The following is a 57671-nucleotide window of genomic DNA, read 5'->3' as shown; positions in this document are numbered from 1 at the left end:
GCTAAATTCATTGCCGTAGCAGGTGCTGCCGATGCCTCGCAGGCAGGCGGTTACGCAGTAGAGCAATCCCCGGAATATAAACAACAACAGGAACTCCTGATCGCCGCCAGCATCGCCAAAGCAGACATCGTTATCACTACTGCACAGATACCGGGAAAACGCGCACCGCTACTGGTGACAGAAACCATGATCAACAGTATGCGTCCCGGTAGTGTGATCGTAGACCTGGCCGCAGCTACAGGTGGCAATACCGCCTTCACCAGGGACCAGGCCACCATCCTGCACAATGGCATTACCATCATCGGCGACTCCAACCTCGCAGCCAGCATGCCGGCCGATGCCAGTAAACTGTATGCTAAAAATGTATTCAACTTCCTGCAGCTACTGATCAAAGAAGGCCAGTTAATCAACAATCTGCAGGACGATATCGTAAAAGGCACCTGTATTACACACGAAGGAGCAGTGATCAGTGAAAGACTGCAGGCAGTATTAAAATAATAGCACAATGGACATGCTTTCGTTTTTCGAACAACATATGGAGATGACCTATGTGGTGATCCTCTCCGTTTTCCTGGGTATAGAAGTCATTTCCCGGGTACCGTCGGTATTGCATACACCACTGATGAGTGGTGCCAATGCTATTCATGGTGTGGTGATTATCGGTGCCATCATCGTGATGGGAGAGGCGGAGAAAGATAATTACCTCGCACTGATCTTAGGGTTCCTGGCTGTTATACTGGGTACACTGAATGTAGTCGGTGGTTTTGTGGTCACAGACCGTATGCTGGAAATGTTCAAGTCAAAGAAAAATAAGTAGCCCATGTTATCATTGATCTATCTGATTGGCGCTGTTACATTTATTGTTGGTCTGAAAATGTTAAGCCACCCCGCCACTGCCCGCAAAGGCAACCTGATAGCCGCGGGTGGGATGACTATCGCTATACTGGGTACCATCTTTTTGTATACGCGCAATGGGGAACCCCTGCATAATTTTTGGTGGATAGCAGGCGGATTATTAATAGGTGGGGTAATCGGATTGGTATCGGCAAAGAAAGTGAAAATGACAGCGATGCCGGAGATGGTGAGTTTGTTCAATGGAATGGGTGGTGCCTGTGCGGCATTGATTTCAGTAGTGGAATTTGAGCATGTAAATACAGAAACCAAAAGCCTACATTTACTCATCATCTTTGCCGGATTGATTATAGGAAGCGTATCATTTGCAGGATCAGTGATTGCATGGGGAAAACTAAATGGTAAGATCAAAGACATCGCCTTTAAAGGGCAGCATATTTACAATATATTATTGCTGGTAGTCATTGTAAGTGTCACGGCATTCGTGATAGGGGTGCAACCGGTTACGATGGTGTGGTGCATGGTGGCAGTGTTGTTGTTATCGCTGTTATACGGAGTGTTTTTTGTGTTGCCCATAGGAGGGGCAGATATGCCGGTGGTGATATCATTATTGAATTCTTTTACAGGCGTGGCAGCGGCTTGTGGCGGTTTTTTGTACAATAACCCGGTGATGCTGACAGGTGGTATACTGGTTGGTTCTGCAGGTACGATTTTAACAATACTCATGTGTAAAGCCATGAACCGTTCCCTGAAGAATGTATTGATTGGCAGTTTTGGTGGGGGGGCTACAGCCAGTAGTAATAAAGAACAGGGAGCCTATCGGGAAATTGGATTGGCGGATGCAGCTGTGGTGATGGCTTATGCACACAAAGTAATGATCGTGCCCGGGTATGGATTGGCGGTAGCACAGGCACAGCATGCCTGCCATGAACTGGAAGTATTGCTGGAAGGAAAAGGAGTAGAAGTAAAATATGCCATTCATCCGGTGGCGGGAAGAATGCCGGGACATATGAATGTGCTGCTGGCAGAAGCAGATGTACCCTATGAGAAATTGCTGGAAATGGAACAGGCCAATCCTCAGTTCAATACAACAGATGTAGTGTTGATATTAGGTGCCAATGATGTAGTTAACCCGGCGGCAAAAAGTGATCCTGCCAGCCCTATTTATGGTATGCCTATACTGGAAGTGGAAGGTGCCAAAACAGTGATCGTAAATAAAAGAAGTATGAAGCCGGGCTACGCCGGCATTGAGAATGAATTATTTTTCAGACCAAAGACGGCGATGTTGTTTGGAGATGCGAAAGCCGTGATGCAGCAGTTGATTGCTGAGATAGCGCAGGTGTAAGTACCTGCAACTGCCGGCACCCATTTAAATTTATCTGCGTCCATCATACCTTTATTTTCAGTATTTTGCCTCAAAAAGCGGGTTGGAGCTTCCAAAAAAATTTACTGATAGTCTGATTTCGCTGCCTGAAATGGATTTGGCAGCTTTTTTGCGTGTACATGCGGCGGAAGAAAAGGTAACTTCGCTGCGTATCAATCCGAACAAGATAAAGGATAAGAACACGACGGAAACAATATTGGAAGAACTGGCAGCCAGGGGGTATAGCCGGGTTCCATGGACGACTGACGGGTATTATATGGCTGAAAGGCCGTCTTTTACATTTGATCCATATTTTCACGCAGGGGCCTACTATGTACAGGAAGCTTCTTCCATGTTCCTGGAACAGGTATTACGGCAGGCATGTGACCTTACTGCTACCCTCAGAGTGTTGGACCTCTGTGCAGCACCGGGTGGCAAGTCCACACTGTTACAATCCCTGATCAGCCCGGAGAGCCTGTTGGTATCCAATGAAGTGATCAAAACCCGGGCAGCGCTACTGGGAGATAATATTACGAAGTGGGGTGCTGCCAATGTGGTAGTCACTAACAATGATCCGAGGGACTTTGGCAGGTTGCCGGGTTTCTTCGATGTGATGGTGGTAGATGCGCCTTGTTCAGGTTCAGGGCTGTTTCGCAGGGAACCGGAGGCGATCAGTGAATGGTCAGAAGAAAATGTGATGCTGTGTAGTCAGCGACAGCAAAGGATCCTGGCCGATGCCATGCCGGCGCTGAAAGAGGGTGGAATCCTGATCTACGCCACCTGCTCTTACAGCAGGGAAGAAGATGAGGAAATCATGGACTGGTTACAGGCTAACTTTGAGCTGGAAAATATACCGGTGCTATTGCAACCAGACTGGCACATTGTAAAAACCGCTGCAGAAGGATATCGTTTTTATCCTGATAAAGTAAAGGGAGAGGGATTCTTTATCACCTGTTTCCGCAGAAAGTCAGGCGAAGAATATAATGCTAAGAAACAACGGAATACACTCACAGCAGTTGACAAAAAAGACAGGGAAAAGGTAGCACCCTGGTTACAGGATAGTGAAGGCATCTATATGATGGCACACCAGGGAGAGGTACTATTATTCCCGGAAATAATGCAACCAGCTGTTTCCGTATTGCAGCAGCACTTATATTTGCGAAAAGCCGGGGTGAAGGCTGGCCAGTTAGCCGCAAAGGAACTGATACCCGATCACCAGCTGGCCATGAGCCCCCTGGTGGCCAGCGATGTGCAAAAAGTAACATTGACCCGTGAGCAGGCATTGAAATACCTGAGAAAAGAAGATCCTGCAATTGCTGTCGGTATAAAAGGATGGGCATTAATGCAATATGGAGGAATGTCGCTGGGCTGGGCCAAGGTATTGCCAAACCGTATCAATAATTATTATCCTAAAGAACTCCGTATTCTGAAAGAAATTCAGGCTTGAAAATCCGTTTAGGTTTCAAACCTAAAATATTTATAATTTAGTTGCCCGAAAGGTATAAACAGCGAAGTATGGTAAAATCGTTCATGACATTAGCAGTACTTGTATTATCAGTAGCAGGCGCACATGCACAGGATATTATCCAGGTGCAGGGCACTTCTCCTGACTTGTATGTATTGCATACGGTGAAAAAAGGTGAAACTTTATATAGCCTGGGCAGGACATTTAGTCTGCCTATCAAGGATATAGCTGCGGAGAATAACATCTCTGCCGATAAAGGTCTGCAGCTGGGGCAGAATGTCAAAATCCCGCTGAATAGTTCGAACTTCTCCCAGAAGGCGGATGCCGCAAACAGTGGTGCGCCATTGTATCATAAAGTAGAAGCCAGTGAAACATTGTATCGCCTGAGCCTCAATCATAACAAGGTGCCGCTGGATAATATCCGCCGCTGGAACAATATGACCGGCGATGGATTGAAGAAGGATACTTATGTGATTGTCGGTTACCTGAAAGGTAGTGGTGGTGGAGCAGTAGCACATACGCCTGCACCAACTCCGGCTCCGGCTAACAATACGCCAGCACCAGTAAATAACACACCAGCTCCTGCGCCAGTGAATAACACACCTGCTCCGGCCCCGGTTAGTACCAACAATCCGGCACCTCCGAAAGAGACTACGCCTGCACCGGCTAATAATACGCCTGCGCCAGTGAATAATACACCAGCTCCTGCAGAGACCACGCCGTCCAAACCAGTAACTACCTCAGGTGCTACATTTGAATCACTGTATTTACAGCAGACCAGCAATGGTAAAAATGCAACTACTGAAAAAGGCCCTGGTGGCTGGTTCAAGAGCAATGCTGCTGCCGGAAAATATTATGCTTTGCACAATACAGCGCAGAGAGGAACGATTATTAAAGTAACCAACCCACTGAATGGTAAATACATCTATGCGAAAGTATTGGAGACCATTCCGCAGATCAAGCAGAATGCCGGTTTGATTATTAAACTGAGTGATTCAGCGTTGGAGGCATTGGGTACAAATGATCCGAAGTTCTATTGTGAATTGAGCTACGAAAACTAATTTAGAGAAAGCTTATTGCTTTTGCGACAGCAAAAGCAATAAGCTTTCTCCCTGCAAAAAAAAAGACTTCATCTTCGATGAAGTCTTTTTTTTTGCTTATTAATTCGCTCTGAATCCTCGTAAGAAAGCCTCAATATCCATCCGCTTCTTCCCCTCTATCTGTATCTCCACCAAACTCAAATACCCATCACTCGCCGCTATCTTCAAATAACTCTTCCCATCCGTCACAAACTCTCCAGGCGCTACCGAAGGCGTCGTCTTTTCTTTCAGTGCCTTAAAAATCTTCACACTCTTCCCCTGCAAGATAGTCCACGCCGTAGGATAAGGACTCAATCCCCTTACGAGATTATAAATATGATCAATAGAATCTTCCCACTTAATCTGGCAATCCTCCTTAAAGATCTTTGGCGCATGCTTAATATCTTCTGCTTTCATCTGCGTCTGCGGAGTTTCATGTACATCACCCGCAGCAATCGCCCGCACCGTTTTTAGCAGTAGTTCAGCCCCTGTAGCCATCAACGCATCATGCAGTTCTCCCGCCGTCTCATCTTCCCGAATCGGCACTGCCTGGCTAAACATCACATCACCCGTATCTATCTCATGTTGTAACTTAAAAGTCGTTACACCAGATTCTTTTTCTCCATTGATAATGGCCCAGTTGATCGGTGCAGCCCCTCTATAATTAGGCAGCAGCGAACCATGTACATTGATAGTTCCTAACCTCGGCATATCCCACACTGCCACCGGCAGCATACGGAACGCCACTACTACCTGCAGGTCTGCTTTCAATGCACGCAACTCTTCCAGGAACTCCGGGTTCTTCAGCTTCTCTGGCTGTAATACACGTAACCCCTTACTCACAGCATACTTCTTCACCGCGCTCTCCTGCAGCTGTAACCCACGTCCAGCCGGCTTATCCGGCGCCGTAACCACCCCTACTACATTAAATCCATTCTGTACCAGGATATCCAGTGATGCCACTGCAAAATCCGGTGTACCCATAAATACGATCCTAAGAGAATCACTCTGCATATAGTAAATATTTCTTCCTGATAGTTTTAAAATGACTCAAAGCCGGTTCCCAGCTCTGACGGATAGCAGCTTCGCTCAATCCCTGTTTGATTTGTTGCTGCAAGGTAGTATTCCCTGCCAATCTGTTGAAACTGCTGATAAAAAATTTATCCTTATTGGGGAACAACTGATAAGCCTGAATGAGCCATTTGAGTTGCACCTGGTTGCCCATCTTTGCCCTGCTCTCTGATGGCGTACCTGTCAGGTTGTATCCATAGCAGGTTATATCCTTCAGTGGAGGTTCTTTCGCCCCTTCTGTGCTGTGTGGTGTAAAGGAATACAAATTCTTGGGAAACTCAGGGCTGCCAAACACCTGGAAAGGCAGATCTGTACCTCTGCCCAGGCTCAGTGCAGTGCCTTCAAAGAGGCATGTGCTGGGATAGAGGTAAATAGCTGCCATGTTAGGCAGATTGGGAGAGGGTTTCACCGGCAATTCATAATACGTATGGTGATCATACTGCTCACAGGTGATCACGGTCAATTTACATTGCACACCATTCTTCAGCCATTTTTCCCCGTTCAGGAGTTTGGCATATTCACCTACAGTCATACCATGTACAATGGGAATCGGTTGCATGCCTACAAAAGAGCGGAGGGCAGTATCCAATACAGGGCCATCTACATAGTGACCATTTGGATTGGGTCTGTCGAGTACAATAAGCGGTTTATTATTTTCGGCGGCAGACTCCATCAGTTCCTGCAGGGAGGAGATGTAAGTATAAAAACGACAGCCAACATCCTGTATATCAAAGATGAGGATGTCAACATCTTTGAGATCACTGGCATCAGCTTTACGATGTTTGCCATAGAGCGATACAATGGTGAGGCCGGTAGCCGCATCTTTGCTGTTGCCTATTTTTTCGCCTGCGTCTGCTTTGCCCCTGAAACCGTGTTCAGGGCTGAAAATCTTTACGATATTCACCTTTAGTTTCAATAGGGAATCTACCAGGTGAGTGTTGCCGATAGTGGCTGTCTGATTGACCAGCAGGGCGACTCTTTTGCCTTTGAGCAGGGGAAGGTATGCTGTAGTGCGGGCTGCCCCTGTGGTAACCTGTGCTTTTGCGGGCAGCAGGAGAGCCGCAGAAATAATGAAGGAGAGGAGGAATTTATACATAGGATCAAAAATAGTAAAATTTAGAGGCTAAATTTCCTATAATGCAGACAGAATGCACCTGAACACTTGGCACTTTAATCATTTTTCTTACCTTGCAGGTAATAAGATTCCTAAACACTTAACAATTTATTTTTATGCAAGCAGTTAAAAACGGAGATACGGTGCGTGTGCATTATCATGGCCGTCTGACCAACGGAACTACATTTGATTCTTCCGAAGGCAGAGACCCGCTGGAGTTTCAGGTTGGCGCCGGTATGGTTATTAAAGGCTTCGACAGTGGTGTGGTGGATATGAAACCAGGCGATAAGAAGACTTTGAACATTCCCGTTGAAGAGGCTTACGGTCCAAAGAACGAGGAGTTGATCATGGATTTCCCTAAGCAGAATATTCCGGAAGACCTGAATCCCCAGGTAGGTATGGAACTGCAGATGAGCAATCCTCAGGGTCAGGTATTTCCTGTGAAAGTGACTGCCATCAGCAGCGAATTCATCACCCTGGATGCGAACCATCCACTGGCTGGTGAACCATTGGTCTTTGATATTGAACTGGTAGAGATCGTATAATCAAGGATATTAAAAGAAAAAGGGTGTTTATCTTATGGTAAACACCCTTTTTCTTTTAATATGGATTTGTATTTTTCTTTCATTTCTTCCATGCAGGAAGCGCATAGGCAACCTGAATAGTTTTGAGCTATGTAGGTGCGTTCTTCTTCTGTAAGAGTTACTGCCTGGCATTGGCAACGAAGAATAGTGCCGACCCGGCATTCGAATGTTTTGTTGCAGCGTGGACAGCTGATTGTTTCGTGTTCTGCCATAGCTTAAAGATACGAAAATATAGCGATTGTCTGTAACCCTTGCTCCGCAAGAGTTACAGACAATCGCACGCCCACTTTATGGAACAGTTTCGCTGTTCCATAAAGTGGGTTCAATCAAACTGGTTGCTTAATTGCAATCCTCATCTGCTGCGCAGCAGTCACCATATTCCGCAAAGCCTGTTCCGTCTCCGGCCACTTCCTTGTTTTTAAACCGCAATCCGGGTTTACCCAGATATTCCTTGCAGGTAATAACTGCGCCGCTTTTTCAAGCAATGCCGTCATTTCCGCCACGGTCGGTACTCTCGGCGAATGAATATCATACACCCCAGGCCCAATTTCATAAGGATACCTGAATGTTGAAAACACCTCCAACAATTCCATTTGTGATCTTGATGTTTCAATTGTAATCACATCTGCATCCATCGCTGCAATGCTATCAATGATATCATTAAATTCTGAATAGCACATATGTGTATGAATCTGCGTCGCATCTTCCACGCCGGAAACCGCTACCCTAAAGGCGCGTACAGCCCATTCCAGGTATGCTCCCCAATCCGCCCGGCGCAGTGGTAAGCCTTCCCTGATAGCAGGTTCATCTACCTGTATCACCCGGATACCTGCCCGTTCCAGGTCGTTGACTTCATCCCTGATGGCAAGTGCAATCTGTAAGGTCGTGGTAGCACGTGGCTGATCATCTCTCACAAATGACCATTGTAAAATCGTTACAGGCCCTGTCAGCATGCCTTTCATGGGTTGCCTGGTCAGCGATTGTGCATAGCTGCTCCAATCTACTGTCATTGGTGCCGGGCGTGATACATCTCCATAAATGACCGGTGGTTTTACACATCGTGAACCATAACTCTGTACCCAGCCATTCTTCGTAAATGCAAATCCTTCCAGTTGTTCACCAAAATATTCCACCATATCGTTCCGCTCAAACTCCCCATGCACCAATACATCCAGCTGCAATCGCTCCTGTAACTGTACTGATTCCCCAATCGCTTTCCGGATCGCTGCATCATATGCCGATGGTGTGATCACTCCTTTCTTTACATCTGCCCGCAGTTTACGGATATCTTCTGTCTGCGGAAATGAGCCGATGGTGGTAGTAGGAAACAACGGTAATTTCAGCACTGCTTCCTGTGCCTGCTGCCGGATGGTAAACTCGCTTTTACGATGGGCATCGCTATCTGTCAATGCTGCCAGACGGGCTTTTACAGCTGGTTTGTGAATGATATCTGCCGTGGCTCTTGCCTGCATAGCTGCTTTATTGGCTGCTAATGCAGCAGTATCTCCTGATTTCAGATCACCCAGCTCATACACCTTTTGTTTTGCAAATGCCATCCAGCTTTTCAACTGTGGTGTCAGCTCTTCCAGGTCCAGGTCATACGGTGTATGCAATAGAGAACAGGAAGTGCCAATCAGCACCCTGTCTTCACCAATTGCCGTCACAGCACGTTGAATTAATTGCTGACTATTCTCATAATTATTCTTCCAGATATTTCGTCCATTTACCACACCCAGTGAGAGTTGCAGGTGTTTTGGAATATTCGTTAAAATCACTTCCAGTTGTTCCGGTGCACGTACCAGGTCAATATGCAATGCCTGTACCGGTAGTTTCAAAGCCAATGCAGTATTATCCTGCAGGCTGCCGAAGTAAGTAGTCAACAACAATCTGGCGGATGAAAGGACGGCTGCAATTTTATTGTAAGCATACTGGAACAGGGATTGCTGCACAGGTGTCAAATCCAGCACCAGCGTAGGTTCATCTATCTGGATCCAGGTGGCTCCTGCTTTTTCCAAAGATTGTAACAGGGAAATATAAACAGGTATTAATTGATCCAGCAAATCAGCTACCTGCAATTTTTCATCCTTAATTTTGCCCAACAGTAAAAAGCTCACAGGCCCTATGATCACAGGTTTGGTATGAATGCCCAACGCCTTTGCTTCTTCAAATTCTTCCAGGGCTTTGTTATAAGCTAATGTATATTGCTGGGTACCATCAAACTCGGGCACGAGATAGTGATAATTGGTATCAAACCACTTTGTCATTTCCATGGCCGTGAGGTCAAACCCATTTTTCTGGTATCCACGGGCCATACCAAAATACAATTCAGGACTATTAGGAGCCACCTGCGTAGCCTGCAATGCCTGAAACCGGGCAGGAATGGTATTCGTCATCAAACACATGTCCAGTACCTGGTCATAATAAGAAAAGTCGTTGGAGGGGATCAGGTCAATCCCCGCATTGTGCAGGGTTTCCCAATTCTGACGGCGAAGCAGCCGGGCAGTCATCTGCAATTTCTCCAAAGAGATTTTGCCAGCCCAGTATGCCTCGTTTGCTTTCTTCAATTCTCTGTTGCTACCAATACGCGGATAGCCGGGAACGTTGGTTTGCATACTTGCATCATTTAAAAAAGGTGAAAAAATATCTGCCTGCGACAAGTATCTGGCTTCATGACAATAACACGTCATTTTACAGTTGCGCGTCAGCCCGTGATTTGCACACGGTTCCATACCGCAGTACAAATTTCTATACAAACCTATGAATAAAGATAAAATGAACTATTTAAATTAATTTATTTAGAGTATTATTCTATTTAAATAAATAAAACAATTCGCTTGTACTAATTTTAATCAAAATGTCAGTATCAAATAGTACATTTCTCTTTTCTCCATATTTCTTACGTTTGCACTATGTTCACTAATTACAAATACACCGTTATCGAGCGCTTTCTGCGCTACGTTCAGATAGACACACAGTCCGATCCACTGAGCAAAAGTTTTCCTTCCACAGAAAAACAAAAAGACCTGGGTCGCCTGCTCATACAGGAACTGCGCGAAATGGGTATTACCGATGCTGAAATGGATGAACATGGTTATGTATTCGCCACCATCCCTTCCAACACCACCAAAAATGTTCCTGTGATCTGCTTCTGTTCCCACATGGATACCAGCAGCGATTGCAGTGGTACAGGTGTAAAACCCATCATCCACATGCATTATGAGGGTGATGACATTGAATTGCCGGAAGATAATACCGTTATAAAAGCTGCCCTTCATCCATACCTCGCCTCCAAAAAAGGTGACGACATCATCACAGCCGGCGGCAATACGCTGCTGGGTGCAGATGACAAAGCCGGTGTAGCCGAAATCATGGATGCCGCGCACTACCTGATGGCGCACCCTGGAATCAAACACGGTACTATCCGCATCCTTTTCACGCCAGACGAAGAAGTAGGCCGCGGGGTGGAAAAACTGGATATGTCTAAACTCGGCGCTACCTTTGGTTACACGCTCGACGGCGGCGAACTGGGTTCCCTGGAAGACGAAAGCTTCAGTGCCGATGCTGCCAAAATCGTGATCGAAGGGGTGAGTGTACACCCCGGTACTGCAAAGAATAAACTGGTGAGTGCCATCAAGATAGCTTCAGAAATCATAGATGCGCTGCCCAAAGACAGTCTCTCGCCTGAAACCACCGAAGACCGCGAAGGCTTTATTCATCCTGTGCGGGTGAGCGGAATTGTGGAACATGCTGAAATTGATTTTATTCTCCGTGACTTCGTCACTGCCAAACTAAAAGACCACGCAGCTTTCCTGCAAAATATACTGGATAGGGTCATGTCAAAATATCCCGCTGCCAGCGCGAAACTCACTGTCACAGAGCAGTATCGCAATATGAAAGAGGTGCTGAACCTGCACCCGCAGGTGACTGCTCATGCAGAAGAAGCCATCCGCAGGGCAGGGGTAGAACCACTGAAAATGATTATCCGTGGCGGAACAGACGGTTCCCGTCTCTCTTTTATGGGGTTACCATGTCCTAACATCTTCACCGGCGAAATGGCCCTGCATAGCAAATATGAATATGTGAGCATACAGGATATGCAAAAGGCAGTACAGACAATCGTACACCTTGCACAGGTATGGGAAGAGAAGAGCTGATACAGAAAAAAAATACCAGATTCACATCTGGCATAGAAATGGCAGGAAGAGGAGTTGCATGCTGCACTCCTTATGTATAGGGATAATATTTTAGGGACATATACGTTAAATGTTTACATAATATTGGTATCTTTCCCTGCTTGTTGCATTTGATGTAATACTTTTGCAAGGTTAAATTTTTATTCATGCTCTTAGGATTAGTAACATTACTCCAGGATTCCTTATTATCGCCCAAGGCCGATACAGTGGCTGCAGGCACAGATGCCGCCGCTGTTGCCGCCAAGCATCTCAGTTTATTAGACCTGCTGGCAAAGGGTGGTATCCTCATGATCCCTCTCGGGATTCTCTCCGTTATCGCAGTTTTCTCTTTTGTGGAAAGGTACCTCACCATTTCCAGGGCGGGCAAACTGGAAGATAACTTTATGCCAATGATCCGCGATCATATCTCCAATGGCAATATCACTGCTGCCCGTTCTTTGTCAAAGAACACCAACAGCCCTATTGCCCGTATGATCGACAAAGGTATACAGCGTATAGGTAAGCCTATTGAGAGCATTGAAAAATCCATGGAGAATGTGGGTAAACTGGAAATCTATAAGATGGAAAAGAACCTCGTGATTCTCTCCATCATCGCCGGTATTGCGCCTATGTTCGGATTCCTGGGTACCATTGCCGGTATGATCCAGACTTTCTTCAATATCTCTATCACTTCCGATATTACCCTGGGTACCATAGCAGAGGGTATCTATGTGAAGATGGTAACCTCTGCGAGTGGTCTGATTATTGGTCTGGTGGCCTATATCGGTTACAGTTTCCTGAATGCGCAGATAGATAAGACGATCAATAAGATGGAAGCAGCTTCTGCTGAGTTTATAGATATTTTACAGGAGCCAACCAGATAATCAAGCTTATGAACTTACGCAACAGAAGAAAAAATCACGTGGAGATGCACAGCGGGGCGCTGAATGACATCTTGTTCATTCTGCTGCTCTTCTTCCTGATCGTATCCACGCTGGCCAATCCGAATGTAATCAAGCTGACTTTGCCTAAGGCAAAGAGCAATACCAAGTCTAAACAGACGGTGGTTGTCAGCATCAATGATAAAAGGGAATTTTTTGTGGGTACCAACAAGGTGGCCTTTGGAAGCCTGAAGCAGATGCTCGCCGCAGCTATTGCCCGCGATTCCAAGGAAGTAGATCCTACTATTGTGGTAAATGCAGAAAAATCAGTTCCTGTAGAGGATGTAGTATCTATTATGGAGATTGCGCGCGAAATAGGGGCCAGGGTTGTACTGGCTACTACCAAACCGCCGGAAGCTAAATAGGTCTAACGAATATACCAACACGAAATTCAAAACGGCTCCGGACCACCTAAGTTCCGGAGCCGTTCTTTTTTTGCCAATTGAGAAGTAATAAAAAAGTTAGTTCGCATGCAGGTTATAGAGACTGCTGCTATAAAGACCGGGCATTGCTACCAGGGTTTAAAAATCAGGAATGTTAAAGTTTACTACCCTGCTCTAAATCTGTTGTGTTAAAGTTTCGTAGCCCTCACCATCCTATCCTTTCCAAAAAGATCCTGTTTCAATACCACATTGCCATAGCCCTGCTCCTGCAACAACTTCACGGTCTCTGCCCCATATGCCTCATTGATCTCAAAATACAACCCACCCCCGGCTGGCAATTTCTCCTGCCCCAACAACCCTATCCTGCGATAAAACCGAAGTGGATCATGATCAGGTACAAACAGCGCAATACCCGGCTCGTAACTCACCACCTGTTCCTGCATACCCGCACTTTCATGCTCGCAGATATAAGGCGGATTACTCACAATAATATCAAAAGAAGGCAAAGACTCCGTAGCATCGGCGTCCAATACATCCACCTGCTCAAAATTAATATCCAGCGATAGCTTCACTGCATTCTCCCGGGCCACCTTCAATGCCCCGGCACTTATATCAATAGCACTCACAGTAGCCCCAGGCAAATTCTTTTTGATCGCCAGCGGAATCGCCCCACTCCCCGTACCTATATCTAATATACTGGGCTGCGTTCCCGCCATCCTCACATCCTTAATAATCCACTCTGCCAGTTCCTCCGTTTCCGGCCTTGGAATCAGCACATCCGGGGTAACGCGAAGTTCCATCCCATAAAACCAGCTCGTTCCCGTCACATACTGCACCGGTTCATGCCTGAGCAGGGCAGCTAACGCATTTTCAAATTGAACCTCCTGATCGGCAGTGAGTGCTGTATCTTTATAAACGATCCTGTCCATTTTGCCAAGGCCGGTAATATGCTCCATTATTATATGGGCCATACTGGCGGCCTCCCGATCGCCATGGATGGGGGTTAGGGCAGAGACGATGTGTACAAATGCGGCCTGAATGGTCATAAGCTCTGGTATAAAAAAGGGAAATTCCCTGCGTAAACGATATTTTTGCAGGCAAAAGTAAAGATACAAACACTATCATGGACTGCCGTACAGATGAATTTTTCATGTCCCGTTGTATTCAGCTGGCTACCCTGGGAGCCGGGCATGTAGCCCCGAACCCTATGGTGGGCGCGGTGTTGGTACACGGGGGCAGGATAATAGGAGAGGGATACCACCAGCTATACGGGCAGGCACATGCCGAGGTGAATTGTGTCAATTCTGTAAAAGATGCCGATCGGCACCTGATCCCCACCGCCACCATGTATGTGAGCCTGGAGCCCTGTGCACATTATGGTAAAACCCCGCCCTGTGCCAACCTGATCGTCAACGAAAAGATCCGGGAAGTCGTGATTGGCTGTGTCGATACTTTCAGCGCCGTAGCCGGAAAGGGGATCAGCATCCTCCAGCATGCCGGCGTCATCGTGCGGACAGGTATCCTGGAAGCCGAATGCAGGGCGCTGAACAGCCGCTTTTTTACATTTCATGAACAACAACGCCCCTATATTATATTAAAATGGGCCCAGTGCCAGGCAGGGTATATGGGAACGGAAGACGGGCATCCGGTACGAATCTCCAATCAATATGCTGACAGACTGGTACACCGCTGGCGAAGTGAGGAAATGGGCATCCTGGTAGGCAGCCGGACTGCCGTTATGGATAATCCCCGGCTCAATAACCGCCTCTGGACAGGCAAAGATCCCTTACGGATTGTGATAGACCCGCACCACAAAGTACCGCTTACCCACCACCTGCACGATGACAGTCAGCCGACCCTCTTTTTCAGGGGGCATAGTCTCACACAACTGATGCAGGAACTGCATGAGCGCCGGGTGCTCAGTGTACTGGTAGAAGGCGGTGCTACCACCCTCACCAGGTTTATAGAAGCAGGATTGTGGGATGAGGCACGGGTGATCAGGGGAGCCATCACACTGCCAGGCGGCCTATCGGCACCCCGGTTGAAGAATGCAAAGTTAACTGCCGAAACCCCGCTACTGGGCAATCATATTTTTATTTACCACAGGGAACAATAATATGTACAAATTCAGGGCTCCAATATGCATATGGTTATTCATACTTTGCTCACTGCAGGCAGTGGGCCAGGGTGATAAATGGACCGGTACCTGGCATATGGATTACACCCCCACCGGAAGCTCCAAAACTATCAGCATGGAATTGCAGATCGGTGAACCTGCTAATAAAATGCTGTATCCGGCCCTCCTCAAAATGAGTTACGGCTCATTTTCCGGTGCCTACGAAGTGTTGTTGTGTAAAAAGAACGACCACGAACTCGGCATTGGCAGAAATAAGTACCCCATCTCAGAAACGCCGTTCAAAATTGGCGCCTGGATGCTGTACCTAAATGGCACACTGGATTTTAAACCCAATGGTATTTCGGTAGAACGTATGTGGATCAACTCTTTCGAGTTGTACATGCAGGGCTTTTATCATGATGATGAAATCTACGCCACGATGAAAGACTACCTGCGCGAACTGCTGTCAAAGAAACCCATCCTGTTAAAGAAGAAAGATAACATCTCCTGGAAAAGTCCGGATACCTATCGCATGATTCATCCGGAAGGTGATTCCATTTATTTCGGGGTCTATGATAAAGTCACCGTGTACGATTCCATCATCCCTGTATTTATCAGGGACGAAGATGTAGACGACAAAGACACCGTGACCTTTGTGCACAATGGTAAGACCGTGTTGAACCAGCAATACGTGAGTCCCGGAGGCTCCCTCTTCCAGGTGAAACTGGATACGGGCATGAATATATTGGGATTCTTCGCAGACAATTTTGGCAGGCTCCCGCCAAACACTGGTTCCTTCCGGATCAAGACGGATAGCGTGGCAGCGATTTACGATTTTCATGACAAGTCCAATTACTATGCTACCTTTTTGATAGCACAGGTATACAGGCAGGCCAAACCACAGCAACCCGTACCCATAGTGGATAATAGGGTGACGGAAAGACGTAACAACCTGCTGGACCAGGTCACCGTCAATACCGGTGAGGTAGAACTGGAATTGTGGGATGATGCTGCCGAAGATGGCGACAGCATTTCCATTCGCCTGAATGACAAATTCATAGTAAGTGGATTCCCCGTATTAAAACGCAGACAAAAATTATCAGTTACACTCCAACCGGGTGAGAACCGGATGATATTACTGGCAGACAATTTGGGGAGTATTCCGCCCAACACTGCCGTGATGAAAATTACAGCAGGTAAGACCAGGAAATATGTGCGCATAAAGACGGATCTGAAGCAGAACAACCTGCTGGTGATCAATTATACCCCTTAACAACTAGGCATGGAAGTTTATTTTACTATAGAAAAATCAGCAACGGCTGAATTTAAGGACAGGGGCAGTAAGTTCCTGGCTTATGCATGGCCGGTGAAGTCGGTAGAGCAGGTGAAGGAATGCCTGCAGGAAGTGAAAAAAGAACACCCCAAAGCTACGCATCATTGCTTTGCTTACAGACTGGGTACAGATGGTGTACAGTTTCGCGCCAGTGACGACGGAGAGCCTTCAGGCACTGCCGGAAAACCCATACTGGGGCAGATAGACAGCAAGGGACTGACAGATACCCTGGTGGTGGTAGTCCGCTACTTTGGCGGTACATTGCTGGGGGCACCAGGTCTGATCAATGCCTACAAGATGTCGGCATCGATGGTACTGCAGGTGATTCCTGCGGTGCAGAAGAATGTGGAGGTAAAGTATCACCTGAGTTTTGACTATACGATATTGAATAATGTGATGATGGTGGTGAAGCAACAGAATTGTACAGTGTATGCGCAGGAGTTGCAGCTGTTTTGCAGTATGGACGTCGGGATTCCGAAAGCTGTGCAGGAGCTGGCGTTGCTGAAGTTGCAGGATATTCATGGATTGGAGATAAAGAAGGCTTAGCGCCTTCTTTATTTATTTAAAACGATCGCTGACGATCAGGTCTTTGTTACCTTTTTCATATTTGTAAAATCCTTCCCCGCTTTTCACACCCAGGTAACCGGCTGTTACCATATTTACCAGCAGCGGGCAGGGGGCATATTTCGGATTCCCAAATCCATCCTGCAATACCCGAAGGATAGAAAGGCAGACATCCAGTCCGATAAAATCGGCTAACTGCAATGGGCCCATGGGATGGGCCATGCCCAGTTTCATGACGGTATCAATTTCTGCGACACCTGCCACGCCTTCGTAGAGAGAGCAGATGGCTTCATTGATCATGGGCATTAAAATCCTGTTGGCAATGAAACCGGGGTAGTCGTTCACTACACAGGGTACTTTGCCTAATTGTATGGAAAGGGCGGTGATGGTGTCGGTGACACTTTTTTCTGTTGCATAGCCATTGATGATTTCCACCAGTTTCATGATAGGTACAGGGTTCATGAAGTGCATGCCGATTACCTTGCCGGGGCGTTTGGTAGCAGCAGCGATTTTAGTGATGGAAATGGAGGAGGTGTTGGTGGCGAGGATGGCGTCTTGTTTTGCATACTGATCCAGGTCCTGGAATATTTTTAGTTTCAGGGCAGTGTTTTCAGTGGCGGCTTCTACGACCAGGTCGGCGTTTTGCACGCCGGTGGCCAGGTCAGAGGTGGTGGTAATGTTGTGTAAAGTTTGTGTCTTTGTTTCGGGCGTGATGGTTTCTTTTGCTACCTGTCTGTCAAGGTTTTTTTCGATGGTTTGCAGGGCGCGTTCCAGTGCCGGTGCGGAGACATCGATCAGGGTAACGGTAAAATTGTTTTGGGCGAAAACGTGAGCGATGCCATTACCCATGGTGCCGGCGCCGATCACGGCGATATTTTTTGATGAGAACATGGAATTGAATTTGGCCAAATTTAAGTGAATATGGCATTGAAAATTCATTTCCGTTTAGCGCCTCAATGCAAAACCGTCCTCGGCGCCGCAGGCATCCCAATGCAAGACTGCTTTTTTACCATCGTAAGCATTCTCTCAATGCAAAACCGTCCTCGGCGCCGCAGGCATCCCAATGCAAGACTGCTTTTTTACCATCGTAAGCATTCCCTTAATGCAAAACCGTCCTCAGCGCCGCAGGCATCCCAATGCAAAACTGCTCTTTTACCACCGTAAGCATTCTCTCAATGTAAAACCGTTCCCTCAGCGCCGCAGGCATCCCCCCAACGTCAAACCGCCTCAACCGCGAAGCGGTTGAGGCGGTTTGACCAATATTTAAATATCTTAATACCCGTATCCGTACGAATTATTACTCTTACTCTTGAAATCCCCTCGCTTCCACGCCTGTATAAACTGCGCCCATGCCAACGGATTCATAATATTCTGCGGCGGCAACTGTCCTGCATAATACAGGTTCTGTGCCTGCCTGTTAAAATACATATTCGTCGCCTCAGCCGCATCTGGCGGCACATATCTTGAAACAGCCCGCAATTTCGCCTCTTCCGTATTCTTCCTGGCCAGCTCATACTGATCATCCGGAATATCCATACTTACAAACGCTTTTTCAAACTCTTCTTTGGAAGGATAAGGTTTGATAATTGTCACCGGCAGGTAAGTAGTATCATCTACCATGAGTTGCAGCAGGGAATAAGCATTACCTGGCAGCGTAGTAGGAATTCTGAATTCTTTTCTTTTATAACCAATTGCAGAGAAGGTCAGTGTATCACCTTTAAATGCCACAATAGAAAACACCCCCTGTGGATTGGAGATGGTACCCCTGTTTTGCCCTTTGATGAGAATACTCACTGCTGGAACGGCTCTGAGGCTGTCTGCCGTCATTGTAATACCTGAAATCTGGATGATGCTATCCTTGAACTGCGTTAACTGTGCTTTCAGCAGAAAAGGTAGGAACAAAAGCGAAAACAGTATGTAGGAAATCTTCTTGTGCATGCCGCCTCTAAGATAAATGATTTGAATTAAACATAAGCCATAGGAATGTTTTTCCTGTACATATAGATGGATGAACGGAAGCAATTGACAAAAACTATGACAGCGCTGACAAAGTAACTAGCAATTAGGTTAACTTTACATCCTCGAATTAAAATTAACAACTATTTATGATCACTACGGAACAGATTTTAAAGGCTTTGAGCAATGTGGAAGAGCCTGATCTGGGGAAGGACCTGGTAACACTTAACATGGTGAAAGACATTGAGATAGATGGGAATAAAGTGACGTTCACTGTTGTGCTTACTACCCCTGCCTGTCCACTGAAAGATCTGATCAGAAATGCCTGTATCAATGCTATCCATCACCTGGTAAGCAAAGATGCTGAAGTGCATGTAAATATGACTGCCAACGTAAACTCCAACCGTAAAGACGGAAAGAGCCTGCTACCTAAGGTGAAGAATATCATCGTAGTAGCTTCCGGCAAGGGGGGCGTAGGTAAGTCTACTGTAGCGGCCAATTTGGCCCTCGCCCTGTCTGAAGGCGGTGCCAAAGTTGGGTTGATGGATGCAGATATTTACGGACCTTCAGTACCTATTATGTTTGGGGTTCGTGGTCACCGTCCGATGATGGTGAATGTAGACGGAAAAGGCATGATCGTTCCTCTGGAGAAGCATGGTATCAAGCTGATGTCCATCGGTTTACTGATCGATGAAAAGCAGGCGGTGGTATGGCGTGGTCCTATGGCCAGCAGCGCCCTCAAGCAGTTTATCACAGACGTATATTGGGATGAGCTGGATTACCTGGTAATTGATATGCCTCCGGGCACAGGCGATATCCACCTGACCCTGGTACAGACAGTACCGGTTACAGGGGCTGTGATTGTAACCACTCCGCAGGATGTGGCACTGGCCGATGCGAAGAAAGGTATTGCTATGTTCAATGGTCCACAGATCAATGTACCGATTATTGGTCTGGTGGAGAACATGTCTTATTTCACACCTGCTGAGCTGCCTAACAACAAGTATTACATATTTGGTAAGGATGGTGGTAAGCGCCTGGCAGAAGACCTGGAAATTCCATTCCTGGGCCAGATTCCGATTGTTCAGAGCATTCGTGAAGGTGGAGATGAAGGAGTACCGGCTATGCTGAGCGGTGAGGATGCTACCAAGCTTGCGTTTATGGGATTTGCAAGTACGGCTGCACGAAGCATTGCGATGAGAAATGCGAATATAGCGCCTACGAAAATTGTAGAAGTATTTGTATAAAAGTATAGCATTATTGCATTAAGCAGACCACAGGTCAAAACGCACCCAAGATTGCATTAAGCAGACCGCAGGTCAAAATGCACCAAAATTGCATTAAGCAGGCCGCAGGTCAAATGCACCTCCAAAAAAATAGCTTCTGTCGTAGACAGAAGCTATTTTTTTGCTATTTATTTTGCTTATATAATAAACGGCTTACCACCTACTATCACATCCTGTTTATTCTCATCAAAAGTCGCCTTCAACCCAGTTCTATACGCCGCATTAGCCATAATCAACGCAATAGAATGTGAATAAGCAGCTTCAATCGGTGCATTACCCTGCTTTCTATCTCTTACACTCTGCATCCAGTTACGTACATGTGCATTCGTGAGCGGATCACCCCCCATATCAGCAGAAGTAGCTACCCCGGTGCTATTGCTGCTCAATGTCATTTCAGGCAGCAGGTTCGCATGCATGCCCATTTCTCTTGCCTCGCGCTCAGTAAGACCACCGGTAGGTGAAATTTTGTTCTTATCGATATCAATAGTACCACCATTGGAGTAATACATTTCTTTTACGCCACCTGCAGAATTGGAGAAGCGGGAGCTATACTGTACCTGGAAACCGGAGGTAGGATCATTGTCTGGTCCGTAATCAAATACAGCCGTGATAGTATCTGCATTTTTACGACCATCTTTCCACATATAAATACCGCCATTTGCCACTGCGCTGCGTGGATGTTTCAGTCCTGTAAACCAATGCACGGTATCGATCTGGTGAGTCATCCACTGGCCAAAGATCCCGGAAGAATAAGGCCAGAACAGGCGATATTCCAGGTACTTTCTCGGATCCCAGCTATCTTTCGGACGGCCTGCCAGGAAACGGGTCCAGTCAGTATCCTGCTCCCTGATTTCCTTCACTAACTCAGGCCGGCGCCAGCGACCCGGCTGGTTCACATTCCAGGTCATTTCAACCATGGTAATGGGGCCGAATTTACCTTCTTTGATAAAGTTGTTCGCAGCATGATAACTATCGCCGCTACGACGTTGCGTACCTACCTGGAAAATCTTGCCGGAATCTTTCACCGCTTTCAGTGCTTTGCGGGCATCGTCCATCGTTTCGGCAAATGGTTTTTCGCAGTACACATCTTTCTTTTGGCCTACGGCTTCGATGGTATGGTAAGCATGCTGAAAGTCAGCAGTGGCAATGATTACTGCATCCAGATCTTTAATCCTGTAAAGTTCATCATTGTTGACACATGCCTGGATATCATGACCTGCTTTTTGAGAGATAAAGGCCTGCCCTTCTTCCCGGCGCCGTTTCCAGATGTCCGATACGGCGATAATATCAAAATTCAGTTCTTTGTTGTTGTTGAAAAAGCAGGGTAGGAGCGTCTGGCGTGCACGGTCGGAAAATCCGACCAATCCTATGTTTACCCTGTCATTGGCTCCCAGTATGCGGGCATAACTACTGGCAGGCATGCCCATAGCGGTGATAGAAACGCCTGCTCCGGCCAGCAGGGATTGTTTCAGGAATTCACGACGTGATTTCATTGGATTAGAATTTTTAATGATACAGTTCAATGATGAGTTGATGTAAATATTTGTGTGCTGGTGCCGCCTGTACATCCATTGGGTCCCAACGGCTTTCAACAGAAATACCGCCCTGGTAATGGATGTTTGCCAATGCGGCAATATAAGGTCTCACTTCATCCCCGGCTACACCTGGTGCAGTCCGTTTTTCCCGCTCTGCAATATGGCAGTGAACCAGGTGCTGTTTCGCTTTTATAATGTTCGCAGCAGGTTCATTTTCCTTGAGCATGTGGTAAATGTCTGCCGTGAGTTTAAAATTCGGATGGTTCACCGCGGTTACGATCGCATTCGCTTCCGCCAGTGTATTGATATAGTTCGTTTCGGTACTGTTCAGGTTTTCGATGGCGATGACCACGTTGTACCTGGCTGCCGTTTCGGCTATTTTCCGGCAGATGTGCACGAAGTGTGGATTTTCCTTTTCGGGTGTCCAGCCTTCGGGCAGTTTGCGGGCATTACCGCTGCCGAGTACAATGGTGGTGACCCCCGCTTTTTTGGCCCGCTGCATCACTTTATCTACATAAGTCAGGATTTTTTGTTCATCGGCATTGGGTCCTACGATGGGTATTTCGGCAGGAATGAAACCATTACAGGTATTGAAAGCGCAATGCATCCTGGTTTTGTTCCTGAGAAATACCTGGAAAGTGTCTTCCGGAATTTCGGGAGACAGGAGTTTGCCCACGCTACCTTCAATATAATCAAATCCGGCGGCGTGTAAAAGAGAGTCGTTCCTATAGGTGGTGGTGACACCTAAGGTAGGCAACCGTGTTTGTGCATTCGATTGCAAACAAGGGAATAAAAAAAGGCATAAAAGCCAGACCGGGGAGTTTTTCATTTGTATTTCCATATAACGTGGAGGGAAAAGTTAGGAACATTATTTAAAAAATCAAAAATCTAATTGATAAACGGTTAGTTAGGGGTTACCCAAACTTTACCCAAGCTTTACTGCTTCTTCGTTACTATAAGGTCACCAAAAGGGCACCTCAATATCCCCGGGGATATTGAGGTGCCCTTTTGGTGACGAAGAAGTGACGGTATAGTAGTAAACCTATGCTATAGCTTTACTATGAGTTGAAAGGTTTTTTCCTTTTTTTAAAAAATTTACCAGAACTTTAACTTTTAAGAGGGAAGTATACTGTCATGCAGTCATAATAAAATTGTATCATATCACTCATCACGCCCGCATTGAATAAGTTTTACTTACCTTTGCGCCCCAAATTAGTATTTATATGAACCGACACGAACTGGTGAACCTGATCAAGGAGAGGCAATCTTATCTCTGTGTTGGATTAGACACAGACATCCAAAAGATTCCCCGTCACTTGCTTGCACATGCAGACCCGGTATTTGCATTTAACAAGGCTATTATCGATGCCACTAAGGATCTTTGCGTGTCTTACAAGATCAATACAGCCTTTTACGAATGTATGGGTATCCGTGGCTGGGAATCGCTGCAACGCACAGTAGAATACATCCCCAGTACCCACTTTACCATCGCCGATGCCAAACGTGGAGATATAGGAAATACCTCTACGCAGTACGCCAAAACATTTTTTGAGACATATAATTTTGATGCCGTAACTGTAGCGCCATATATGGGTCGCGACAGTGTACAGCCTTTCCTGTCTTTCAATGAGAAATGGACCATTATGCTGGGCCTGACCTCCAACGAAGGCAGCCAGGATTTTCAGCTTACCCGGAGTGGGGATGAATTGCTGTATGAGAAAGTGCTGAAAGCAGGGATGAGCTGGGGCACGCCGGACAATATGATGTTCGTGATTGGTGCTACCCAAAGTTCCCAGCTGGCTTATATTCGCCAGTTGGTACCAGATCATTTCTTCCTGGTGCCTGGTGTAGGTGCACAGGGGGGAAACCTGCAGGAGATTTCTGCAGTGGCAATGAATAAGGATTGCGGATTGCTGGTAAATGCAAGCCGCTCTATTATTTATGCAGGAAATGGGGAGGACTTTGCCCAGGATGCAAGGATTGCCGCACAGGCCCTGCAACAGGAAATGGCCGAGTACCTGGACGTAGCGCCGGCAGCAAGATAATTTCATTTAAAACCAATTGGAAAAAAAGCACTGCCCCCGGGCGGTGTTTTTTTATGCCCCTACGCGAAAATTAGTTAAATTGATTCCTTATCTAACCTGTTCCACATGCTGAAAGATTTGTTTCAATCCCCCGACTACTTCCGGATAGATGACCTTCTCACCTCCGAACACCTTATGGTGCGCGACGCTGTCAGGCAATGGGTAAAAAAAGAGATATCACCTATTATAGAAGAAGCTTGTCAGACCGCTACTTTTCCCGCCCAGATCATCCCCGGGCTGGGTGAATTGGGTTGTTTTGGTCCCACTATCCCAACAGCATATGGCGGCGGCGGCATGGATTACATTGCCTATGGGCTCATGATGCAGGAACTGGAAAGAGGCGATAGCGGTATACGCTCTACTGCCTCCGTACAGGGCTCCCTCGTCATGTTCCCGATTTTTACCTTCGGCAGTGAGGAACAAAAGAAAAAATACCTCCCTAGGCTCGCCTCCGGTGAATGGATGGGTTGCTTTGGACTCACAGAACCAGATTTTGGTTCCAACCCCTCCGGCATGGTTACCCATTTCAAAGAAGATGGTGACCATGTAATCCTGAATGGTGCAAAAATGTGGATTTCCAATGCTCCCTTTGCCCAGGTTGCTGTCGTATGGGCAAAAGATGAAGCAGGGGTGATCAGGGGAATCATTGTGGAAAGAGGCATGCCTGGTTTCACCACTCCCGAAACCAAGGGAAAATGGAGTCTTCGCGCCAGTGCCACGGGCGAACTCGTTTTTGACAACGTCAGGGTACCAAAAGAAAATATTCTTCCAAACGCCAAAGGTCTTAAAGGCCCGTTAAGCTGCCTGTCGTCCGCCCGTTACGGCATAGCCTGGGGCGCGATCGGGGCTGCTATGGATTGCTATGACACGGCCTTGCGTTATGCCAGGGAAAGAGAGCAGTTCGGCCGTCCTATTGGAGGCTTCCAGCTCACCCAGAAGAAGTTGGCCGAAATGATCACTGAAATCACCAAAGCCCAGCTTATGAACTGGCGCCTGGGGGTACTTAAAAATGAAGGCAAAGCCACCCCGGCTCAAATCTCTATGGCCAAGCGCAACTCCTGCGCCATTGCCACCCAGATAGCCCGCGATGCAAGGCAAATACTGGGTGGTATGGGTATCACCGGCGAGTTTCCCGTGATGCGGCATATGATGAACCTTGAGAGTGTGATCACCTACGAAGGCACTCACGAAATTCACTTACTCATTACCGGCCAGGACATCACCGGACTGGATGCTTTTCATTGATATGCGGTTATTATTATGGTTATTACTACTCCCTTTTGCAGGAAGTGCCCAGACAGTACTGGAAGGAAAGGCACAGGGTACTTATTATGTTATTAAATACATATCAGCAGATACGACCTCATTGCAGGGGGCCATTGATTCTATTTTTGCCTCCATCGACCAATCCCTGTCTTTGTACAAATCCAATTCCCTCATCAACGAGTTCAATGAAAAGGGCTATGTACAAATGGACCCTCATATGCAGGCGGTTATCAAAAAAGCGCTGGTGATCAGCAAAATCACTGGAGGGGCTTTCGACATTACCGTCAAGCCCCTGGTCGATGTATGGGGATTTGGCGTTCATCCGCCGGCAGAAAGAAAAATCCCTTCTCCCGATACCTTAAAATCTATTCTATCCTGCGTAGGCTCCCGGTATTTAAAAATAAAAGGTACCGGACTTTCCCGCACCAAAGCCGGAGTGACACTGGATTGTAACGGTATCGCCCAGGGCTATACAACCGACGTAATAGGTCGTTTTCTTGACAGCAAAGGTATTCAAAACTACCTTGTAGATGTAGGAGGGGAGCTTTGCGCCAAAGGCCAGAACAGTCATCATCAATACTGGACTGTGGGCATTGAGGGAGAAAATCAGCGAATCATCCCTTTAGCGAATCGTGCGGTTACCACCAGCGGCAATTACCGCCGTTTTTTTGACTCAGGTGGAAAACGATTTGCACATACCATCGATCCGCGAAGCGGACAAGCCATTCACAACAATATCATCAGTGTCACCGTCATAGCCAAAGACGCTATCACTGCCGATGGATTTGACAATGCCCTGATTTTAATGGGAGTGGAAAAGGCGTTTGCTTTTATAAAACAGCACCCGGAATTGCAGCTGGAAGCAGGTTTTATTTATAAGGATGCCGAAGGAAATATCCGGGAAAGTTTCTCTCCGGGTTTTCCCAAATAGTTAGGGCTGCTAATAATAGCAGCCCTCTCATACTTTGGTTTTTTATAGAATATGCGAAAATCCTTTTTTCTGAATCACCCATATATCCATTTATTTTATTTATTACAATCGTAATAAATAACAAATTCAATATCGTCTTAGAGGGTGATTTTTCAATTGTAGATAGATGGCAAGAAATTACTCACACAAATCCGTAAGCAGACTAACATATTATAACATACGGAACAATAGGATTGTTTGGTTTCCCTAATTAAATAAAAATCAGTTACCAACGTCCTAAAAAATATTCTCTGCTAAGATAAAAATATATATGAAATAAGTCCTGTCTAAAGTTAACCGCCTGTTAGGTCTATAGTATTAAGTAATGCAGCACTATTGTTACAACATGAAATATGCCAAATAAATTTCCCTCTTTGTATACAACGTATAGGAAAGCAGAATCTTGTGGAAGATTTAGCTGAACGGTGTTAATGTATTCTTAAAATCAAGTGGTTGATTATCTTATGGTTATCATATATTGATATGGTACGGGTTGCTAAAACTTACCAGTTTGGAATTAATAAGTGTGCGTAAAAAATGAGGGAAAATAATTGTAGCAGGAAAGCTACAGTTTTAAGTAGTATTTGGGGAATGTGGATCATCTGAATGAAAAAAACGCTTTTACCGGGGTGATAAAAGCGCTTTTTTATTAATCCAGCATTGCATCGGCGGCATCTTCCAGGAGTTTCAGATCTACTGAATCTGTACCGGCAATACCTTCGATGGAGCCTTTGATATGGGCAGCATTCAGCAATACCTTTTCCAGTTGTTTTTCTCTCGCCTTCCAGATTTTTTCCATGGCATCTTTTTCCTTCTGGATAGAGATCTTCATGGCCATAAATCCTTCGCGGATGGCTTTCCACTGTTCGGCAAATTCGCCACTGGTCAGGTAGCCGTAGAGCATATGTACTTTATCGCCCCTGTTTTCCTGGGTTTTGAGTGCACCGGCTACTTTGATAATCCCTTCCCTGAGTACATAGGCCAGCGCCCGTACTTCGGCAAAGGTGCAGATCCATACGCCTTCTTTTTCACCAAACCGCTCCATGTCTTTAGGCATGGCCTGGGTAACGAGGATGGCGATGTCTGCTCCCTGGCTACGCATGTCAGCTTTCAGCTTTTCCAGCCAGTCTTTTGCAAAGTCTTTGGTGCGTTTGCTTTCATAGATGATTTTGCCGCATTCCTGACCGAACTGGTTTCGGATCAGTTGAATACAGTCGGCGCCTCTGATGCCTTTGCCTACTTCCATGACTTCGTCGAAGGGGAATGCGCCTTTCAGGAGTTCTTCCAGCACCAGTTCCTGTATTTCGCCCTGTAGTTGGGTAGAGCCCTGTTCTGCTTTACGACGCATTTCTTCGGCCAGCTTACGCTGGTCTTCCAGTTGTTTGGCCAGTTCGGCCAGTTTTAACTGGTATTCGTGGTCTTTCAGCTGGTTACGGTCGGCCTCTTCCCGGCGTATTTTTTCTGTGAGCAGGTTCCGTTCTTCCAGCAGTTTTTTCTGGATGGAGAGTTCGAGTTCCTGTTCTTTGGTTAGCAGTTCCTGTTCCTTGCGCAGGAAGTCCAGTTCCTGGCGCCGGGCTTCTTTCAGCTTTTCTTCCTGTTCGGTATTGGCCTGTTGCAGAAGCTGCAACTGGTTTTCGTAAGTAGCGGATACGCTCTTACGGATATTCTCAGTGAGGGTAGCCTGCAATTTACTTTTTTCTGATTCAAGTAACCTGGTAAGCTCCTCCTGCTGTGATTGTTTTTGTTGTTCTACCTGCTGGCGGATTTGTGCCAGTTGATTTTTTTCATTTTGTAATGCATCCACACGTTTGCGCCATTCGGTTTCCATTTTACCGCGCATCTCTTTTTCAATATCTGCTGCAAATGCATCCTCCATGACAAACTGGTGCCTGCAGTTAGGACAGGTGATTTGTGTTCCCATGACTTCGAAGTTACGATAAAAGTACATGGAGCGCTACGCATTGGATATGCGTATCAGTTTTTTTCTGTATATCTTTTAATCTTTCAAACATATAGTCATAGATATGTGTAGGAAATATAATCTATTCACTCACAATTATATTGCCGTTAATTTTTGGCGGTTCTATTTGAATTGAAAAATTAAAATGCATAAATTAAGGATATGCAAAAAATAATAGTTTGGAAAAACAGTACAATCAATCTGACTGAATTTGTCAGCATTGAAAAAGAAGAAATGACTACCGTCAAGGGATATATTACCGGCGAGGGCTACGATAAGCCATGGCAGATAAGGTATACCCTCACAATCAATGCCCGTTGGGAAGCACAGACTGTATTTATTGAAGTAATGTCTGAGCAGAATTATACCATTGAGTTATATAAGAATGACTTACAGCAGTGGTTGAATGAAAATGGGGATCACCTGGAAGCCTTTGATGGTTGTGTAGATGTAGATATCTCTTTTACACCGTTTACAAATTCACTGCCTATCAACAGGCTGCAGCTTACGAAAGGAGAGGGGCAGAATATCAGCGTGGTATATGTGGATATCAGGCAGGGCGCTGTAAAAAAAGTAAAGCAGCGGTATCTGAATAAGGGAAGTAAGATTTATAAGTATGAGAATGAGCACTCTGGTTATATTTCAGAGTTGATAGTAGATGACGATGGGTATGTGGTCGATTATCCGGGAGTATGGCAAAGGATATATTAGGATAATGTCTATGCGATAGTTTTTAGCCTTCTTTGAGTTTTTTACCTTCCACAGTTGAAATAACAATGAAAAACTGAACATAAAAGATATTATATTGTAGTACTAAACTGGCAGGGTCATTCCCTGCCAGTTTTTTTATTTGTCGTACCTTTGCAGTATGAAAATGAATAATACGGATATTGTGCGGATGGCGGAGATCAAGCTGTACTTTCTTGACCCGCCTTATACATTCAAGATTCATAGTTACGCGGCTCCGAAGCTGGAGGAAGTTTTTACCATTCTGGAGAAGTATGGTACCTGCTCTGCGAGCATAATGGACAGTCTGCTGGTATTGAAGAACTCGTTTGCAGAAGCGGAGGGGAATGTGGAGAAGACAAGGCGGGTGATGAAAGAGATTGCCGGGGTGATGAATGACTTGTACAGGATGAAGTAGGAACCATTAATTATTTGCAAATGTGATTGTGACTAACCTGCCTCCATCTTCTTTGGACAATAATAACTTATTCCCATCTTCCAATACCACCGGTGCGCCAATTTCAATATCCACACCCCTGGTGATGTCTTTTGCACTCGTTAGTCTCTCATTTACAAACAGCCACTGGCCATTGTGATAGGAAAAATAGCCAACTCTTTCTTTTAGGTTATTATTTAATCGTTCATTTCGTAAGATATTCCTGTTTACATGCCAGTAATGTAAGGTGGCATTGTGGTAAATAACCAGCCTTAGATTATCAGGTTTCCATACGGTTGGTTTAAACTGATAATAGAGATCCAGTACCGGGATGCCTGCATTGTATTGCGTGCCACAGAAAGGGCAGCAGGTTTGGTTTGTATTATTGTAAATAAACCATTTTTGATGGCAGGCAGCATTTGCACATTTTAATTTCAGATCATTCGTCTTGATCAGTGCCTGCTCCCAGGCATCGGCGGTAGGCCGCTGTACCGGGTCGTGGAGACCTTTGATGAATGCCTGGTCGAATAGTTCTTTCAGGTAAGGACCGGCTATGGTATAAGGTGTTTTGTTCAGGTCCGTCCATGGGTGATAGATGGCCATGTTGTCGCCGTATTCCCGCGCGAAGTTCCGGTTGCTGCTGTCGGTAGGATGTTCAATAAATAGCGCTTTCCCGCCCATTAACAGCTCTTCTTCCTGCTCTGATTCAATCGGACCGAAATAGTTGCCACCGCGCAAGGGATGCCTGTAAAACAGGTACATGTAAATTAATACTGCTAAGGCATGGAGATCTGTTAAGCGATTTGGGAGTTTTTTGTCCGGATCCTTTTTGTCCAGGTTTTTAGTGGCCAATACTTCGGGGGCAATGAAGTCCGCAGTACCTAACACATCAGGCGGATATAGATTAGGTACAACCAATCCATCAATGTCAATGATAGCTGCTGTTTTACTCACAGGGTCTATCAGTACATTTTTATAAGACAGATCAGAATGTGCGAGCCCGGCGGCATGTAGCCGCTTTACACCCCGGGCAATATTGACTGCTACCTGGAAGTAGCTTAGCCAGTCACCCAGTTCTGCATCGTCCAGCCTGGTTCTTGACTGAGGCGATCTGAATCGTGCACTGGCAAACCACTTGCCTTCTTTTTCCTTTCCTTTTAACAGGTCATTGTTAGCATAGCCTTTTTTGAAAAAGAAGTTGTTATTGTAACAAGGAACAATGATGCCTGTTTTTTTATCCGCCTCTACTACATCCACCGGCCAGCTGTACAGCTCTTTGTAATAGCTGCCGCCTTCTTTGTTAAAGAAGCTGTCAAAGTATTGCGTAACGATCTTTCTGAGACGTTCTTTGGAATTATAGTCAGGTTCAGTTCTGTAAATAGCAACTACATACGACTTGTCCGGACTGAAGAATACATCTTTCATTCCACCTTTTAGCGGTTCGCCATTATCAACGTACTGATAGGTCTTGCCAGGATTGATTATCGAATGCACAACTTTTACAGCCATAGCCTAATATATTATTGCCAGTGTTCGGTCATCATGATTACCCGGACTCCAGAAGTCCATCCAGGCAGATAAGTGAGCGGCGACTTCTTCGCGGTCAGCATTGAAATCTACCACTACTTTTGCTTCATTATCGCCATTTAAATCCGCCATGAATTTCTTCCAATGGGAAAGATTTTGCAGGTTGTATTCTACTTCGAATTTAGGATCATAGATGCCGTCAGTCATTAAAAACAAGTAAGAAAAATCCTGTTCTATAGTGACGTTAAATCTTGATTCCATCGGTATTTCCTTTGAATGGAATATTTCCGGCTGAGTGATAAACCGGGTGCCGCCGCCAAACTCGCCTATATCCAGCTGGTTTAATAATTGCACCTGATCTTCCTGCAACAAAACGATAGGGCAATCTCCCACACCAAAAGATAAAATCAAATAGCCGAAATCAAATTTTTTAAATACTACGAAGATTAAAGTCGTATGGTAGTATTCAAGTATTGATTTATGCTTATTATCGAATAAGGATGGATTTGCAGCTGCATTTCTTGCTGCTTCCCCTTTTATTTTCTCAAACACATATTTTACTGCGATGTACATGTGCTTCTTCGCAACGGCAGTAATGGTGTCTGGTGGCGTATGCGCTATTTCCTGCTCAAAGTACTGCTGAAAATATTCAATCGTTGCATTGCAGGCTATCTGCGCTCCCTTTCTTGAAAATGGACTACTACCCGCACCATCAGCCACCGCTACTACAGACCAGCCTTTATTTTCAAAAGCATGGTAAGCAAAATCATCATCTCTGAAAGCGCCCACATTCTTATGCGATCTGCCGCGTTTAGAGGCTACTACCAGTTGTTTCTCGCATAGCTGCGTAGCAGCAGTTACATCATCCTGCTTCCAATACGGATCATTCACATCACTCGCAATATCCTTCCACAAACTTCTTGGATCAGGGTTTATAATCAGGTTAAACACTTTCACATTTACGGGGGTCCCTTCTAAACTAAACAGGAGCTGAATTTTAAGATCCCCGCTCACAGTCGGCGTACCTTCTATCGTTGCCTGTGCTTTATTATACACCAGGCCAATCTCCTCCAATCCCTTCCATTCAGCATACACCACATCCCCCATATTCCATTTCTCAAAATCCACTACTGCCTTATACGGCTTATTCACACTCCCATTTGGAATACTGATAGGTGCGGTGATAATATCATTAATCCTGTTTTTAATCGTATGATTTTCCATAAGCTACCCCTGTGTACGGTTTACATCAAATCCGCCACCATCTTCCACCACAACATATCGGGATGTTTTGCCACACCATGGACAGGTATTCATCTCCTCATACCCGATACAATGAATCTTGCCACAACTACATTGTGCCAGTGCAAACTGGTTACTGCAGCAGGGACAGGTAGGTGCACCTACTAACTCCGCAGTATTTATCTTATGATTGCCGGCACCGTCAGACAATTCAAAATAATCGTCTTTCAAAGGAAAAGCACCCACCTGCAAATAAGAACGGGTTTCCAGGTTCATTCCGCCCCAGATGTTATTGCCAATACTCTTCCTGTATTTGATGAGATAATGACGATTTGATTGCTGGCATTTCGCCAATAAAACTACATAGTTATCATCCACCATTTGTACGACAGGTGCACTTTTGGAGATGTCAATCTTCGACAGCCAGTCATTATCGATCTTTTCCAGTTCCAGTCCTGATCCGTTACTTTCGATATTCACACTACTGGTAGTAATAGACGCCGTCACCCATTGAAAGAAGTATTTGTAAGAATCGATGTTCGCATTCTTAAAGAACAATACATGCTCCGTGAGCTGTCCTAAAATACCGGCATTCGCTTCACTGCCGAAAGATACTGCTACCAGGTTCACCTGTCGCTGCCACCTTTGTTTCCATTCAGCAATGACAGCATCTGTATTATCAGTCGGCACGCCATCGGTGAATAAGAATATAATCGGCTTCCAGTCGCCTTTGGAAGTAGGGGTTGTTTTCTTTACATTACTATCCAGCTCCGTCATCAGGTGTCGCAGACCATTACTCAACGACGTACCGCTGCCTATAGGATACTTAGGTGGGTAAAAGCTGATGATATCCTGCAAAGGAAGGATCGTCTTTGCTTTGCCGGCAAATACAATGATAGAAATCCATACTGTTTCAATAGCAGTAGGATCCGTTTTCAATGCCTGGATGATCGTGGAAATTCCTTCTTCTACTTGTGAAATAGGTTCTCCTACCATTGATTCGGAAACATCAATCAGGAAGTATATGGGTAGTCTTCGCATATGGTCAGTTTAAATAACAAAGTGAATTTCGTCCGGTGGTGGTGGCAGATCGATGGTATCTGTAGTACCCATGCTTTTGTTGCCATGCTCGATGGTTTCAGACACCCACTTAAAGAAGCTTTTCAAAGTGGTACTATCAGCTACATCCAGGTGTACGACCACATCACAGAGTTCTTTCAGGAATTCATCATTAGATAGCCTGCCTGCAGCACAGCCGACTATAGAAGCAAAGTTCAGTGATTTGACCTGGGGAATCATCTCCTGGTACAGGTACAGGTCATTGGGGTTTCCATCTGTGAATATAAACAGTAAAGGCCGCCAGTCTCCTTTTTGGGTATCTGTTCCTTTCCGCAGGTCTTGTTTTACTTTTTCGCAGACAAACTCAAGGGCTTGTCCTGTATGGGTCGGACCACTTTCCGGGCAGGTTATTTCCCGTACATTGTACGATGGAAGGTCTGTCAGCGGCAATACTTCCTTTACTGCTTTATCGAAGGTGATAATGCTGATCCAGAGGGTTTCCATAGCTAATGGATCTGATCGCAGGTTGTTGATCATACCACTTAGGGCATTGTTCAATGCCTGTATGGGTTCACCGTTCATAGATCCTGATGTATCCAGCAGCAGATAAACGGGTAATCTTCTCATGTATGGTTAAAATATTTATCAGGTTACAATATTTAGTTCGGCAGGAAGGGTAGGTAATCCCAATCCAATCGTTGTAGTAGAAAGATCGTGTGTCGCATTTCCACGATCATTTTGCAGGTTGATAGCCATATGAATTATTTAATAATTTGCCCTTTGAAATGCCGGGAGAGGAAGTAGGCAAGGTCCTCCCTGTAGCCGATGCCCGATGCTTCGAATTTCCACTGATCATTCCGCTTATACAACCGTCCGAATTCAATGGACGTTTCGATAGAGAAGTCTTCTCCCAGTTCGTATTTTGCTATTTCCTGGCCGTTTGCATCATCTACGATCCGGATGTAGGAGTTACGCACCTGACCAAAGGTTTGCCTGCGTGGCTGGGCTTCGTGAATGGTGACTACGAAGAGAATTTCCTGTACACGGTTGTCCACCAGCGAGAGGTCTACTTTGATACTTTCATCATCCCCGCCATCGCTGTTGCCACCGGTAGGGTCATCGCCGGAATGGTGGAGGGCGGTATCTTCAGAATCAGCGTTGCCGTAAAATACAAAGAAACCTTCAGTGGGTATCAGTCGTTTATCATCCAGCATGAATGCAGAAGCATCGAGGTCAAAGGCGTAGCCGGTGCCTTCATTTGGGTCCCAACCCAGCCCGATAGTGATTTTGCTTAGTCCGATGTTTATTCTTTGTCCCTTCTGTAAATTGATGGCCATATATTATAGTTCGGGTTAGTGTTAACAAATATCGTCCCTTATGGGTAAATATACTAATATATATGAATGTAAAAAGAAAAACCTGCTCATTGAGCAGGTTTTCTGTTAATGGCCGGCTGCTTGTAAAATTGCCGCAATCGTCTCCCTGTTATTGACCCCAAGGCCCTCCTGCTGATGCAGGAGATCGCCCCCGGGGCTGAACACGCTGATAATATTTGAATGAGAGAAGTCCATCGGTGAAATCTCTTTGTATTTAACAGACAGCACATTGGCAAACTCACGAACCGTTTCCGGATTGCCTTGCAGAAAGGTCCATTCATCGCCATCCATTCCCTTTGAAATAGCAAATGCTTTCAGTTTTTCAGGCGTGTCGGTTTCAGGATCGATGGTCACAAGTACATATTGCACCTTATCATTGTTGCCCACTTTTTTACGAATGTCCTGCATATCAGCCACCAGTCTTGGACAGGCTACCTTGCAGGAAGTGTAGATCATCACTACCACCAGCACTTTTCCTTTCAGGTCTTTCAGCTGAATAGATTTCCCTTCTTCCGTATGCCAGGTAGAAGTGAGGTTAAAGATCGACTCATCCGAAACTTTGGTGGTGGGTTGCTTACAGGCAACTAACAGTAGTGACAGGAAAAAGATTACCTTTTTCATAATTATAAGTTTTTAACAGCTCTGAACCCCTGGTTCTGTACGCAATAATTCGCTTTTAAACTTCCACGGAAAGCAAACCGCATGAACGCTGCATAGTTCATGAGGTCACTGGCACCTACAGAGCCGCTGCCGCAGAACTTGGCCACATCGTTTGACACATCTTTCCTGGACTCGCCAGACAACATCACTTCATTAAAATCAGCGGTCCATTCCCATACCAGACCATGCAGGTCGGCAATGCCCCAAACATTTTTAGGGGTCTGATCCACACGGTTGCCGGCGGTGTTTGGTTTTTCATACCAACTGAGAATATCTTTGTTATAAGCTGTTTTGTTACGGGCATCTTCTGTGTTCTTATCAGCCATGGCAGCGTATTCCCATTGATCGACAGTAGGCAGTGATTTGCCTGCGGCATTGCAGTAAGCTTTGGCAGCAAACCATGAGATATTTGTAACGGGTGCATCCGGATCCATAGCAGGAGAGAGGGTGGTATCGTTCTTCCAGTTCACGAGGTAATTACCTTCTGCATAGATATGTTTTACCTGTGAGCGACGCCATTGTGGATTATGTTTTACAAATTCCAGGAAGCGACGGTTGGTGACGGGGACCACGTCCATCATGAATCCCCGTACCAATATCGTCGTATCTTTTTTACCAAAGAAGGGTGTATAAACGCCGCTTTTCACTTCAGCCATCTTTACAGTATCAGCTACAGGTGCAAGTGCCATCTGTGTGATAGGTGCAGGCGTATCGTGCGGCGTAGGTACGCGGGAGCAGGATACAGCAAAACAGATGCCTGTAGCGAAAAGGATTGTCGTTTTCATCAGTGACCTCTTTGAGCAGCTACCATTGCTGGTTTAATTTCCTGTTTCTTATTGCCCCAGCTGGAATAAACGAATGTGAGCACATTGGCAATTTCTTCATCGCTCAGTACCTGGGCTGGCATTACACCGTTAAACTTCGCACCATTCACCACCACTTCGCCTGTTTTACCATGCAGTACAATACCGATCGCCCTGTTTACATCTGCATTCAGGAAATCAGATTTTGCCAGTGGCGGGAAGGCGTTGGGAATACCCTGACCATTCTCCTGGTGACAAGCCTGGCATGTTTTAGCAAAGACAGATTTACCCATGGCAATTCTTTCTTCATGGCTGGCGGCTTTGGGTGCTTCAGGCGCTTTTTCGCCGGGCATGTTCTGGATAGTGCTGCCTTCTGGTTGGTAGATACCTTCCGTTTGCTTGCCGGAATAGATTTGTTTATTCTCATCGCCGGTTACGGTCAGCATACCAAGAGAGCCTTTGTTGAAAGTGCGGGTGATAGAGTGGTCTACGATCACGAAGGTACCGGGTACTTCACATTTAAAGTCTACGATAGATGCACCACCGGCAGGGATGAGGGTGGTCTGAACGTTGTGATTGATGAGGTCTCCGCCTTCAACATTTACATGATCAAATATTTCGCCGATCACGTGGAAGGAGGATACCATGTTAGGACCACCATTACCTACATAGAGACGAACGGTTTCGCCTACTTTCGCTTTCAGGGAATTATCGCCGGTGAGGGAACCTACACGGCCATTGAACACTACGTAGTCAGGGCGTTCGTCAATCGCTTTTTGCATATCGAAAGGCTGCAGACCGGGATCGCCGTTTTTACCTTTCGTATAGAAGTCGCCCTGCATGATGTAGTATTCTTTGTCTACAGGAGGCAGGCCACCTTCAGGTTCTACGAGGATCAGGCCATACATACCGTTGGCAATGTGCATGGCTACGGGAGCAGTGGCACAGTGGTATACAAAGAGACCTGGGTTCAGCACTTTGAAAGAGAAGGTCACTTCGTGACCGGGTGCTACGAAAGAGGATGCAGCGCCGCCACCAGTGCCGGTTACAGCATGGAGGTCGATGTTGTGTGGGAGTTTATTGTTTGGGTGGTTTTTCAGGTGAAATTCCACTTCGTCGCCTACACGGGTACGGATAAAGGAACCGGGTACGGTGCCGTTGAATGTCCAATAAAGGTATTTTACACCATCGGCCATGGTACCTTCTTTTTCAACGATTTCCATGTTCACGATGAGTTTAGTCGCTTCCCTGTTACCGACAGGTTTTGGTACCAGTGGGGGAGCCGTGAGTTCAGCGATGCTTTCACCAACGACCTTCATTTCAGTGGGCGGTGTTTTGGTTTGTTCTGGTGTGCTGCTGGAACAGGCGTTCAGCAACCATGCGCTGAGGAATGCGCTTAAGAAAAATTTGAGTCTGGTCATGGTATAAGTGTTTGAGCTTCTTATCGGGTGTTGAATAAAAGATGTTTTTGTCTTTTATTTGTTGATTCAAATGTAGGGTAGGTTTTTGGTGGGGACAACCGTATTGGTTAGGTGGGGGGATGATTCTGGTCAGTGAGGGGAAACGGATCATTTTTCGAATTCCACTATTTTCTCTACCTTGGCTCTTCGGGTCAAAAAACCACCTTTTATGGAGCGTGTTGATATAAAAAGATTGGCAGAAAAGCTCAACCTATCCACATCTACTGTTTCAAGGGCATTCAGGGGCAACAGTGACATCAATCCGGAAACTAAAGCAAGAATCTTGTCTGCAGCAAAGGAATTCAATTACCAGCCAAACCATCATGCCAGTAACCTGCGGGATAAGCGAAGCAATACGATCGCCATCATTGTACCGGAAATCGCGAACAACTTCTTCTCCCAGGCCATCCACGGCATAGAGCGTGTAGCCCGGGAAAAAGATTATTATACCCTGATCTACCTCACTGACGATGATTATGAAAAGGAAGTGATGTTCATCGAAAAACTATACAATGGTCGTGTGGATGGAATCATCATGTCTGCCTCCGGCGAAGCCAATGACCATAGATACCTGAAGAATGCGGGCAACAAACGGATTCCACTGGTATTTTTCGATAGGGTATACGATGATATAGATGTACCTAAAGTCACTACTGATGACTATGAAAGTAGTTTCTCCGCTACCAGGCACCTGATAGAAGCGGGTTGCCAGAAAATCGCTTTCCTGGTAATTAATAAAAGCATGTCTATCGGTAATATTCGTATGCAGGGCTACCGCGACGCATTGCAGGACGCAGGCATCCCATTTCAGGAGCACCTGGTAGTAGATTGTAGCAATGACTATGACAGGAACTACCAGATACTGACGGACTTTCTGCTGCATGAACGCCCGGATGGCCTCTTCACCGCTGTAGAACGTTTGGCTATTTCCAGTTATTACGTTTGTCATGACCTGGGCATCAATATTCCTAAAGATGTGAAAGTCGTGAGCTTTTCCAGCCTGGAAATCGCCTCTCTGCTCAATCCTGCACTCTCCACCATCACCCAGCCAGCCTACGATTTAGGCACCCATGCTGCCGAAATGCTATTCAAAGTACTGGAAGGAACGCCCCCGCAGAACAATCATATCGTATTGGGTTCCAAGCTCATCCCCCGTTACTCCTCGGCAAAAGTGTAAGCAAAAGAAAAAAAAAGAAACAAAATGTTAGGAAAAACAAAAAATTGTATACTTTAGCATCATAAAATATTTTTATTCCACGTTCCGGGAACGTTCCCGGAAATGTTCAACACAGACTGATTATGTTTTCAACTTAGAACTTACGGACAAAAAACAGGGGGACTGGGACCTGCTATTGGACAATAATTTATCCCTTCCCATTACAACAATGAAAAATCGCCCTGAATTCTAAACAGGAATTCTACAGCTATTTTCTTGTCTTTTCATTAAACGCACTGCGTAGGCAGTAGCGTAACAGCAATTCCTTGTCTTTAAAATGAAACGTTAAATGAAACGAACACACTTTACCCGGTTAGCGCTGCTGTTGTGTTTTATCCTGGTTACCTTAGGCGTATATGCCCAGTCAGGAAGTATCAGCGGAACCGTTACGGACGGCACGAATAGTCCGGTACCGGGGACTATCCTTTTTATTAAAGGAGGCAGCAAAAATGCAGTTGCAGATAGTGCCGGCCATTATACTATACACGGTGTAAGTGCCGGTAGTTATGTACTGGTAGCAAGAATGGCAGGTTTTGAAGCCGTAGAAAAAGCCATCACTGTAGGAAGCGGAAATTTGGAACTTAATATTCAACTGAAAACTGATACCAAAGGATTAAGCGAAGTGGTGGTGATCGGTTATGGTACACAAAAGAAAAGCGACCTCACCGGCTCTATCGCCCTCGTATCTACGAAAGATTTTAACAAAGGCCCGGCGGCTTCTCCTGAACAACTCATCACTGGTAAAGTACCCGGTGTACTGATCACTTCCAACGGTGGTGCACCTGGTAGTGGTAGTACCATCCGTGTACGTGGCGGTGCTTCTCTGAATGCTACCAACGATCCGCTGATTGTAATTGATGGGGTACCTGTTGAAAACGGTAATGTGAGCGGTTCTTCCAATGCTCTGGCGATGGTGAACCCCAATGATATCGAATCTTTCAGCGTATTGAAAGATGCATCTGCTACTGCTATCTATGGTTCCCGCGCATCCAATGGTGTGGTAATCATCACTACCAAGAAAGGTCGTGCAGGCGATAAACTTCATATAAACTTCAGCACTAACAATGCACTGTCTAAAGTAACATCCTATTCACCGGTATTGTCTGCCGCACAGTTTACCGATGTGGTCAATGAACATGGTACCGATGCACAGAAAGCCCTGCTGGGTTCTGCTAATACCAACTGGCAGAAAGAAATTTATCAGTCAGCCCTGAGCTCTGATAATAACCTGAGCATAGCCGGTGCATGGAAAAAATTACCTTACCGCGTTTCTGTCGGTCACCTCTTTCAGGATGGTATTTTGAAAACCTCCAACCTGAAAAGAACTTCCGCTGCGGTGAACCTCTCTCCAAGTCTCTTCGACGATCACCTGAAGATAAACCTGAACCTGAAAGGATCTGTTGCAGATAACCGTTTTGCAGATCAGGGAGCTATCAATGCAGCGATTGCCATGGATCCAACCAAACCTGTTTACTCCGGCAAGGATGCCTTTGGTGGTTACTATGAGTGGTTATACAACGACGATCTGTATAGCCTCGCTACCAGGAACCCGCTGGCTATGCTGAAACTGAAGAACGATGCGTCTACTGTAAAAAGAAGTATCGGTAACCTGCAGTTTGACTACAAGTTCCATTTCCTGCCTGAACTGCATGCGAATATGAACCTGGGTTACGACTACTCTAAGGGTACCGGTAATACGAATATTCCTGCATACGCTGCTTTGTCTTATTATAATGGTAAAGGTGGTTCTTACCATCACTACGAGCAGGAAAAACAGGATAAACTGTTTGACTTTTACCTGAACTATAACAAGGCACTAAAAAGCATTAAGAGTAACATCAATGCGACTGCCGGTTATTCTTACCAGGACTTCATCACCACCACGCCTGCATTCCCAACGCTGGATGGTTCCGGCGATACCACTACGGCCGCAGGTAACTACAGCAAATCACAGCATACGCTGGTTTCCTTCTTCGGTCGTTTGAACTATACTTTTAATGAAAAATATATGTTGACTGCTACACTGCGTCGTGATGGTACTTCCCGCTTCCGGAAGCACTGGGGCAACTTCCCTTCCGTAGCACTCGCATGGAAAATTAAAGACGAAGCTTTCCTGAAGAATAATAAAGTACTCTCTGACCTGAAACTGAGAGTCGGTTATGGTGTAACCGGTCAGGAAGACATCGGGCAGGATTATGCTGCTGTATCCCGCTATACATGGGGTGATGCTGCTTCTTCTTACGAGCTGGGCGATAGCTATTACCAGACACTGCGTGCAGCTGGTTACGATCAGAACATCAAGTGGGAACAGACTGCTACTTACAACGTTGCGCTGGATTATGGTTTCCTGGACAACAGGATCAATGGTAGCGTAGATTTCTACTACAAGAAAACCACCGATCTGCTGGCCACTGTTACAGCACCAGCAGGTACCAACCTGACCAACTCCCTGTTTACGAACGTAGGCAGCCTTGAAAATAAAGGGATTGAATTTATCGTCAACGCGGTACCTGTACAGACGAAAGACTTTACCTGGAATGCAGGTTTTAACTTAACCTACAACAAGAACAAACTGCTTTCTCTCTCCAAAGCAAAGAGTGATACAGCAGTAGGTTTTGCTACCGGCGGCATCACCGGTGGTACTGGTAATACTATCCAGATCAACTCCACTGGTTATGCTATTAACTCCTTCTACGTATACAAACAGATTTACGATAAGGATGGCAAACCAATTGAAGGTTTATACGAAGACAGAAATGGGGATGGTGCGATTACTGCGGCAGATAAATACCGTTACAAATCACCTAATCCTAACCTTTACCTGAGTTTCAATTCACAGTTCATCTACAAACAGTGGACCCTTGGTTTCAGTCTGCGTAGTAACATTGGTAACTACATCTACAACAACCAGGCTTCTAACTTTGGTAACTACAAATCTTTCCAGAACAGCAACTACCTGGCGAATATGAGTGCCAGTGTACTGAAAACGAAATTCACCAATCCACAATACTGGTCTGATTACTATGTAGAAAACGGTTCATTCGTACGTATGGATTATCTGAACCTGGCTTATGATTTTGGCCGCATCTGGCATCAGAAATTAGGTGTGCGGGTGAATGCGAACGTACAGAATGTATTCGTGATTACTAAATACAGTGGTCAGGATCCGGAAGTATTCAGCGGTATAGATGATAAGTTCTATCCACGTCCACGTGTGTATTCCCTGGGCGTTAACCTTGATTTCTAATTAACAAACAGGAACGTTATGATCAAGCAATTCATATATAATACATTACTGGCCGGCGTGATGATATGGGGACTGGCAGCATGTACAAAAGACCTGGACCGGAATCCTATCACGGAAGCAACGACAGCCAGTGTATATACAGACTTTAGTAATTACAAGAGTATCCTGGCCAAGCTGTATGCAGGTCTGGCTACTACCGGGCAAACCGGTCCAACTGGTAATCCCGACATCAGTGGTATTGATGAAGGTACTTCCAACTACATTCGTGCTTACTACCAGATGCAGGAATTACCTACTGACGAAGCAGTGATGACCTGGAACGATGGTACTATACAGAGCTTTCACAAGATGACCTGGACAGCAGATGACAACTTCATTACTGCCATGTTTGCCCGTGTATTCTACCAGATTTCCCAGTGTAATGAGTTTATCCGTCAGACATCTGATGCAAAACTGGCCAGCAATGGCATCACCGGTACGAATGCAGAAACAGCAAAGACATTCAGGGCAGAAGCCCGGTTCCTGCGTGCGCTGAGTTACTACCATGCGCTGGACATGTTTGGGAATGTGCCTTTTTCTACCGATACCAACGAGGTATCTTACTATTATCCTAATCAAATTTCCCGTGCGCAGTTGTTCACATATGTAGAATCAGAGCTGAAAGCACTCGATACACTGCTGGTAGAACCCGGCGCCAATGAATACGGTCGTGCAGACAGGGCTTGTGCATGGTTGCTCCTTTCCAGGTTGTACCTGAATGCAGCTGTGTATACAGGAACTGACCGTTATACTGATGCCATTACCTATAGCACTAAGGTGATCAACTCCGGTTATGCATTAGCTTCCAGCTATCCAAACCTGTTCAAGGCAGATAACAATGCAACTTCCAGATCAGAGTTCCTGCTCACCAGCAACTTTGATGGTACCAGAACGCAGACGTATGGTGGTACTACATACCTGGTGTGTGCAGAAATAGGAGGTAGTATGACGGCTTCTAACTATGGCGTGAGCAGCGGTTGGGGTGGTTTACGTACTACTAAAGGACTGGTGAATTTATTCCCTGATGTAACAGGTGCCACTGATAGCCGTGCGATGTTTTATACCAGCGGGCAAAACCTGGAAATAGCAGACCTGGGCACTTTCACAGATGGTTATGCAGTAACTAAGTGGAGCAATAAAACTTCTACCGGTGGTACTGGTTCCAGCACCACATTCGTAGATACAGACTTCCCGCTGTTCCGCCTGCCGGAAGCTTACCTGAACTATGCAGAAGCTGTATTGAGAGGTGGTACCGGTGGTAGTGCTGCGACAGCATTGACTTATGTGAACACCATTCGTGAAAGAGCATATGGTGGTACGAGTGGAGATATCACCAGTGGTCAGCTCACGCTGCAATTCATTCTCGATGAAAGAGGCCGTGAATTCTACTGGGAAGGTTATCGCAGAACAGACCTGATCCGTTATGGTTACTTTGCCGGCAGCGGTTACCTATGGCCATGGAAAGGCGGTGTGGCAGATGGTACAGCGGTAGGCGACTATCGTAACCTGTACCCGATTCCTGCTACAGAACTGGTGGCTAATCCTAATCTCACTCAGAACAGTGGTTACTAATCAAAACATTATTCATCATGAAGGTCAGTTTCAAATATATATACATCCTCAGCTTTAGTTTGCTGATCCTGTTTTCCTGTAAAAAGGAAGGCAGCTTTACCCAGGTGAAAACCGGTACTGCTCCTGTGCTGACAGCTACTGATTCCGTATTCGTATTCACGGAAGCAGATGCATCCAATGCAGCAGTAACTTATTCCTGGACTGCATCTGAGAACTGGGGTTACAAATCCATCGTCACTTATTATCTGCAAATAGATGAGAAAGGTAATGGTTTTAAGAATGCGACAGAAGTAACGATTGGTACAGGTGTATTGAAGAAAGCCTACACCGTAGCAGCATTGAACCAGGTGATTAACAACATGGGACTGGCAGCAGGTCGTGAGCATGACCTGGTACTCCGTGTGAAAGCAGCTGTAGACACAGTAGGAGACGAGATTTATTCTGACAGTGTTTCCCTGACAGTGACGCCTTACTATGTGCCTAAGGTATATACCTACCTGTATTTACCGGGTGGTTATGAAGGCTGGTCATTTGACAATGCAGGGCTGGATAGCGTAGCATCTGTAAAGAACGATGGTACTTACGAAGGTTACATGTACCTCTCCGGTGCTACCGAATTTAAGATCACGACAGCGAAGAGCTGGGATGTGAACTATGGTGATGGTGGTGGTGGATCACTCTCATCCGGTGGTAGCAACATTGCTGTGTCTGAAGGTGGTTACTATCGCCTGACGGTAGACATTAACCAGCTTAAATACACGATGACGAACACTACGTGGAGCATCTATGGTAGTGCCGTAGGTAGTGCAGATGCGGCAATGACTTACAATTCCGGCACAGGTGTATGGACGGTGACAACAGCTTTGAGCGCTGGCACATTTTACTTCAGAGCCAATAATGCAGATGCCATTGCCCTGAGTGATGTGAGCAACAATGGTACACTGGCTTCAGGTACTACAGGCGCTATCACAGTAGATGCAGCGGGTACTTATGTGATCAGTATGAACTTAAGTAACCCAGGTAACTATACATATTCTCTCACAGCTCAATAATAAGAATAATAGCATGAAACAGATTCGGTGGATCACGATGCTGTTGTTGATGGCAGGTACATCAATGGCGCAAATTCCCAGCCTGGAGCGTATTGAACCTGCCAACTGGTGGGTGAAGATGCAACAGCCCTTTTTACAACTGATAGTACATGGTAATAAGATTGCAGAAAGAGACGTCAAACTGGAATATCCCGGGGTTACACTCCTGAAGGTGAATAAAGTGGAAAACCCGAACTACCTGTTTCTTGATCTCAATATTGATCCTTCGGCTGCCCCGGGTATATTCCCGATCAGGTTCCTGAAGAAAGGCAGCAAGGATCTGGTGTTTAGTTACGAGCTGAAAGCCAGAAATACTGGTACTAAAGCACAAGGCCTCAATGCGGGCGATCTGATATATCTCATTATGCCGGATCGCTTCGCAAACGGGGATACGACCAATGATGTGATTAAAGGTATGCAGGAAACGACCCTGAACAGGGATTCTATGTATTATCGTCATGGTGGCGATATACAGGGTATCATCAATCACCTGGGTTACCTGCAGGAACTGGGCGCCACTGCACTGTGGATGACGCCTATGATCACCAACGATCAGCCACAGGCATCTTACCATGGTTATGCTGCTACGGAGCAGTACCGTACAGATCCCCGTTATGGTACAAATGAACTGTACAAAACACTGGCAGATAGTCTGCACAAACGTGGTATGAAGTTAGTGATGGACCTGGTGCACAACCACATTGGCAGCCAGCACTGGACCATGAAAGACATGCCAATGAAGAACTGGGTACACCAATGGCCTGAGTTCACCCGCTCCAGTTTCAGGGCACAGCCAGACTTTGATCCTTATGCTTCACAATACGATAAGGATGTAATGACCAATGGCTGGTTTGACAATCACATGCCAGACCTGGATCAATCCAATCCTTTTGTACAAAATTATTTTACACAAAGTCATATCTGGTGGATCGAGTATGCGGGCGTGGATGCATTCCGGCTGGACACTTATCCATACAATGACGGAGCGTTCATGGCAGTGTGGGGAAAGGCGATCAAAGATGCTTATCCCACTTTCACCTTCTTTGGTGAGGTATGGGTAAAAGGCGTGGCAGACCAGGTGTATTTTACACAGGGCAAAACTGTGAACCAGCACCTGGATACACAATTACCCGGTCTTACAGATTTCAATTCACTCTGGGCTATTACGGGGGCTATGAATGATAAAGCAGCATGGGATGATGGCGCAGTGAAACTGTACACTACCCTCGCATCAGATTATCAATACCAGGACCCGATGCGCAATGTGGTATTCCTGGATAACCATGACCTGAGCCGTTTCTATTCAGTAATCGGCGAAAACAAAGGTAAATACAAAGCCGCGCTGGCGTGGTTGCTGACCACCCGTGGTATTCCCCAGTTGTATTACGGTAATGAAATTGGTATGAAGAATTTCAGTGCGCCGGATGGATTAGTGCGGGAGGATTTTAAAGGTGGCTGGAAGAATGATAAGGTGAACAAGTTTACCGCAGCGGGTCGTAATGAAGAAGAAAATGAACTGCACGACTATATACAAAAGCTGGCTAACTACAGGAAGAACAACCCTGTGGTACAAACCGGTAAGCTGATGCAGTACATTCCTCAGAATAATGTATACACCTACTTCAGGTACAATGCTGACAAGACAGTGATGATCGTACTGAACCCAAACAGCGATCCTGCCATCATTGATGTGAGCAGATTTAAAGAGAGAACAACTGGATTTTCCAGCGCGCACGATATAGTAACTGATAAAACCTATAGTCTTTCAGACAGCCTGCATGTACCGGCTACCACTACACTGGTACTGGAACTGGCCCACTGATGCAGCAATTTAAATGGATGATATGGACAGAATAGATGCATGTATTTTCGACCTTGACGGAGTGATTGTAGACACTGCCAAATATCATTACAAAGCCTGGAAAAGGCTGGCTAATGAGCTGGGGTTCGACTTCACGGAGGAACAAAATGAATTACTCAAAGGCCTGAGCCGTACCCGTTCTCTCGAGATCATATTAGAGATCGGCGGTGTGCAAAAATCAGCCGAAGAACAGGCAATACTGGCGGCCCGCAAGAATGAATGGTATGTAGATATGATTCGCCATATGCAACCGGATGAGGTGCTGCCGGGTGCGAGAGCATTTTTGGAAAGCCTGCGTAAGGCGGGTGTGAAAACGGCGCTGGGTTCAGCGAGTAAGAATGCAGGTACTATTCTGGAAAGAGTGGGGCTGGCTGCATTGTTTGATGTGGTGGTGGATGGTAATTCAGTAACCGCTTCCAAACCAGATCCGGAAGTGTTCCTGAAAGGGGCCGATAGTTTGCATGCAGACCCTGCTTATTGTGTGGTGTTTGAAGATGCGGTGGCGGGTGTGCAGGCAGCAAAGGCAGGTGGAATGAAAGCTGTTGGGATTGGTGCTGTGAACGTACTTGGTAACGCAGATATGATTGTCAGTGGTCTTGGAGACATGAGTCTCCAGCGCTTAAAAGATTTATAATTATGAAGCAATATATAAAGGTAGATGAGTGGAATATCATCGAAGAAGGATTTATACCAGGTTACAACAAAATCTCAGAAAGTATCTTCAGTTTGGGTAATGGTCGTATGGGGCAGCGTGGCAATTTTGAAGAGACTTATTCCGGCGAAACGTTGCAGGGTAGCTATGTGGCGGGGATTTATTATCCTGACAAGACGCGTGTGGGGTGGTGGAAAAATGGTTACCCTGAATATTTTGCCAAAGTATTGAATGCAGCGAACTGGATTGGATTAGAGATCCGCATTGACGGTTTGGTTGTAGACCTGCATCATGCGGCAGTGAGTGACTTTCGTCGTGTATTGAATATGAAGGAAGGCTACCTGGAGCGTACGTTTACTGCGACCTTATCTTCTGGTAAACAACTGGCTGTGAAAGCCACCCGCTTTTGTAGTATTGTAGACGATGAGGCAGGTGCGCTTCGCTATAGCATTACGCCATTGAATTTTGATGGGGAGATAGAAATCATTTCTTATATAGATGGAGCAGTCAGAAACCAGGATGCGAATTATGATGAAGGATTCTGGGAGCTGGTGGAAAGCAGCATCCATGACAATAGCGCTTACCTGACTTTGCGTACAAAGAAAACTGGTTTTGACGTCTGTACAGGGATGTTATTCCACGTATATCAGCAGGGGCACCAATTAGCATCAGCAGTTGCACCGGTACAAAAAGATAAGTTTGTAGGTGGTAAGGTGAAGGTGACAGCTACCCGCAACCAGGAAACAGTGATCTGTAAATATGCTGCTAACCTGACTTCTGAGAATCACTCAAGGAATGAGCTGGTGGCAGCATGCCGGAAGGTAGTAGAAAAAGTAGCAGCGAAAGGGGTTGCAAAACTGCTGGAAGAGCAGGCAGCAGCCTGGGCTGCCAAGTGGCAGGAAAGCGATATCGTAATTGCCGGAGACGCTGCAGCACAGCAGGGGATCCGTTTCAATATCTTCCAGCTGAACCAGACTTACACGGGTGAAGATGCCCGTTTAAATATCGGTCCTAAAGGCTTTACGGGCGAGAAATATGGAGGTTCTACCTATTGGGATACAGAAGCATATTGTATACCTTTCTATCTTGCAACAGCGGATCAGCAGGTAGCAAGAAACCTGTTGATATATCGCCATAACCAGTTGGGCAAGGCGATTGAAAATGCGGGTAAACTGGGTTTTGGTAAAGGGGCTGCACTGTACCCGATGGTGACCATGAATGGGGAAGAGTGTCATAATGAGTGGGAGATCACCTTTGAAGAAATTCATAGAAATGCGGCCATTGCATATGCGATATTCAACTACATCCGTTATACCGGTGATGTGGCTTACCTGGCTGAATATGGCCTGGAAGTACTGATTGGGATCTCCCGGTTCTGGGCACAGCGGGTGAACTGGAGCGAAGCCCGCCAGCAATATGTAATGCTGGGGGTGACAGGGCCAAATGAATATGAAAACAACGTCAATAATAACTGGTATACCAGTACAATGGCGACCTGGTGTATGCAGTATACGATTGAGGCATTGGCGCATGTGAATGATGCTATCATTAAAAAGACTTCATTTGATGCTGGTACCGAAATCGCTCAATGGCAACATATCATAGATAACATGTACTATCCTGAAGATGCTGAGCGGGGTATTTTCCTACAGCAGGATGGTTACCTGGATAAAGAGCAGATCCTTGTAAAAGACCTGGATCCGGCGCAAAGACCATTGAATCAAAAGTGGAGCTGGGATAGAATTTTGAGAAGTTGCTTTATAAAGCAGGCAGATGTATTGCAGGGATTTTATTTCCTGGAAGACAGGTATGACCTGGATACGCTGCGCAGGAACTTTGACTTCTACGAGCCACGTACGGTGCATGAAAGTTCTTTATCTCCCTGTATCCACGCTATCCTGGCTGCGAAGCTGGGAGATGGGGAAAGGGCGTATGAGTTTTACCTGCGTACTTCCCGACTGGACCTGGATGATTATAACAATGATACAGAAGATGGTTTGCATATCACGTCTATGGCAGGTACCTGGATGAGTGTGGTAGAAGGATTTGCAGGTATGCGTGTACGTGAGGGGCAGTTACAGTTTACACCCTTCCTGCCGGACAGCTGGCAATCTTTTGCATTCAGCATTCGTTTCAGGAAAAATATCCTGAAAGTAGAAATCAACAAACATCGTGTTGTAATTGAGAACAAAGAAGGGGATGATGTGGCAGTAAAAGTATACGAAGATACATATATCGTCAAAGCGGGTGCGGTAGTACAATTGAAAGTCAATTAAAAAAGAAATTCCATGAAAGGCATGACAAAGCCACGCTTATCTGCAGCAAGGATCTGGAATATGAGCATGGGGTTTTTCGGAATACAGTTTGGTTTTGCATTACAGAATGGAAATGCATCCCGTATCCTACAGACCTATGGTGCAGAGGTAGAGCATTTATCCCTATTCTGGTTGGCCGCACCGGTGACCGGGATGATTGTACAGCCCATCATCGGGCATTATAGTGATCGTACCTGGAACAGGTTGGGGCGCCGCCGTCCTTACTTTCTTGTAGGTGCGCTGTTGACAGCTTTGGCACTGATACTGTTGCCTAATTCGTCGATGCTGGCTTACCTGCTGCCTCCGATGCTGGTTGGAGCGGGAATGCTCACACTGATGGATGCAAGCATCAATGTGGCCATGGAACCTTTTCGGGCACTGGTATCGGACAATCTGCCTGATGAACAGCGGAGTATGGGCTTTTCGGTACAAACCTTCCTGATAGGAGCAGGGGCTGTATTGGGATCTTCATTACCTTATTTGCTGGCAGAGTATGGTGGTGTATCTAAATTAGCGGCACCGGGAGTGGTACCAGACAATGTGATTTATTCTTTTTACATAGGTGCACTGGTATTGATAGCCACGATTCTCTGGTCCATCTTCATGAGTAAGGAGTATAGTCCGGAGGAGTTTAAACAGTTTAATCCAACGGAGGAAGCAACAGCTGCATCCGGGTTGGGAACAATAGTAAAAGACTTTGCAGCCATGCCATCGGCCATGCGGCAGTTAGGGCTGGTACAGTTCTGTAGCTGGTTCGCATTGTTCTCCATGTGGGTGTTTACCACACCTGCAGTGGCGCAGCATATCTATAAGGTAATGCCTGGAGATACGTCGTCATCCAGCTATGCAGATGCGGGGAATAAAGTAGGATTCTTATTCAGCATTTACAGTGCAGTATCTGCGGTGTATTCACTAATCTTACCTGCTATAGCGCGTAAAACCAACAGGAGAGTGACGCATGCTTTTTCTCTGATAGCGGGCGGGGTATCATTGATCTCCATCTTTTTCATACAATCCCCTGACCTGCTGATACTGCCGATGATCGGTATTGGTTTTGCATGGGGCAGCATTCTATCAACTCCTTATGCTATTCTATCGGGTGTAATACCGCCGCATAAGACGGGGGTATACATGGGGATCTTTAATTTCTTTATCACCTTCCCTCAGATTGTAAACGGTTTGTTCGGTGGTCTCATCGTGAGGTACTGTTTTCATGATCAGCCTATATATGCGTTGGTAATGGGGGGCATATTTATGATCATAGCTGCGGTAGCAGTATTGAATGTAAAAGAGCAGAGAGCCTGACACTTATACTTAAAATCAGACCGGGATTTGCATTGGCAGGTCCCGGTTTTTTATTGCCCTCAAAAAAATATTTTAACATTTAAATAATTTGTATATAAATTTGTGAACCATTCCTAATTATTGTAATTCGATTTTTAACCTCAATCCTGGAAAAGCCATTTAAGTAAACGATTTGAATAATTATCCCTATAAGTTGTAATGCACAATCAAAAAAGGAGAGAATTTTTCAGAAATGTCGCGTATATAGTGCCTGCATTGGCCATTATGCCGTCGTCTCTGTTCTCAAAAAATGTTCGTAACGGTTTGCGCACCGGGTTTATCGGAACCGGTATCTGGGGGCGTCAATATTTGTCTGCAGCACTTGCACAAAAAGATCTGACTATCACGGCAATATGTGATACAGACAGCGCTTCCTTACAGGAAGGTCTTCAATTATTTAAAGGATATGGCAGTCCGGCTGTATACCAGTCATGGCAGGAAATGCTGGCCAGCGATGCGCTGGATGTGGTGATCATTGCTACACCTGCACATACACATTATACAATCGCCAAAGCAGCTATGCTGGCGGGTAAGCATGTGGCCTGTGGTCCTGTAATGGGGGAGTCCCTGGAGGAGCACCGGGATATAGTAAGGACCAGTAAACAAACTGGCCGTCACTACTTTACCCTGGATGAGCAAAGTTACCGGCATGATCTGCAGGCGAGTTCCCAGATCGATTTTGGGGCATTGAAAACAGTGTATGCAGGGGCGCCTTTTGAAGTACAGCCACCGGAGGTAGACACGTATCCGTTATATCCCGCGTTGTTTTTACAACGGTTATTAGGGGCTGGTAATCAATTCAAAACCATCTCAGTTACCACACAGCTGCGGGATTATGTCGTTCCTAAGGTACATGCAAAAACAGGCCGGCAATATACCAATATCAAAAACGGAATGATTCCGTTTATTTGTCTCACGACCACACAAGGCCAGCAGGTATACCTGCAGGCAGAAAAGGGATATTCAACTGGTACGCATGTTTTTGGTACGGATGCCATCTGGATTGATTATACAAAATCTATGCGGGTGGGTGACAACCAATGGGAAGCGGATCAGCTGGACCTGCAACAATATACAGCCTCACCGGTCGCAATGGCATTGAATGAGCTGGTAGCCATGCTGAAAACTCCCTGGCATCAATCGTCTGTACATATAGCAGCAACCAATAGTCTGGTTGCATTACTGGGCCGTCAGTCTGCCGCCCAGGGCGGAAAGGTATTAGCATTTCCTGATTGTAATCTGATTTAATATTCATCACTATAATTATTCTGCGCAATGGTCGAACCTTTTCTTGCAGTTATCGTAGCTTATGCATTCAACTTTGCACCTTATGGATGGGCATTTTGTAATGGAGCTTTATTATCAATTGCCCAAAACGTTGGATTATACTCCCTTCTCGGTACTTATTTTGGTGGTGATGGCATGAACTCTTTTGGTCTTCCTGATCTGCGTGGCAGAGTACCATTAGGTATGGGGCAAGGGCCGGGGCTTTCAAACTATAACATCGCACAAAGTGGAGGTACGGAAACAGTGACCCTTATAACAAGCCAGATGCCAGCGCATACGCATACAGTTACTCATACGCTTACGGTGGCACCCAAAGCAAGTACACAGGCTGGTACCACCAATGTGCCTGGTGCAACTGTAATACCTGCTGCATTGCCGACCATAGGTGCCGGTGTAAATACGTTTGCAGTGAATGGGTATAGTAACGCAGCTGCAGATGCTACCTTATTACCTACCGATGTATCGGGTACAATTACCCCTGCGATTGCAGGTGGCAGTCAGCCACACTCAATCATGCAGCCATACCTGGTATTGAACTATTGTATTGCACTACAAGGAAGTTACCCTTCCCGTTCTTAGTATGAAGCAATTGACTTTAGGTTTTCTGACGCCTTATAGTGGCGTATATCCCTTTTATTCTACGCACCTGTGGACCGGATGGATGTTGGGAATGGGTCTGGATCCTGCACGTCAGCGTACATGGCAGATCATGCCGGAGTTTACCAGGAGTGGTAGTCCGGCTGCGACTACAGAGGCTGCAAAAAAACTATTGTTTTTTAATCAGGCAGATGTGTTGTCAGGGCTTATTAGTTATAAGTCATTGCCAGCGCTTATGCCGGTGGTAGAAGCGCAACGTAAGTTAGGTTTCTTCTTTGATATGGGAGAGCTGATTCCGGATCATGCTGCCATCAGTCCGGATATCTTTTATGCTTCTCACCAGATCTGGCAGTCAGAATATGCTTTGGGTCGCTGGGCGCAAAAGCGTTTTGGCAATGCAGGGCATATAGTAATGCCACTTTACGAATCGGGGTATCATTTGGGCAATGCATTTCAGCAAGGAGCATTCCTTGCAGGTGCACAGGAGCTTCGGGTGAGTGTATTACCTAATGACCCTGCTGATACAGGGGCATTGGACCTCGCTGAATTTTTTGCAGAAATAGAAAAGCATCCTCCTCCTTATGTGCATGCAATTTTCGGTGGAAATATAGGAACGCGCTTTCTGAATGCATGGAAAGAAAGTAGGTACAACAAAACCATTCCACTAGTAGTGGTAGAGACAATGGCTTACGAAGATATTCTGGAGGATGTAAAGCACCTGGAACTGGAACTGTACAGCGCACTTACGTGGATGAAGGAAGATGAGCGCAAAGAAAATAAGTTGTTCGTAAAAGCATTTGAAAGCAAAGCACAGCAACCAGCCAATATTTATGGATTAATGGGTTATGAAGCGGGATTGGTGTGGAGAGAATTAATACCCTATGCACAGAAAGGGGACTGGGAAAAAGTAAAAGCACAACTGCGCACAAACACTATCCGTGGCCCCAGGGGAGAGAAAGGCTTCCATCCTTCCAGTGGATTGGGATTGCCTGTTTCTAACATTGTGAAACTGAATACAACTACCCAAAAGATAAATAAAATCATTCTTGACCAGGGGGAGGGAATTCGTCATGACGATGCCGGCTTACAGATCATTCACCAGGAGAATGTATCCGGCTGGCAGAATCCTTTTCTCTGTATTTAACAGGTTTATATGAAATATACCTTTACACGATGTATCCGGATATTACTGTTGATCATCGTAGCTGTAACCGCCTTCCTTACAGGTAAGGCGCAGTACGTCTTTTCCACTTTGGAAACAGGGGGTAATTACACAGCTGTAGCAACAGATCGCGATGATAATATATATACTACCAGGTGGAATAGCACAACTGGTCTATATGATGTAGTGAAGTTTTGGGCAATTAATGGTCTTACGACAGTACTTTATTCCGGTCTGAGTAATGGTTCGGCTGTCCAGGTAAATAATCCCTGGGGCATAGCGGTGAACAGTTTCGGCGATGTATATGTACTTAACTCATTTGGCACAGGCAATGGACAGATTCTCAAATTGTATGGCGGTTATGCATCAGCTGTGGTACGGTCGGGAAAGTATTTTTCTGCAATTACGGTAGATAAGAATGATAATCTGCTGGCAATAGAGTACAATAGTACTACCTCCACATTTGACATTGTACGCTACCAATATGACGGTGATGCCGGTACCCGGCTCTACACAGGTATTGCAGTGCCTGCGAAAGGTTTTTCTTATCCCTGGGGGCTGGTAACGGACTCACAGGGCAATATTTATTTTACAGATTTCCTGGAGAGTGCAGCGCATCCGGGTGGTGCTGTCATGAAACTGACTTATCCTGGTTATGCGGTGTCTACACTGGCTACAGGAAGGGAATTTACTGCCCTGGCGGTCGATGCATCCAATAACTTGTATACGACTGAAGTAGTGAGAAAAGGAAGAGCGGCAGTAGTAAAATATACAAATACGATGGGAACAGGTACAATCCTGGATTCCTCATTGACTGTTTCGGGTATAGTGTATCCGAAGGGCCTTGCTGTAAACAGCATGGGTTCGGTGTATATTGGGGATGGTCCGGCTAGTGGAAACGGCAGGTTGTTCAGATTGATAAATCCAGGGGTTTCTTCTATATGGTTGAATGGGGTGAGTCCTACTAACGCTGGAGTGGTGAGGTTTCTGGTGAATTTAACCACGAATGTATCGAACCTCCCGGCAAGCGCATTTACGCTGACTACAACGGGGATAACAGGAGCCAGTATAGCAGGGATAAGCAGCGGTTCAGATGGAACATATGTGGTGACAATAAATACAGGTACGGGAGACGGTACAATCCGGCTGGATGTAAACGGTGCAGGGGTTACACCTGCTTTATCGAATGTGCCGTTTACTTCCGGGGAAGTCTATACAATTGATAAGACGTCGCCAGTCATTTCACTGGTTATAAATGGGGGAGCGGCTGTTACCAATTCCACTACAGTAGCATTGACAGAAACGGCTACAGATGCAAATATACCAATGCAGATGCGATTCTCGGCAGATAGCAGTAACTGGAGTGCTTATGAGACATTTGCGGGAAGTAAGTCTTATACACTGGCAACAGGAAACGGTATACAGAAAGTATATATGCAGGTGAAAGACAATGCCGGCAATGTAAGTGGTACGAGTGCAGTAATTACCCTGGATCAGACAGCACCGGTGGTGGCCCTTACTTCCACGCCGCCGACTTCAACGAATCAGAGTACGGCAACATTTGTTTTTGGGGCAAGTGAAACAGTGACGGGTTTTACTGCGAGCCTGGATGGAGGTCCGTTCACGCCAGTGACTTCTCCATATACATTGAGCGGACTGGCTGATGGGCCGCACACATTGACCATCAAAGCAACAGATATAGCAGGAAATACAGGTGTTACTACTCCGTTTATCTGGAGTATAGATCAGACGCCACCGGTAATACAAAATCTCACCTCAGCTGCCGGTACATATAAAATAGGGCAGGCGATAACGCTGATGGCAAATATGAGTGAGGCTGTTATTACTGATAATGCGGGAACAGAAGCACCTTATATCAATATGACCATTGGTAGTACCACCCGAAAAGCAGTATATGCATCAGGTGCGGGCACCAATCAATGGGCATTTACTTATACAGTGCAGGAAGGAGATCTGGATAATGATGGAATAGAGATTTTGTCGCCTATACAAGTGGCGGGCAATAAACTGACAGATGCAGCAAACAACGTGTTGGATCCATCCTTTGCAGTAGCAGCATCGGGAATAAATGTAAATGGTATTCGTCCGGTAGCAACGCTGACGGTGCCACCTACATCGAATGCAACTACAATGACAGTAACACTTGGATTTGATGTGGCTGTGACGGGAGTGGATGCTTCTTCGCTGTCATTGTCTGGCATTGCTGGGGCTACCGTTACCGCTGTAACGCCGGATGCCACCACTTCGACTAACACTTATACCATCACCATTACGGTGCCGGCAGGTAGTAAGGGTACTTTGCATATAGCATTGGCTGCAGATGCAGCTACGGCTGTAGGGCAGGGGGGAAATACCAATGCAGCAGCTGCTGCAGATGTGGATTATGATAATACCGCGCCGGTTATCACCAGTGTGAGTGTGCCTGCGGGTGGGTATTACAAGGCAGGTACTACGCTGAGTTTTACGGCAACTTTTGATAAGAATATAACAGTTGCAGCAGGGGGGCTTTATTTGCCGGTAACAATTGGTAGTACTGTAGTACATGCAGGTTATGTAAGTGGCAGTGGTACAAAGGAACTCACCTTTAGCTATACAGTGGTGGCAGGGGATAATGACGACGATGGTATACAGATAGGTAGTAGCCTGACAGCAGATGCAGGTGTGCTGAAAGATAGTTATGGTAATGAAGCGGCAACGGCAATAAATGGCGCGGGTGCAACTAATAATGTGTTTGTTAATACGGTGATTCCTGGTGTGACATTGTCATCCGGCAGCACTATTGTGAATGGTGTGTTTGCTGTAACGGCTACATTTAGTGATGCGGTGACAGGGTTGACTCTCGATGACTTCAGTGTGGTAAATGGTACGGTATCGAACTTACAGACGGCAGATCATATCATTTATACGGTGGATGTAACTCCTGCAGGGGAGGGTATAGTCAAGGTCCAGTTGCCGGTTGATGTGGCGGAGAATGTGGGTGGAAATGGTAATACGGTATCGAATGAGCTGCAGGTGACGGTAGATACGACAGCTCCGGTAGTGACGGGGGTGAGTGTACCGGCAGATGGTTATTATCATGCAGGCGAGGAGTTGGATTTTACGGTTAATTTCAGTGAAGAGGTGGTATTGAATGTAACAACAGAGCATCCTTATCTGAATGTAGTTTTACAATCTGGTACGGTACAGGCTTATTATACAGGTAGGAGTGGGAATAATGGAATGAACTTTAAGTATACGGTGCAGGATGGGGATGGAGATGAGGATGGTATTGGGTTAATGGGGGCAGTAGAACTGGATAATTTATCGGTTAAAGATAAGGCAGGTAATAGTGCGAATGTTACATTGGCGGGAGTGCCGGCGCTTGGTGGGGTGAAGGTGAATACGGTACATCCGACGGTGGCATTGTCTTCAGGTGTTACATTGGTGAATGGGGCGTTTGATGTGACAGCTACGTTTAGTGAGGCGGTGACGGGGTTGGCGCTTTCTGATTTTACAGTTAATAATGGTGTAGTTAGCAATCTGCAGACAAGTGATAATGTAACTTATACCTTCACAATTACGCCAACTGTAGGTGGCAATGTAACGGTTAGTTTGCCTGTGGATGTGGCTGTTAACAAAGGTGATAATGGTAACCTTGCATCTAATACGGTTACAGTAGTGGCTGATTTGACCGCGCCTGCTGTGACGAATGTAACTGTGCCTGCTAATGGGTATTATAAATCAGGAAGTGTATTAAGTTTTGGGGTAAGCTTTGGAGAGGTAGTGAATGTAACAGGTACTCCGCATATTGCTATCGCAATGGGTAGCAGTACAGTGTATGCTGATTATGTCAGCGGCACCGGTAGTTCCACGCTTACATTTACTTATACAGTTGTAAATGGCGA

The 57671-nt window shown here is 45.9% G+C and carries 48 protein-coding genes and 1 riboswitch (1 of these 49 running past the window's edge); of the genes, 30 read left to right on the top strand and 18 right to left on the bottom strand.

The genetic code is table 11. The features are described from left to right. The 5 genes from ABDW16_RS20285 to ABDW16_RS20265 form a co-directional block, all read left to right on the top strand. Positions 1-498, top strand: the end of a protein-coding gene (locus ABDW16_RS20285; protein ID WP_343672266.1) for a Re/Si-specific NAD(P)(+) transhydrogenase subunit alpha. Its footprint begins 618 nt before the window's first position; the window shows 498 of its 1116 coding nt (coding positions 619-1116); the start codon falls outside the window, past its left edge; its stop codon occupies positions 496-498. 7 nt (positions 499-505) lie between these two features. Further along, positions 506-817 carry an NAD(P) transhydrogenase subunit alpha gene (locus ABDW16_RS20280; RefSeq protein ID WP_343672265.1) on the top strand — a complete coding sequence of 104 codons (312 nt, stop codon included), beginning with the start codon at positions 506-508 and terminating at the stop codon, positions 815-817. A 3-nt stretch (positions 818-820) separates the two neighbouring features. Beyond that, positions 821-2197, top strand: coding sequence for an NAD(P)(+) transhydrogenase (Re/Si-specific) subunit beta (locus tag ABDW16_RS20275; RefSeq protein WP_343672264.1), 1377 nt, complete (start codon positions 821-823; stop codon positions 2195-2197). Positions 2198-2279: 82 nt separating this feature from the next. Next, entirely contained in the window at positions 2280-3662 is a 1383-nt protein-coding gene (locus tag ABDW16_RS20270) for an RNA methyltransferase (protein WP_343672263.1), read from the top strand. Between the two features lie 68 nt (positions 3663-3730). Next, a complete protein-coding gene (locus ABDW16_RS20265; RefSeq protein ID WP_343672262.1) occupies positions 3731-4741 on the top strand; it encodes a LysM peptidoglycan-binding domain-containing protein in 1011 nt (336 codons plus the stop codon). 99 nt (positions 4742-4840) lie between these two features. On the opposite strand, the gene fmt is transcribed toward ABDW16_RS20265, so the two are convergent. Both fmt and ABDW16_RS20255 read right to left on the bottom strand, forming a co-directional pair. After that, positions 4841-5773 (bottom strand): methionyl-tRNA formyltransferase, encoded by a 933-nt coding sequence (fmt, locus tag ABDW16_RS20260; protein ID WP_343672261.1) that lies wholly within the window; start codon positions 5771-5773, stop codon positions 4841-4843. Further along, entirely contained in the window at positions 5763-6926 is a 1164-nt protein-coding gene (locus ABDW16_RS20255) for a DUF1343 domain-containing protein (protein WP_343672260.1), read from the bottom strand. The genes fmt and ABDW16_RS20255 overlap by 11 nt, the downstream gene beginning before the upstream one ends. 134 nt (positions 6927-7060) lie before the next feature. Between ABDW16_RS20255 and ABDW16_RS20250 the strand changes: the two genes are divergently transcribed. Then, entirely contained in the window at positions 7061-7489 is a 429-nt protein-coding gene (locus ABDW16_RS20250; protein ID WP_343672258.1) for a peptidylprolyl isomerase, read from the top strand. Between the two features lie 32 nt (positions 7490-7521). On the opposite strand, the gene ABDW16_RS20245 is transcribed toward ABDW16_RS20250, so the two are convergent. Both ABDW16_RS20245 and metE read right to left on the bottom strand, forming a co-directional pair. Then, complete coding sequence (locus ABDW16_RS20245; RefSeq protein WP_343672257.1) at positions 7522-7740, bottom strand: cysteine-rich CWC family protein; 219 nt, start codon at positions 7738-7740, stop codon at positions 7522-7524. Positions 7741-7854: 114 nt separating this feature from the next. Then, the gene (gene metE / locus ABDW16_RS20240; protein WP_343672256.1) at positions 7855-10140 is read right to left on the bottom strand and encodes a 5-methyltetrahydropteroyltriglutamate--homocysteine S-methyltransferase; all 2286 of its coding nucleotides are present in this window, start codon (positions 10138-10140) and stop codon (positions 7855-7857) included. A 22-nt stretch (positions 10141-10162) separates the two neighbouring features. Beyond that, positions 10163-10301: riboswitch (cobalamin riboswitch) on the bottom strand. Positions 10302-10437: 136 nt separating this feature from the next. On the opposite strand from metE, the gene pepT reads away from it, so the two are divergent. The 3 genes from pepT (at position 10438) to ABDW16_RS20225 (ending at position 13006) form a co-directional block, all read left to right on the top strand. Continuing rightward, positions 10438-11682 carry a peptidase T gene (gene pepT, locus ABDW16_RS20235; RefSeq protein WP_343672254.1) on the top strand — a complete coding sequence of 415 codons (1245 nt, stop codon included), beginning with the start codon at positions 10438-10440 and terminating at the stop codon, positions 11680-11682. A 185-nt stretch (positions 11683-11867) separates the two neighbouring features. Beyond that, positions 11868-12584, top strand: coding sequence for a MotA/TolQ/ExbB proton channel family protein (locus ABDW16_RS20230; protein WP_343672253.1), 717 nt, complete (start codon positions 11868-11870; stop codon positions 12582-12584). Positions 12585-12592: 8 nt separating this feature from the next. Then, positions 12593-13006, top strand: coding sequence for a biopolymer transporter ExbD (locus tag ABDW16_RS20225; protein ID WP_343672252.1), 414 nt, complete (start codon positions 12593-12595; stop codon positions 13004-13006). A 206-nt stretch (positions 13007-13212) separates the two neighbouring features. Here ABDW16_RS20225 and prmC read toward each other — a convergent pair whose 3' ends face one another. Continuing rightward, a complete protein-coding gene (prmC, locus tag ABDW16_RS20220) occupies positions 13213-14070 on the bottom strand; it encodes a peptide chain release factor N(5)-glutamine methyltransferase (protein ID WP_343672251.1) in 858 nt (285 codons plus the stop codon). A gap of 77 nt (positions 14071-14147) precedes the next feature. Here prmC and ribD point away from each other — a divergent pair, with 77 nt between their 5' ends. From ribD to ABDW16_RS20205, 3 genes are all read left to right on the top strand, one after another. Beyond that, complete coding sequence (gene ribD, locus ABDW16_RS20215; protein ID WP_343672250.1) at positions 14148-15140, top strand: bifunctional diaminohydroxyphosphoribosylaminopyrimidine deaminase/5-amino-6-(5-phosphoribosylamino)uracil reductase RibD; 993 nt, start codon at positions 14148-14150, stop codon at positions 15138-15140. 136 nt (positions 15141-15276) lie between these two features. Further along, positions 15277-16413, top strand: coding sequence for a hypothetical protein (locus tag ABDW16_RS20210; protein WP_343672249.1), 1137 nt, complete (start codon positions 15277-15279; stop codon positions 16411-16413). 9 nt (positions 16414-16422) lie between these two features. Then, positions 16423-17019: a YigZ family protein gene (locus ABDW16_RS20205; protein ID WP_343672248.1), complete on the top strand. Its 597-nt coding sequence runs from the start codon at positions 16423-16425 to the stop codon at positions 17017-17019. Between the two features lie 12 nt (positions 17020-17031). Here the strand turns inward: ABDW16_RS20205 and ABDW16_RS20200 are convergent, their stop codons facing one another. Both ABDW16_RS20200 and ABDW16_RS20195 read right to left on the bottom strand, forming a co-directional pair. Further along, on the bottom strand, positions 17032-17928 hold the full coding sequence (locus tag ABDW16_RS20200) for a 3-hydroxybutyryl-CoA dehydrogenase (RefSeq protein ID WP_343672247.1): 897 nt from the start codon (positions 17926-17928) through the stop codon (positions 17032-17034). 381 nt (positions 17929-18309) lie between these two features. Next, the gene (locus ABDW16_RS20195; RefSeq protein WP_343672245.1) at positions 18310-18975 is read right to left on the bottom strand and encodes a carboxypeptidase-like regulatory domain-containing protein; all 666 of its coding nucleotides are present in this window, start codon (positions 18973-18975) and stop codon (positions 18310-18312) included. 167 nt (positions 18976-19142) lie between these two features. Here ABDW16_RS20195 and ABDW16_RS20190 point away from each other — a divergent pair, with 167 nt between their 5' ends. Continuing rightward, positions 19143-20240, top strand: coding sequence for an Mrp/NBP35 family ATP-binding protein (locus tag ABDW16_RS20190; RefSeq protein ID WP_343672243.1), 1098 nt, complete (start codon positions 19143-19145; stop codon positions 20238-20240). Between the two features lie 176 nt (positions 20241-20416). Here ABDW16_RS20190 and ABDW16_RS20185 read toward each other — a convergent pair whose 3' ends face one another. Beyond that, positions 20417-21772, bottom strand: coding sequence for a Gfo/Idh/MocA family oxidoreductase (locus tag ABDW16_RS20185; RefSeq protein ID WP_343672242.1), 1356 nt, complete (start codon positions 21770-21772; stop codon positions 20417-20419). 13 nt (positions 21773-21785) lie between these two features. Then, positions 21786-22595: a sugar phosphate isomerase/epimerase family protein gene (locus tag ABDW16_RS20180; RefSeq protein WP_343672241.1), complete on the bottom strand. Its 810-nt coding sequence runs from the start codon at positions 22593-22595 to the stop codon at positions 21786-21788. Between the two features lie 442 nt (positions 22596-23037). Between ABDW16_RS20180 and pyrF the strand changes: the two genes are divergently transcribed. The 3 genes from pyrF to ABDW16_RS20165 all read left to right on the top strand — a co-directional run bounded on the left by pyrF (position 23038) and on the right by ABDW16_RS20165 (position 26095). Continuing rightward, the gene (gene pyrF, locus ABDW16_RS20175; RefSeq protein WP_343672240.1) at positions 23038-23859 is read left to right on the top strand and encodes an orotidine-5'-phosphate decarboxylase; all 822 of its coding nucleotides are present in this window, start codon (positions 23038-23040) and stop codon (positions 23857-23859) included. 105 nt (positions 23860-23964) lie between these two features. Then, positions 23965-25143 (top strand): acyl-CoA dehydrogenase family protein, encoded by a 1179-nt coding sequence (locus tag ABDW16_RS20170; protein WP_343672238.1) that lies wholly within the window; start codon positions 23965-23967, stop codon positions 25141-25143. A 1-nt stretch (position 25144) separates the two neighbouring features. Beyond that, positions 25145-26095: an FAD:protein FMN transferase gene (locus tag ABDW16_RS20165; RefSeq protein WP_343672237.1), complete on the top strand. Its 951-nt coding sequence runs from the start codon at positions 25145-25147 to the stop codon at positions 26093-26095. Between the two features lie 688 nt (positions 26096-26783). On the opposite strand, the gene ABDW16_RS20160 is transcribed toward ABDW16_RS20165, so the two are convergent. Further along, positions 26784-28055 (bottom strand): DUF2130 domain-containing protein, encoded by a 1272-nt coding sequence (locus ABDW16_RS20160; RefSeq protein ID WP_343672235.1) that lies wholly within the window; start codon positions 28053-28055, stop codon positions 26784-26786. Between the two features lie 201 nt (positions 28056-28256). Here ABDW16_RS20160 and ABDW16_RS20155 point away from each other — a divergent pair, with 201 nt between their 5' ends. Together ABDW16_RS20155 and ABDW16_RS20150 are read left to right on the top strand one after the other, a co-directional pair. Next, the gene (locus ABDW16_RS20155; protein ID WP_343672233.1) at positions 28257-28805 is read left to right on the top strand and encodes a putative glycolipid-binding domain-containing protein; all 549 of its coding nucleotides are present in this window, start codon (positions 28257-28259) and stop codon (positions 28803-28805) included. A 157-nt stretch (positions 28806-28962) separates the two neighbouring features. Continuing rightward, positions 28963-29238, top strand: a complete 276-nt coding sequence (locus ABDW16_RS20150) for a hypothetical protein (RefSeq protein WP_343672231.1) — start codon at positions 28963-28965, stop codon at positions 29236-29238. Positions 29239-29244: 6 nt separating this feature from the next. Here ABDW16_RS20150 and ABDW16_RS20145 read toward each other — a convergent pair whose 3' ends face one another. The 8 genes from ABDW16_RS20145 to nirK all read right to left on the bottom strand — a co-directional run bounded on the left by ABDW16_RS20145 (position 29245) and on the right by nirK (position 37344). Then, a complete protein-coding gene (locus ABDW16_RS20145) occupies positions 29245-30765 on the bottom strand; it encodes a kinase (protein WP_343672230.1) in 1521 nt (506 codons plus the stop codon). A 3-nt stretch (positions 30766-30768) separates the two neighbouring features. Continuing rightward, positions 30769-32007, bottom strand: a complete 1239-nt coding sequence (locus ABDW16_RS20140) for a PP2C family serine/threonine-protein phosphatase (protein ID WP_343672229.1) — start codon at positions 32005-32007, stop codon at positions 30769-30771. 3 nt (positions 32008-32010) lie between these two features. Next, positions 32011-33066 (bottom strand): TerY-C metal binding domain-containing protein, encoded by a 1056-nt coding sequence (locus tag ABDW16_RS20135; protein ID WP_343672227.1) that lies wholly within the window; start codon positions 33064-33066, stop codon positions 32011-32013. A gap of 9 nt (positions 33067-33075) precedes the next feature. Continuing rightward, the gene (locus ABDW16_RS20130; RefSeq protein WP_343672226.1) at positions 33076-33711 is read right to left on the bottom strand and encodes a VWA domain-containing protein; all 636 of its coding nucleotides are present in this window, start codon (positions 33709-33711) and stop codon (positions 33076-33078) included. 134 nt (positions 33712-33845) lie between these two features. Continuing rightward, complete coding sequence (locus ABDW16_RS20125; protein ID WP_343672225.1) at positions 33846-34421, bottom strand: TerD family protein; 576 nt, start codon at positions 34419-34421, stop codon at positions 33846-33848. Positions 34422-34526: 105 nt separating this feature from the next. After that, entirely contained in the window at positions 34527-35081 is a 555-nt protein-coding gene (locus ABDW16_RS20120) for an SCO family protein (RefSeq protein ID WP_343672224.1), read from the bottom strand. A 2-nt stretch (positions 35082-35083) separates the two neighbouring features. Beyond that, complete coding sequence (locus ABDW16_RS20115; protein WP_343672223.1) at positions 35084-35905, bottom strand: formylglycine-generating enzyme family protein; 822 nt, start codon at positions 35903-35905, stop codon at positions 35084-35086. Further along, positions 35905-37344 carry a copper-containing nitrite reductase gene (nirK, locus tag ABDW16_RS20110; RefSeq protein WP_343672222.1) on the bottom strand — a complete coding sequence of 480 codons (1440 nt, stop codon included), beginning with the start codon at positions 37342-37344 and terminating at the stop codon, positions 35905-35907. The genes ABDW16_RS20115 and nirK overlap by 1 nt, the downstream gene beginning before the upstream one ends. A 208-nt stretch (positions 37345-37552) precedes the next feature. Here nirK and ABDW16_RS20105 point away from each other — a divergent pair, with 208 nt between their 5' ends. From ABDW16_RS20105 to ABDW16_RS20050, 12 genes are all read left to right on the top strand, one after another. Next, positions 37553-38560: a LacI family DNA-binding transcriptional regulator gene (locus ABDW16_RS20105; protein WP_343672221.1), complete on the top strand. Its 1008-nt coding sequence runs from the start codon at positions 37553-37555 to the stop codon at positions 38558-38560. 328 nt (positions 38561-38888) lie between these two features. Further along, complete coding sequence (locus tag ABDW16_RS20100) at positions 38889-41846, top strand: TonB-dependent receptor (RefSeq protein WP_343672220.1); 2958 nt, start codon at positions 38889-38891, stop codon at positions 41844-41846. A gap of 18 nt (positions 41847-41864) precedes the next feature. Further along, positions 41865-43457, top strand: coding sequence for a RagB/SusD family nutrient uptake outer membrane protein (locus ABDW16_RS20095; protein ID WP_343672219.1), 1593 nt, complete (start codon positions 41865-41867; stop codon positions 43455-43457). Between the two features lie 17 nt (positions 43458-43474). Beyond that, positions 43475-44509: a SusE domain-containing protein gene (locus ABDW16_RS20090; protein ID WP_343672217.1), complete on the top strand. Its 1035-nt coding sequence runs from the start codon at positions 43475-43477 to the stop codon at positions 44507-44509. Between the two features lie 13 nt (positions 44510-44522). Continuing rightward, positions 44523-46370 carry a glycoside hydrolase family 13 protein gene (locus tag ABDW16_RS20085; RefSeq protein WP_343672216.1) on the top strand — a complete coding sequence of 616 codons (1848 nt, stop codon included), beginning with the start codon at positions 44523-44525 and terminating at the stop codon, positions 46368-46370. 22 nt (positions 46371-46392) lie between these two features. Then, positions 46393-47043: a beta-phosphoglucomutase gene (gene pgmB, locus ABDW16_RS20080; RefSeq protein ID WP_343672215.1), complete on the top strand. Its 651-nt coding sequence runs from the start codon at positions 46393-46395 to the stop codon at positions 47041-47043. A 2-nt stretch (positions 47044-47045) separates the two neighbouring features. Continuing rightward, positions 47046-49337 carry a glycoside hydrolase family 65 protein gene (locus ABDW16_RS20075; protein WP_343672214.1) on the top strand — a complete coding sequence of 764 codons (2292 nt, stop codon included), beginning with the start codon at positions 47046-47048 and terminating at the stop codon, positions 49335-49337. Positions 49338-49349: 12 nt separating this feature from the next. Continuing rightward, complete coding sequence (locus tag ABDW16_RS20070) at positions 49350-50681, top strand: MFS transporter (protein WP_343672213.1); 1332 nt, start codon at positions 49350-49352, stop codon at positions 50679-50681. 198 nt (positions 50682-50879) lie between these two features. Further along, the gene (locus tag ABDW16_RS20065) at positions 50880-51968 is read left to right on the top strand and encodes a Gfo/Idh/MocA family oxidoreductase (protein ID WP_343672212.1); all 1089 of its coding nucleotides are present in this window, start codon (positions 50880-50882) and stop codon (positions 51966-51968) included. A gap of 27 nt (positions 51969-51995) precedes the next feature. Then, positions 51996-52586: a tail fiber protein gene (locus ABDW16_RS20060; protein ID WP_343672211.1), complete on the top strand. Its 591-nt coding sequence runs from the start codon at positions 51996-51998 to the stop codon at positions 52584-52586. A gap of 1 nt (position 52587) precedes the next feature. Then, positions 52588-53748 carry an ABC transporter substrate-binding protein gene (locus ABDW16_RS20055; RefSeq protein WP_343672210.1) on the top strand — a complete coding sequence of 387 codons (1161 nt, stop codon included), beginning with the start codon at positions 52588-52590 and terminating at the stop codon, positions 53746-53748. Positions 53749-53757: 9 nt separating this feature from the next. Then, positions 53758-57671, top strand: a 3914-nt coding sequence (locus ABDW16_RS20050; protein ID WP_343672209.1) for an Ig-like domain-containing protein, incomplete at its 3' end; no start/stop codon positions are given.

It is taken from the genome of Chitinophaga sp., from assembly GCF_039596135.1.
GTDB lineage: Bacteria > Bacteroidota > Bacteroidia > Chitinophagales > Chitinophagaceae > Chitinophaga.
Note: the sequence above shows the minus strand (reverse complement) of the source record. Positions and strands in the feature narration are given on the sequence as shown.

What these genes read in the sequence shown, in the direction of transcription:
- ABDW16_RS20255 (WP_343672260.1), bottom strand. Translation starts at nt 6,926, where the DNA reads ATGTATAAATTCCTCCTCTCCTTCATTATTTCTGCGGCTCTCCTGCTG.
- prmC (WP_343672251.1), bottom strand. Translation starts at nt 14,070, where the DNA reads ATGACCATTCAGGCCGCATTTGTACACATCGTCTCTGCCCTAACCCCC.
- ABDW16_RS20210 (WP_343672249.1), top strand. Translation starts at nt 15,277, where the DNA reads ATGGAATTGCAGATCGGTGAACCTGCTAATAAAATGCTGTATCCGGCC.
- ABDW16_RS20185 (WP_343672242.1), bottom strand. Translation starts at nt 21,772, where the DNA reads ATGAAATCACGTCGTGAATTCCTGAAACAATCCCTGCTGGCCGGAGCA.
- ABDW16_RS20130 (WP_343672226.1), bottom strand. Translation starts at nt 33,711, where the DNA reads ATGAGAAGATTACCCGTTTATCTGCTGCTGGATACATCAGGATCTATG.
- ABDW16_RS20170 (WP_343672238.1), top strand. Translation starts at nt 23,965, where the DNA reads ATGCTGAAAGATTTGTTTCAATCCCCCGACTACTTCCGGATAGATGAC.
- ABDW16_RS20230 (WP_343672253.1), top strand. Translation starts at nt 11,868, where the DNA reads ATGCTCTTAGGATTAGTAACATTACTCCAGGATTCCTTATTATCGCCC.
- ABDW16_RS20155 (WP_343672233.1), top strand. Translation starts at nt 28,257, where the DNA reads ATGCAAAAAATAATAGTTTGGAAAAACAGTACAATCAATCTGACTGAA.
- ABDW16_RS20225 (WP_343672252.1), top strand. Translation starts at nt 12,593, where the DNA reads ATGAACTTACGCAACAGAAGAAAAAATCACGTGGAGATGCACAGCGGG.
- ABDW16_RS20160 (WP_343672235.1), bottom strand. Translation starts at nt 28,055, where the DNA reads ATGGGAACACAAATCACCTGTCCTAACTGCAGGCACCAGTTTGTCATG.
- ABDW16_RS20095 (WP_343672219.1), top strand. Translation starts at nt 41,865, where the DNA reads ATGATCAAGCAATTCATATATAATACATTACTGGCCGGCGTGATGATA.
- ABDW16_RS20250 (WP_343672258.1), top strand. Translation starts at nt 7,061, where the DNA reads ATGCAAGCAGTTAAAAACGGAGATACGGTGCGTGTGCATTATCATGGC.
- ABDW16_RS20150 (WP_343672231.1), top strand. Translation starts at nt 28,963, where the DNA reads ATGAAAATGAATAATACGGATATTGTGCGGATGGCGGAGATCAAGCTG.
- ABDW16_RS20100 (WP_343672220.1), top strand. Translation starts at nt 38,889, where the DNA reads ATGAAACGAACACACTTTACCCGGTTAGCGCTGCTGTTGTGTTTTATC.
- ABDW16_RS20190 (WP_343672243.1), top strand. Translation starts at nt 19,143, where the DNA reads ATGATCACTACGGAACAGATTTTAAAGGCTTTGAGCAATGTGGAAGAG.
- ABDW16_RS20125 (WP_343672225.1), bottom strand. Translation starts at nt 34,421, where the DNA reads ATGGCCATCAATTTACAGAAGGGACAAAGAATAAACATCGGACTAAGC.
- pyrF (WP_343672240.1), top strand. Translation starts at nt 23,038, where the DNA reads ATGAACCGACACGAACTGGTGAACCTGATCAAGGAGAGGCAATCTTAT.
- ABDW16_RS20060 (WP_343672211.1), top strand. Translation starts at nt 51,996, where the DNA reads ATGGTCGAACCTTTTCTTGCAGTTATCGTAGCTTATGCATTCAACTTT.
- fmt (WP_343672261.1), bottom strand. Translation starts at nt 5,773, where the DNA reads ATGCAGAGTGATTCTCTTAGGATCGTATTTATGGGTACACCGGATTTT.
- ABDW16_RS20280 (WP_343672265.1), top strand. Translation starts at nt 506, where the DNA reads ATGGACATGCTTTCGTTTTTCGAACAACATATGGAGATGACCTATGTG.
- ribD (WP_343672250.1), top strand. Translation starts at nt 14,148, where the DNA reads ATGGACTGCCGTACAGATGAATTTTTCATGTCCCGTTGTATTCAGCTG.
- nirK (WP_343672222.1), bottom strand. Translation starts at nt 37,344, where the DNA reads ATGACCAGACTCAAATTTTTCTTAAGCGCATTCCTCAGCGCATGGTTG.
- ABDW16_RS20065 (WP_343672212.1), top strand. Translation starts at nt 50,880, where the DNA reads ATGCACAATCAAAAAAGGAGAGAATTTTTCAGAAATGTCGCGTATATA.
- ABDW16_RS20135 (WP_343672227.1), bottom strand. Translation starts at nt 33,066, where the DNA reads ATGCGAAGACTACCCATATACTTCCTGATTGATGTTTCCGAATCAATG.
- ABDW16_RS20115 (WP_343672223.1), bottom strand. Translation starts at nt 35,905, where the DNA reads ATGAAAACGACAATCCTTTTCGCTACAGGCATCTGTTTTGCTGTATCC.
- ABDW16_RS20165 (WP_343672237.1), top strand. Translation starts at nt 25,145, where the DNA reads ATGCGGTTATTATTATGGTTATTACTACTCCCTTTTGCAGGAAGTGCC.
- ABDW16_RS20200 (WP_343672247.1), bottom strand. Translation starts at nt 17,928, where the DNA reads ATGTTCTCATCAAAAAATATCGCCGTGATCGGCGCCGGCACCATGGGT.
- ABDW16_RS20195 (WP_343672245.1), bottom strand. Translation starts at nt 18,975, where the DNA reads ATGCACAAGAAGATTTCCTACATACTGTTTTCGCTTTTGTTCCTACCT.
- ABDW16_RS20055 (WP_343672210.1), top strand. Translation starts at nt 52,588, where the DNA reads ATGAAGCAATTGACTTTAGGTTTTCTGACGCCTTATAGTGGCGTATAT.
- ABDW16_RS20105 (WP_343672221.1), top strand. Translation starts at nt 37,553, where the DNA reads ATGGAGCGTGTTGATATAAAAAGATTGGCAGAAAAGCTCAACCTATCC.
- ABDW16_RS20265 (WP_343672262.1), top strand. Translation starts at nt 3,731, where the DNA reads ATGGTAAAATCGTTCATGACATTAGCAGTACTTGTATTATCAGTAGCA.
- ABDW16_RS20090 (WP_343672217.1), top strand. Translation starts at nt 43,475, where the DNA reads ATGAAGGTCAGTTTCAAATATATATACATCCTCAGCTTTAGTTTGCTG.
- ABDW16_RS20120 (WP_343672224.1), bottom strand. Translation starts at nt 35,081, where the DNA reads ATGAAAAAGGTAATCTTTTTCCTGTCACTACTGTTAGTTGCCTGTAAG.
- ABDW16_RS20140 (WP_343672229.1), bottom strand. Translation starts at nt 32,007, where the DNA reads ATGGAAAATCATACGATTAAAAACAGGATTAATGATATTATCACCGCA.
- ABDW16_RS20275 (WP_343672264.1), top strand. Translation starts at nt 821, where the DNA reads ATGTTATCATTGATCTATCTGATTGGCGCTGTTACATTTATTGTTGGT.
- ABDW16_RS20205 (WP_343672248.1), top strand. Translation starts at nt 16,423, where the DNA reads ATGGAAGTTTATTTTACTATAGAAAAATCAGCAACGGCTGAATTTAAG.
- pepT (WP_343672254.1), top strand. Translation starts at nt 10,438, where the DNA reads ATGTTCACTAATTACAAATACACCGTTATCGAGCGCTTTCTGCGCTAC.
- ABDW16_RS20075 (WP_343672214.1), top strand. Translation starts at nt 47,046, where the DNA reads ATGAAGCAATATATAAAGGTAGATGAGTGGAATATCATCGAAGAAGGA.
- ABDW16_RS20245 (WP_343672257.1), bottom strand. Translation starts at nt 7,740, where the DNA reads ATGGCAGAACACGAAACAATCAGCTGTCCACGCTGCAACAAAACATTC.
- ABDW16_RS20145 (WP_343672230.1), bottom strand. Translation starts at nt 30,765, where the DNA reads ATGGCTGTAAAAGTTGTGCATTCGATAATCAATCCTGGCAAGACCTAT.
- metE (WP_343672256.1), bottom strand. Translation starts at nt 10,140, where the DNA reads ATGCAAACCAACGTTCCCGGCTATCCGCGTATTGGTAGCAACAGAGAA.
- pgmB (WP_343672215.1), top strand. Translation starts at nt 46,393, where the DNA reads ATGGACAGAATAGATGCATGTATTTTCGACCTTGACGGAGTGATTGTA.
- ABDW16_RS20070 (WP_343672213.1), top strand. Translation starts at nt 49,350, where the DNA reads ATGAAAGGCATGACAAAGCCACGCTTATCTGCAGCAAGGATCTGGAAT.
- ABDW16_RS20085 (WP_343672216.1), top strand. Translation starts at nt 44,523, where the DNA reads ATGAAACAGATTCGGTGGATCACGATGCTGTTGTTGATGGCAGGTACA.